At 54.7% G+C, this 57,671-nt stretch carries 48 protein-coding genes (2 of these 48 only partly in view); 28 read left to right on the top strand and 20 right to left on the bottom strand.

Annotation, left to right across the window (positions count from 1 at the left end; all coding sequences use genetic code 11):
• Window positions 1-914: the 3' portion of an alpha/beta fold hydrolase gene (locus BM323_RS16165; protein WP_008110198.1), read on the top strand. The gene continues 1 nt to the left of window position 1, outside the view; the window shows 914 of its 915 coding nt (coding positions 2-915); its start codon straddles the left edge of the window (only 2 of its three bases are visible, at window positions 1-2); it ends in the stop codon at window positions 912-914.
• A 306-nt stretch (window positions 915-1,220) separates the two neighbouring features.
• Complete coding sequence (locus BM323_RS16160; RefSeq protein WP_008110201.1) at window positions 1,221-4,787, top strand: autotransporter outer membrane beta-barrel domain-containing protein; 3,567 nt, start codon at window positions 1,221-1,223, stop codon at window positions 4,785-4,787.
• A 60-nt stretch (window positions 4,788-4,847) separates the two neighbouring features.
• On the opposite strand, the gene BM323_RS16155 is transcribed toward BM323_RS16160, so the two are convergent.
• Window positions 4,848-7,019, bottom strand: coding sequence for a TonB-dependent siderophore receptor (locus tag BM323_RS16155; protein ID WP_154183520.1), 2,172 nt, complete (start codon window positions 7,017-7,019; stop codon window positions 4,848-4,850).
• A gap of 533 nt (window positions 7,020-7,552) precedes the next feature.
• On the opposite strand from BM323_RS16155, the gene BM323_RS16150 reads away from it, so the two are divergent.
• From BM323_RS16150 to BM323_RS16130, 5 genes are all read left to right on the top strand, one after another.
• A complete protein-coding gene (locus tag BM323_RS16150; protein WP_008110205.1) occupies window positions 7,553-8,449 on the top strand; it encodes an ABC transporter substrate-binding protein in 897 nt (298 codons plus the stop codon).
• Window positions 8,446-9,369 (top strand): amino acid ABC transporter permease, encoded by a 924-nt coding sequence (locus tag BM323_RS16145; protein ID WP_008110207.1) that lies wholly within the window; start codon window positions 8,446-8,448, stop codon window positions 9,367-9,369. Before BM323_RS16150 ends, BM323_RS16145 begins: the two co-directional genes overlap by 4 nt.
• Window positions 9,362-10,123: an amino acid ABC transporter ATP-binding protein gene (locus tag BM323_RS16140; RefSeq protein WP_008110209.1), complete on the top strand. Its 762-nt coding sequence runs from the start codon at window positions 9,362-9,364 to the stop codon at window positions 10,121-10,123. Before BM323_RS16145 ends, BM323_RS16140 begins: the two co-directional genes overlap by 8 nt.
• 124 nt (window positions 10,124-10,247) lie before the next feature.
• Window positions 10,248-12,548, top strand: a complete 2,301-nt coding sequence (locus BM323_RS16135; protein WP_008110212.1) for a molybdopterin-dependent oxidoreductase — start codon at window positions 10,248-10,250, stop codon at window positions 12,546-12,548.
• Between the two features lie 60 nt (window positions 12,549-12,608).
• Window positions 12,609-12,863, top strand: a complete 255-nt coding sequence (locus BM323_RS16130) for an AbrB/MazE/SpoVT family DNA-binding domain-containing protein (RefSeq protein WP_008110213.1) — start codon at window positions 12,609-12,611, stop codon at window positions 12,861-12,863.
• Window positions 12,864-13,313: 450 nt separating this feature from the next.
• Here BM323_RS16130 and BM323_RS16125 read toward each other — a convergent pair whose 3' ends face one another.
• Window positions 13,314-17,024 carry an FAD-dependent oxidoreductase gene (locus tag BM323_RS16125; RefSeq protein WP_008103154.1) on the bottom strand — a complete coding sequence of 1,237 codons (3,711 nt, stop codon included), beginning with the start codon at window positions 17,022-17,024 and terminating at the stop codon, window positions 13,314-13,316.
• A 377-nt stretch (window positions 17,025-17,401) separates the two neighbouring features.
• On the opposite strand from BM323_RS16125, the gene BM323_RS24685 reads away from it, so the two are divergent.
• Together BM323_RS24685 and BM323_RS16120 are read left to right on the top strand one after the other, a co-directional pair.
• Window positions 17,402-17,527 carry a hypothetical protein gene (locus BM323_RS24685; RefSeq protein ID WP_008103156.1) on the top strand — a complete coding sequence of 42 codons (126 nt, stop codon included), beginning with the start codon at window positions 17,402-17,404 and terminating at the stop codon, window positions 17,525-17,527.
• A gap of 114 nt (window positions 17,528-17,641) precedes the next feature.
• The gene (locus BM323_RS16120) at window positions 17,642-17,866 is read left to right on the top strand and encodes a hypothetical protein (RefSeq protein ID WP_008103158.1); all 225 of its coding nucleotides are present in this window, start codon (window positions 17,642-17,644) and stop codon (window positions 17,864-17,866) included.
• On the opposite strand, the gene BM323_RS16115 is transcribed toward BM323_RS16120, so the two are convergent.
• Genes BM323_RS16115 through BM323_RS16105 form a run of 3 tightly spaced genes read right to left on the bottom strand, consistent with a single transcriptional unit; the run spans window position 17,863 to window position 20,860 of the window.
• On the bottom strand, window positions 17,863-19,176 hold the full coding sequence (locus BM323_RS16115; RefSeq protein WP_008103160.1) for an MmgE/PrpD family protein: 1,314 nt from the start codon (window positions 19,174-19,176) through the stop codon (window positions 17,863-17,865). The genes BM323_RS16120 and BM323_RS16115 overlap by 4 nt on opposite strands.
• Complete coding sequence (locus BM323_RS16110; RefSeq protein WP_008103162.1) at window positions 19,176-20,318, bottom strand: amidohydrolase; 1,143 nt, start codon at window positions 20,316-20,318, stop codon at window positions 19,176-19,178. Before BM323_RS16110 ends, BM323_RS16115 begins: the two co-directional genes overlap by 1 nt.
• The gene (locus BM323_RS16105; RefSeq protein ID WP_008103163.1) at window positions 20,315-20,860 is read right to left on the bottom strand and encodes a GNAT family N-acetyltransferase; all 546 of its coding nucleotides are present in this window, start codon (window positions 20,858-20,860) and stop codon (window positions 20,315-20,317) included. Before BM323_RS16105 ends, BM323_RS16110 begins: the two co-directional genes overlap by 4 nt.
• Window positions 20,861-21,147: 287 nt before the next feature.
• Here BM323_RS16105 and BM323_RS16100 point away from each other — a divergent pair, with 287 nt between their 5' ends.
• The 4 genes from BM323_RS16100 to BM323_RS16085 all read left to right on the top strand — a co-directional run bounded on the left by BM323_RS16100 (window position 21,148) and on the right by BM323_RS16085 (window position 25,770).
• The gene (locus BM323_RS16100) at window positions 21,148-22,218 is read left to right on the top strand and encodes an iron-containing alcohol dehydrogenase family protein (protein WP_091004089.1); all 1,071 of its coding nucleotides are present in this window, start codon (window positions 21,148-21,150) and stop codon (window positions 22,216-22,218) included.
• Window positions 22,219-22,251: 33 nt separating this feature from the next.
• The gene (locus tag BM323_RS16095; RefSeq protein ID WP_008109483.1) at window positions 22,252-23,553 is read left to right on the top strand and encodes an LLM class flavin-dependent oxidoreductase; all 1,302 of its coding nucleotides are present in this window, start codon (window positions 22,252-22,254) and stop codon (window positions 23,551-23,553) included.
• Between the two features lie 18 nt (window positions 23,554-23,571).
• Window positions 23,572-24,771: an aminotransferase class I/II-fold pyridoxal phosphate-dependent enzyme gene (locus tag BM323_RS16090; RefSeq protein WP_008109484.1), complete on the top strand. Its 1,200-nt coding sequence runs from the start codon at window positions 23,572-23,574 to the stop codon at window positions 24,769-24,771.
• Between the two features lie 138 nt (window positions 24,772-24,909).
• Window positions 24,910-25,770: a 5'-methylthioadenosine/S-adenosylhomocysteine nucleosidase gene (locus BM323_RS16085; RefSeq protein WP_036649854.1), complete on the top strand. Its 861-nt coding sequence runs from the start codon at window positions 24,910-24,912 to the stop codon at window positions 25,768-25,770.
• Window positions 25,771-25,834: 64 nt separating this feature from the next.
• Here the strand turns inward: BM323_RS16085 and BM323_RS16080 are convergent, their stop codons facing one another.
• Window positions 25,835-26,236, bottom strand: coding sequence for an H-NS family histone-like protein (locus BM323_RS16080; protein WP_008109487.1), 402 nt, complete (start codon window positions 26,234-26,236; stop codon window positions 25,835-25,837).
• Window positions 26,237-26,820: 584 nt separating this feature from the next.
• Between BM323_RS16080 and fhuE the strand changes: the two genes are divergently transcribed.
• A complete protein-coding gene (gene fhuE, locus BM323_RS16075; protein WP_008109489.1) occupies window positions 26,821-29,016 on the top strand; it encodes a ferric-rhodotorulic acid/ferric-coprogen receptor FhuE in 2,196 nt (731 codons plus the stop codon).
• A gap of 67 nt (window positions 29,017-29,083) precedes the next feature.
• Here the strand turns inward: fhuE and BM323_RS16070 are convergent, their stop codons facing one another.
• The 6 genes from BM323_RS16070 to BM323_RS16045 form a co-directional block, all read right to left on the bottom strand.
• On the bottom strand, window positions 29,084-30,202 hold the full coding sequence (locus BM323_RS16070) for a M20 family metallopeptidase (RefSeq protein ID WP_008109490.1): 1,119 nt from the start codon (window positions 30,200-30,202) through the stop codon (window positions 29,084-29,086).
• Window positions 30,202-30,957, bottom strand: a complete 756-nt coding sequence (locus tag BM323_RS16065; RefSeq protein ID WP_008109491.1) for a glutamine amidotransferase — start codon at window positions 30,955-30,957, stop codon at window positions 30,202-30,204. Before BM323_RS16065 ends, BM323_RS16070 begins: the two co-directional genes overlap by 1 nt.
• Window positions 30,958-30,970: 13 nt before the next feature.
• On the bottom strand, window positions 30,971-32,050 hold the full coding sequence (locus BM323_RS16060; protein ID WP_008109494.1) for a phosphotriesterase family protein: 1,080 nt from the start codon (window positions 32,048-32,050) through the stop codon (window positions 30,971-30,973).
• Between the two features lie 3 nt (window positions 32,051-32,053).
• Window positions 32,054-33,055 (bottom strand): ABC transporter permease, encoded by a 1,002-nt coding sequence (locus BM323_RS16055; protein ID WP_162129959.1) that lies wholly within the window; start codon window positions 33,053-33,055, stop codon window positions 32,054-32,056.
• A gap of 18 nt (window positions 33,056-33,073) precedes the next feature.
• Window positions 33,074-33,820, bottom strand: a complete 747-nt coding sequence (locus BM323_RS16050) for an ATP-binding cassette domain-containing protein (protein ID WP_162129961.1) — start codon at window positions 33,818-33,820, stop codon at window positions 33,074-33,076.
• Window positions 33,821-34,190: 370 nt separating this feature from the next.
• On the bottom strand, window positions 34,191-35,219 hold the full coding sequence (locus tag BM323_RS16045) for a LacI family DNA-binding transcriptional regulator (RefSeq protein WP_036649856.1): 1,029 nt from the start codon (window positions 35,217-35,219) through the stop codon (window positions 34,191-34,193).
• 419 nt (window positions 35,220-35,638) lie between these two features.
• Between BM323_RS16045 and BM323_RS16040 the strand changes: the two genes are divergently transcribed.
• The gene (locus BM323_RS16040; protein ID WP_008109509.1) at window positions 35,639-36,589 is read left to right on the top strand and encodes an ABC transporter substrate-binding protein; all 951 of its coding nucleotides are present in this window, start codon (window positions 35,639-35,641) and stop codon (window positions 36,587-36,589) included.
• 4 nt (window positions 36,590-36,593) lie between these two features.
• On the opposite strand, the gene BM323_RS16035 is transcribed toward BM323_RS16040, so the two are convergent.
• Window positions 36,594-37,463, bottom strand: a complete 870-nt coding sequence (locus tag BM323_RS16035) for a PfkB family carbohydrate kinase (RefSeq protein ID WP_008109511.1) — start codon at window positions 37,461-37,463, stop codon at window positions 36,594-36,596.
• 28 nt (window positions 37,464-37,491) lie between these two features.
• Here BM323_RS16035 and BM323_RS16030 point away from each other — a divergent pair, with 28 nt between their 5' ends.
• From BM323_RS16030 to BM323_RS16000, 7 genes are read left to right on the top strand one after another with little or no spacing between them, the layout of a single operon-like run.
• On the top strand, window positions 37,492-38,337 hold the full coding sequence (locus tag BM323_RS16030; protein ID WP_008109512.1) for a BtpA/SgcQ family protein: 846 nt from the start codon (window positions 37,492-37,494) through the stop codon (window positions 38,335-38,337).
• A complete protein-coding gene (locus BM323_RS16025; protein WP_008109513.1) occupies window positions 38,337-38,996 on the top strand; it encodes a TenA family protein in 660 nt (219 codons plus the stop codon). Before BM323_RS16030 ends, BM323_RS16025 begins: the two co-directional genes overlap by 1 nt.
• On the top strand, window positions 38,993-39,760 hold the full coding sequence (locus BM323_RS16020) for an ATP-binding cassette domain-containing protein (RefSeq protein WP_008109514.1): 768 nt from the start codon (window positions 38,993-38,995) through the stop codon (window positions 39,758-39,760). The genes BM323_RS16025 and BM323_RS16020 overlap by 4 nt, the downstream gene beginning before the upstream one ends.
• Before the next feature lie 31 nt (window positions 39,761-39,791).
• Window positions 39,792-40,763, top strand: a complete 972-nt coding sequence (locus tag BM323_RS16015) for an autoinducer 2 ABC transporter substrate-binding protein (RefSeq protein WP_036649848.1) — start codon at window positions 39,792-39,794, stop codon at window positions 40,761-40,763.
• A gap of 11 nt (window positions 40,764-40,774) precedes the next feature.
• Window positions 40,775-41,716 (top strand): ABC transporter permease, encoded by a 942-nt coding sequence (locus tag BM323_RS16010; RefSeq protein WP_008109516.1) that lies wholly within the window; start codon window positions 40,775-40,777, stop codon window positions 41,714-41,716.
• Complete coding sequence (locus BM323_RS16005) at window positions 41,713-42,657, top strand: ABC transporter permease (RefSeq protein ID WP_008109517.1); 945 nt, start codon at window positions 41,713-41,715, stop codon at window positions 42,655-42,657. Before BM323_RS16010 ends, BM323_RS16005 begins: the two co-directional genes overlap by 4 nt.
• 3 nt (window positions 42,658-42,660) lie before the next feature.
• Window positions 42,661-43,983, top strand: coding sequence for a M20 family metallopeptidase (locus BM323_RS16000; RefSeq protein WP_091004092.1), 1,323 nt, complete (start codon window positions 42,661-42,663; stop codon window positions 43,981-43,983).
• 53 nt (window positions 43,984-44,036) lie between these two features.
• Here BM323_RS16000 and BM323_RS15995 read toward each other — a convergent pair whose 3' ends face one another.
• Both BM323_RS15995 and BM323_RS15990 read right to left on the bottom strand, forming a co-directional pair.
• Window positions 44,037-45,110: an LLM class flavin-dependent oxidoreductase gene (locus tag BM323_RS15995; RefSeq protein ID WP_008109522.1), complete on the bottom strand. Its 1,074-nt coding sequence runs from the start codon at window positions 45,108-45,110 to the stop codon at window positions 44,037-44,039.
• Entirely contained in the window at window positions 45,107-46,255 is a 1,149-nt protein-coding gene (locus BM323_RS15990) for an acyl-CoA dehydrogenase family protein (RefSeq protein WP_008109523.1), read from the bottom strand. The genes BM323_RS15995 and BM323_RS15990 overlap by 4 nt, the downstream gene beginning before the upstream one ends.
• Window positions 46,256-46,455: 200 nt before the next feature.
• Between BM323_RS15990 and BM323_RS15985 the strand changes: the two genes are divergently transcribed.
• Window positions 46,456-47,514: an ABC transporter substrate-binding protein gene (locus BM323_RS15985; protein ID WP_008109525.1), complete on the top strand. Its 1,059-nt coding sequence runs from the start codon at window positions 46,456-46,458 to the stop codon at window positions 47,512-47,514.
• Window positions 47,515-47,628: 114 nt separating this feature from the next.
• Here BM323_RS15985 and BM323_RS15980 read toward each other — a convergent pair whose 3' ends face one another.
• The 3 genes from BM323_RS15980 to BM323_RS15970 are packed head-to-tail and all read right to left on the bottom strand — an operon-like array spanning window position 47,629 to window position 50,820.
• Window positions 47,629-48,678 carry a PLP-dependent cysteine synthase family protein gene (locus BM323_RS15980; protein ID WP_008109527.1) on the bottom strand — a complete coding sequence of 350 codons (1,050 nt, stop codon included), beginning with the start codon at window positions 48,676-48,678 and terminating at the stop codon, window positions 47,629-47,631.
• A gap of 50 nt (window positions 48,679-48,728) precedes the next feature.
• Window positions 48,729-49,736, bottom strand: a complete 1,008-nt coding sequence (locus BM323_RS15975; RefSeq protein WP_091004094.1) for an ABC transporter permease — start codon at window positions 49,734-49,736, stop codon at window positions 48,729-48,731.
• 10 nt (window positions 49,737-49,746) lie between these two features.
• Window positions 49,747-50,820: an ABC transporter substrate-binding protein gene (locus BM323_RS15970; protein ID WP_008109530.1), complete on the bottom strand. Its 1,074-nt coding sequence runs from the start codon at window positions 50,818-50,820 to the stop codon at window positions 49,747-49,749.
• Window positions 50,821-51,014: 194 nt separating this feature from the next.
• On the opposite strand from BM323_RS15970, the gene BM323_RS15965 reads away from it, so the two are divergent.
• Entirely contained in the window at window positions 51,015-51,791 is a 777-nt protein-coding gene (locus BM323_RS15965) for an ABC transporter ATP-binding protein (RefSeq protein ID WP_008109531.1), read from the top strand.
• Between the two features lie 400 nt (window positions 51,792-52,191).
• Here the strand turns inward: BM323_RS15965 and BM323_RS15960 are convergent, their stop codons facing one another.
• Window positions 52,192-52,659 carry a winged helix-turn-helix domain-containing protein gene (locus BM323_RS15960; RefSeq protein WP_008109533.1) on the bottom strand — a complete coding sequence of 156 codons (468 nt, stop codon included), beginning with the start codon at window positions 52,657-52,659 and terminating at the stop codon, window positions 52,192-52,194.
• Window positions 52,659-54,299, bottom strand: coding sequence for a phosphoethanolamine transferase EptA (gene eptA / locus BM323_RS15955; protein ID WP_008109534.1), 1,641 nt, complete (start codon window positions 54,297-54,299; stop codon window positions 52,659-52,661). The genes BM323_RS15960 and eptA overlap by 1 nt, the downstream gene beginning before the upstream one ends.
• A 283-nt stretch (window positions 54,300-54,582) precedes the next feature.
• On the opposite strand from eptA, the gene BM323_RS15950 reads away from it, so the two are divergent.
• From BM323_RS15950 to BM323_RS15935, 4 genes are all read left to right on the top strand, one after another.
• The gene (locus tag BM323_RS15950; protein WP_008109536.1) at window positions 54,583-55,350 is read left to right on the top strand and encodes a COG4705 family protein; all 768 of its coding nucleotides are present in this window, start codon (window positions 54,583-54,585) and stop codon (window positions 55,348-55,350) included.
• Window positions 55,347-56,015 carry a response regulator gene (locus BM323_RS15945; protein WP_008109538.1) on the top strand — a complete coding sequence of 223 codons (669 nt, stop codon included), beginning with the start codon at window positions 55,347-55,349 and terminating at the stop codon, window positions 56,013-56,015. Before BM323_RS15950 ends, BM323_RS15945 begins: the two co-directional genes overlap by 4 nt.
• Window positions 55,991-57,346, top strand: coding sequence for an ATP-binding protein (locus tag BM323_RS15940; protein ID WP_008109540.1), 1,356 nt, complete (start codon window positions 55,991-55,993; stop codon window positions 57,344-57,346). Before BM323_RS15945 ends, BM323_RS15940 begins: the two co-directional genes overlap by 25 nt.
• A gap of 69 nt (window positions 57,347-57,415) precedes the next feature.
• Window positions 57,416-57,671: the beginning of an undecaprenyl-diphosphatase gene (locus tag BM323_RS15935; protein ID WP_254773276.1), read on the top strand. The gene runs 305 nt beyond the window's last position; the window shows 256 of its 561 coding nt (coding positions 1-256); its start codon is at window positions 57,416-57,418; its stop codon lies off the right edge, out of view.

The raw sequence follows: 57,671 nt of genomic DNA, 5'->3' as shown, positions 1-57,671 counted from the left end.
TGTCAGCATCAGTTATCAAGCACGCGCCGGGCTGGACGCAGCCATTCAACGAGTTAGACGGGTTTTCCCATCATTACGCCACCGTTGACGGCGTGCGATTGCACTACGTCAGCGGCGGCAACGCAAATGGGGAAACATTACTTTTACTGGCGGGATTTCCGCAAAGCTGGTTTGCCTGGCGGCAGGTGATGTCGCTGCTGAGCGATCGCTATTTCATTATCGCGCCAGATTTACCCGGCCAGGGCGACTCGGACAAACCGCTCAGCGGCTACGACACCACATCGCTGGCGCAGAAAGTGCAGGGCTTGATGCAGCTGTTAGGTCACACAAGCTATTACCTTTCCGCGCATGATGTTGGCGCGTGGGTTGCCTGGCCGTATGCCACGCTGTTTAGCGATCAGGTGAAAAAGCTGGCGCTGCTCGATGCCGGCATTCCTGGCGTGACCTTGCCAGAATCGCTGCCCGCCACGCCGGATAAAGCGTGGAAAACCTGGCATTTCGCGTTTCATCTGTTGCCGGATTTGCCGGAAGCATTAATAGAAGGGCGCGAAGCAATCTACCTCGAGTGGTTCCTGAAACGCAAAGCGGCCAGTCCGATGGTATTTGGCGATGAAGACATGGCGGAATACACCCGTTTATTACAGCAGAAGGGCGCAATACGCGCCGGAATGGCCACTTATCGTGAAGTGACGGTTTCGGCGGCCCAAAACCGTACGTTGCTTCGTGAACGCGGCAAATTAGCCTTGCCGTTACTGGCGATCAGCGCCGATCAGGGTTCGATTCCGGATATGGCGTTGCCGTTGCGTGAATTCGCGGCGGATGTGACGGGAATTAAAATAGCGCACTGCGGTCACTTCATCCCCGATGAGCAACCGCAGGCGCTGGCAGATGCGCTGCGTGAGTTTTTTCGTTAAGTCTGATGTGAAATTTCTGATCCTCCACCCCGCGCTGTCTAAATGATTAACTGAGGGAGAAGCATGTTTGATATGGCTCCCTTTAGTTATGCATCAAAGTTGTTAAGTTTTTCTCCCCTGAAGTGTCCTGTTAACCACTAAGAATAATAAGACGTGTCTTAAGCGTTCTTATGAATCATCCCTTTTATTATTTCTGCAATAACAAACCAAAACATCTATCGCATAACGACTCATAAGGCATGGGGTTGGTCCTCCACGCTGGCGCACTGTTGTCCAAAGAAATGAACTAATTTAGGTACTTAATAAATGAATAAAAACTATCGCGTGGTATGGAATCACAGTTTGGGTGATTACATCGTCACGTCAGAATTAGCACGAGGAAAAGTGAAGTCTTCTGCAAGTTCTGTGGTGAATGACTTTGTTTGTCCATCACTTATCAGGATGATTTTTATTTCTTCACTATCAGCTTTAACTGTTAATCCGGCGTGGGCCGCACCTGCTTATGGTGAATATGCTTCAGGTTCAGGGAATATGTTGAATATCGATGGTAAAACGATTGATACAAATGAAATTGGAGCGCACGGTATATTTATCGAAAAGGGTGCGAGCGCGGATGTGAAAAACTCTGATGTTACCACCGCGGGAAGTAAAGCTTATGCTGTATATGCGGCAGGCGCGGGTTCCAATATTAATATTGAGGGCGGGAGTATTACCACTACTGGCGCAAATAGCCATGGCTTGGTGGCAGGTAATGGCGGTAAAATTTACGCCAATAATATAAAGATGAATGTAAGTGGAACCGGTCTCTATGCTAATGCCGCCACAGCAGAGGCCAAAAATATTGATGTTGCCAGCTATGGATACGGTGTGCATGGTTACGGCAAAGGGGCAGTTGTCAATATTTCTGACAGTAATGTCACTGTTGCAGGTAAAGGCGCTTATGCTGTGCTGGGAGAGAATGGCGCAAAAACAATCAGCAATAATGTGAGCTATTTTGCGGATGGAGAAGGCGCTTTTGGCGGTTGGGTAAACGGCGGTTCACAACTGGATATTATTGGTGGAAGTATTACCACGACTGGGCAAGGTAGTATTGGTGTTTATGGTAAAAGCGGCGCGCTAATGAATGCTGACGGTGTAACCATTACTTCTGCCGGGTACGGTGTTTACGCAGATAACTCTAAATTCAATATCAGCAATATGACGATAAATTCTACTTTAAATGCTATTTATGGTGCCGGGGCTAATACTGAGTTAAATATTTCTAATACTAACGTTTTTACTCAAGGTGATAACACATCAGGAATTTTCGTCAAAAATGGCGCCGTAGGCAAATTTGAAAATATTCATGTCGAGGTCAGTGGCGAAAAAACTTACGCCATTTATGCTGCTGGAAAGGATTCTAAAGTTGATATCAGTGGTGGTAGCGTTACCACCCAAGGTGTAAACAGTCACGGTCTTGTAGCAGGTGAGAAGGCTGAGCTCACTGTTGATACCCTGCAGATCGCATCGTCTGGTTACGGAATGTATGCGAATCAGTCAGTCATAAATGCGACGAACGTCAAAATAGAGTCTGCTACATCTGGTGTCTATGGTACGGGTGCTGATACTTATATAAATATCACTAGCGCTGAAGTTTCAGGTAAAGAGAATAATGGTGGCGCCGTTAAAATATCAGGTTCTGCCTCGGCAAATGTTTTTAATAGCAAACTGATAGCAACAGAACTCAATGCTTCAGGATTGGTGGCCTCTTATTCAGGGATGATTAATGCCCGTGATATCGATGTCGCCATCACGAAGGGGGCTTACGGATTAACTACATTCTTTAGCGGTAAAATTGATGTGCAAAATGCCAGCATCAACAGTTCATCTGGCGGCGTTGCTTTGTTTGCAGCTAGTGGTGGGAAGATAAATGCTGAAAATATTGTGATTGATATCGATAATGTATCTGGTTCGGATCGTGAAAGTGTCGCCATCTGGACGTCAAATAGCGATATAAATTACAGTGATCAGAACGTTACGGTAAATGATTCAACACTAAAAATTAAAGGTGATAACGCCATCGGCATTTTCACCAAAAATACGCGGAGTGACATTAATATCAATAATACAGCGATGCTTGTTGAGCATGGAACCGCGATTTTGGCAGAGAATGCAGCTTCAACTACGGTAAATTTGAATAACAGCACCCTTTTAAGTAAGAAACTAATTGAATCTAGTCGGATTGAGTCTGACAACAATGTAAGATCCATCATCCTCAATGCGAGTAATTATTCTGTACTCACGGGTGATATCGACATCAACCGTAATAAAATGGATGAAAGCGTACTTACGCTAAAGTCGGATTCAGCGTGGAGTGGGGCAGCAAATGGCCTGCAAACGCTTAATGTTGAAGAGGGCAGTCGCTGGAATATTACCGGCCATTCAAGCATAGATAACCTGAACGTTCGTAACAGCGTTTTGAATTTTGAACAGAATAATGTCAACTTTAAAACGCTGACGGTGAATGGCGACTATGTCGCGGATAATGCTACATTGATCATGAGCCTTGCGTTAAGTGATGATAAATCTGACGGTGATCTATTTCATATTACGGGCAATAGCAGCGGTATAACTCAGGTGCAGGTTCATAACGCCGGTGGTAAAGGGAGTAAAACCATTGAAGGTATTAAGCTGATAAAAATTGAGGGCTCACAAAATGGTGAGTTTAAGCAAGATGGTCGAATTGTCGCTGGTGCTTATGATTACGCATTAATTCAGGATAGTAATGGCTATTGGCGTCTGAACAGTAGCCTTACATCTGGCGACCCGGAAGAGGTGGGTGAAGATAATGGCGGGGAAGGTGATAGTGGAGAAGGCAGTGGGGATGGCAGCGTTATCTCACCCGAAAAACCCCAGCCAAAACGTACTCATCGTGCCCGCCCTGAAGTAGGGAGTTACATTGCTAACCTGGCGGCGGCAAGCAATATGTTTACCTTGCGTGCCAGCGATCGCGCCGGTATTACGGATTATTTCGACCCGATTACAGGAAAATACGAGAAGACAACGCTGTGGTTACGCAATAAAGGTGCCCACGGTCATTTTAATGAAAATAGCGGCCAGCTAAAAAGCACCACAAATAGCTATATGACCCAATTGGGTGGAGACGTAGCACAGTGGAGTTTGAACGGTACCGATCGATTCAATCTGGGTGTGATGGCGGGTTATGGTAATGCGAAAAGCTTCACCCGTTCAAAACTCACAGGTTACAGTGCAAAAGGGCAGGTGAATGGTTATAACACTGGTTTATATGCGGGATGGCAGCAGGACAGTGTAATGAAAACCGGCGGCTTTATTGATACCTGGGCGGCATACAACGGATTCAGTAATAGTGTCAAAGGTGAAGGGATCGGTCAGGAAAGCTATAAATCAAAAGGCCTTGTTACCTCAATTGAGAGTGGATACACCTTTACCTTTGGCGATGAAAAAAACCGCAGTTTGCAACCACACGCCCAGATTATTTGGATGGGAGTTAAAACGGCGGATTACACTGAGCAAAATGGCACGCGTGTACGCGCTACAGGCAATAATAATGTTCAAACCCGTGTTGGTGTTCGCGTCGCATTGGATGACCAGGAGAAATGGATAGACGCTAAAAATATGCGCTTTATACCTTATGCCGATTTGAGCTGGTTACATAACAGCCGTAAATTTGGCAGCAAAATGGATGATGTACTGATTGAGCAAGCAGGATCGCGCAATATCGGTACAGCGGAGTTAGGTCTTGATGCACAGCTGCACAAGAAAATAAACCTAACAGGCAACATAACGCAGACGGTGGGTGGGAAGGGCTTTAATGAGAGCAGCGCATCTCTCGGATTGCAAGTCAGCTTCTAATAAGTAGCCAGAACCTTTAAAAGCATCGCCCGAAAAGGCGATGCTTTTTTGTTTACTCAATCAAAACGACATCGTCACGCCAGCGTAATACGCGCGGCCCGGTTCGTTATAGGTCGACGCACCCGAATTCTCGCGGTAAATGCGTTTATCAAACAGGTTGTTGATACCGGCATTAGCCCGCAGGTTTTTAGTGATGTCGTAATTGACGTTCAGACCAAACACCGAGTACGGGCTGATTTCCTGCGTCGTCATGTTCGAGGTATCGATATTGGTCTCTGCATTCTGACGCGGTTTCTGGCGGCCATACTGCGTCCAGTTGATGTTGGCACTGAGATCCTGCGTCGCCTGCCACTCCAGTTGCGAGTTGATGGTGAATTCCGGAATCACTGACAGTGGATTACCGGTTTCCTTACTCTCGGAGCGGAACATGTAGGTAGCGTTGGAGCGCCATTCCAGCGTATCGGCAATTAAAGGAATGGTCAGATTACCTTCCAGTCCTTCGACAATCGCTTTGCCGCCGTTTTCCCAACGCAGCACGTTATAAACCGGGCGCGTGCTGGAATAAACCGGCTCGGTGCCCGACACAATCTTGTTCTTGTAGTCATTGCGGAACCAGGTGATGCCCGCGACATAGCCTTCGTTGCTGAACTCCAGACCAATCTCTTTGTTGACGCTGGTTTCGGCATCGAGATCATCGTTACCCAGCAGATAACATTGGCTGAGGCCAATCGGGCAGCCGTTGCCACGCGTCGAGAGCAGATAACCCGGCGTTGACTGATACAGGTTAGGCGCTTTAAACACCCGCGCAATACCGGCTTTTAAGGTGAAGTAGTCGCCTAACCCTTGTGAAACGTTCAGGCTTGGGCTCCAGTTCGCGCCAAACTGATCGTGATAATCAAAGCGCAGGCCCGGAATCACTTCGGTGGTGTCGGTGGCAGCAATGTTGTCTTCGAAGAACAGAGAACTGATGGTGGCGCTGTTTTTGCTGCTGCGCTGCGACGGATCGCCAGAGCTGCCTGGCAGATTGACGCCGCTGGCGTTGGACGCCAGCATTGATGCCGGATCGTTCAGCTCGTCGCGGTTCCACTCCGCACCCAGCGTCACGGTTTGATCAACCAGTAGCTGCAGCGGGAAGTTGATCTCTCCGCCCGCGCGATAGCTTTCCAAACGACTGGTGGCATACGTATCGCTGTTGATCATCCCTTCGGTACGACCAGCGGTGCCTTCCTGCAGGCGCGTATTATTGGTTTTCTCGTAGTTAAAGTTGAGCTTTGAGGTTCCCCAATCCCAGATACCGTTGTGCGCGATGCCGTAGCTCTGGCGATACATGCGGTTAGTTTCATCGCCGTACAACGATTCTACTAAACCGTCGGTGCTGGCGTTGCTGTTGCTGTTTTGCGTATCACCGGCGTAAATGTTGCCCTGACGGCTGTAGCCGTAAGAGAAGTCGACGATTTGTAGCGGCGTGATTTTCCACGACAGCACGGTATTGATGTCTTTATTGCGCACGCCTTCACGGCCCGCAGCGTATGAACCGTTTTCGGCGGTGTTGATATCGAACGCATCGGCATCGGTGCGGTTGATGTTGCCGTACAGGCGCATGGTCAACGCATCACCGGCCAGCGGGCCGCTGAGATTGAAGTTAGCGCGTCGCGTATCGCCTTCTTTGTCGTTTTCCGGCTGGCTGGTGTAGAGCGACAGCGAGCCGTGCCAGTCATTGGTCGGACGCTTGGTGATGATGTTCACCACGCCGCCCGCCGCGCCAGAACCGTAACGTGCAGCGGCCGGGCCACGAATTACTTCAATGCGCTCAACCATTTCCGCTGGCACCCAGTTGGTATCACCGCGTGAATCACGCTCGCCGCGCCAGCTGTAACGCACTGAGTTACGCGAAGAAACCGGCACGCCATCGATCATTATCAAGGTGTTTTCCGGGCCCATGCCACGGATATCAATTTGACGGTTATTGCCGCGGCTGCCGCTGGCGCCGTTACCGGTGAGGTTCACGCCGGGCATTTTGCGGATGATGTCGGAGAGGTCGTTAACAGGGGGATTTTTCTTGATGTCTTCAGCCGTAATGGTGGACACGCCCGGTTGCTGTTTGAGCTCCTGCTCGGCGGTGACGATCATTGATTCATCGTCAGCCAGCTTTTCTGTGGTTTCAGCTGCAAAAGCAGGTGACGTTAGCATTCCCGCTAAAAAAAGCGCAGTCGGACGCTTTTTGCCACGCATAGTTACATTCACTTAAGTTTTCTCCCTGTTACGTTAACAATTGTAAGTAAATGCGCATGATAATGATAACGTTTCTCACTGTCTATTCAGCGCGACGGCAACAAGCCTGACAATACAAACCTTTACAAAGGATTTTCCATTGCGGGTATGAGTTGTGAGGGAAGGGAACTCCTCAGGTGCTTAGATGAATCCGTTATGAGTAAGAAGAAATGTATCAATGAATATTGGATAAGCAGGCTATTGATTCACTAGCAAATTCTGAATTCTGCTAATACTTCCATGCCAAATCTGGTGCGGAAATCCCGCCTCGCAACCGTGCTTGCGGCTATTGCCATATTTCGGCAATAGATATGTTTTTTTCGCATTTGTGATCGCCGTATATCTTCAAACACAATGTCTCCGGGACGTAATGAGGATGACAATTCCTACCACCGCACGCCGTTCGCGCGAGGTGAGTCAGGAGACAAAACCATCGCTACCTCACCGCCTTTTCCCTGTGGGGAAACTTTTTATAAATCAGGAGAAAGGTTCCAGTGAAATTCGCCAAAGGCATGACTATTCTTGCGCTCGCGCTGAGTGCACACACCGCGTTCGCCGCCGATGAATCCGTCCCGACTGACAGCTCAATCCACGTGCAGGCCGATCCCGCGCTGAAAAGTTTGCTGCCGGCGGATGTGGTCAAACGTGGCTACATTGTTGCCGGAACCAACCCCAACACGCCGCCAACCACCTTCTATAAAGAAGACAACAAAACCCTGGCCGGTCGTGAAATCGATATCATGAATGCCGTGGGCGAGCGTCTGGGAATCCAGGTTCAGTGGCGCGACACCGGCGGTTTCGACAACATCATTCCCGGCCTGAAAACAGGTCGTTACGATGTGGCGCTTTCTAACATCAACGCCACGCCAGCGCGTGCCAAAATCATCGACTTCGTCGGTTACTATGATGCCAGCCGCCTCGGCATTATCTCGCGTAAAGATGCCAACATCGCGCCATTCAAAGAACTGGCGGATGTGTGCGGTAAAGAAGTGGGTGCCGGTTCCGGTACCACGCAGGTCACGCGCCTTGAAGACGCCAGCAAAGCCTGTGAAGCGGCCGGTAAAAAGCCAATCAAAGTTTCGGTATTCCCGGATCGTCCAGCTGGCGTGCAGGCGGTGGTAAGCGGTCGCGTGCCAATGTTCCTCGGCCCGTATGAAGGCTTGCTGTGGCAGGTGAAAGTGATCAAACCGCTGACCATGAGCGGCGAAATCACCGTACACGATGCGCCAGTCTCCGTTGCGTTCCCGAAAGATTCTGCGCTGGAGCCCGCCGTACAGGCCGCGCTGAACTCGCTGATCAAAGATGGCAGCTACAACAAGATCCTCGACAACTGGGGCATCGGCTTTGGTGCTGTTAAACAAGCCAAACGCAATCAGGAAATCTTTCAATGAGTGATTTTCACGACCACACCGGCGATTTGAAAATCGTCGGCAAACGTTACTACGGACGCTGGCTAAGTGCGCTGGTGGTGCTGTTGTGCGTGGTGGCGATGGCGAACTCGATGATTAACAATCCACGCTTCGAATGGAGCGTGATTGCGGAGAACTTTACCGGCGAATCGATCCTGCAAGGCGTATTAATGACGCTGCAGCTCACCGCGATCTCTGTGGTGCTGGGTTTTGCTTTTGGTACGGTGCTGGCGCTGATGCGCCTCTCCTCCAATCCGGTGCTGGTGGGCGTGAGCTGGTTTTATACCTGGTTCTTCCGTGGTGTGCCGATGCTGGTGCAACTGTTCCTGTGGTACAACATCGCGGCGCTTTATCCCACCATCGCCTTGTCGATTCCGGGCCTCGGCGAACTCTGGAGCACGCAATCTAACGCGTTAGTCAGCCCATTCAGTGCGGCGGTGATCGCGCTGGTGATGCATCAATCCGCTTATGCCGCTGAAATTGTGCGTGCCGGTATCCAGAGCGTCGGCAACGGCCAACTGGAAGCCGCGCGTGCGCTTGGCTATCGTCCTTCACAGATTTTCCGTCACACCGTGTTGCCGCAGGCGATGCGCGCCATCATGCCGCCAGCGGGTAACGAAATCATTGGTCAGCTGAAAACCACGGCGGTGGTGTCCGTGATCTCGCTGCAGGACGTGCTGTTCTCGGCGCAGATTATTTACCAGCGCACCTATGAAGTGATTCCGCTGCTGCTGGTGGCAACCTTGTGGTATCTGCTGATGACCTCGGTGCTGTCGGTCGGTCAGTTCTATGTGGAACGCTATTTTGGACGTGGCGTCACGCGCCGGGAAAAACGCAGCTTGCTGAAATCGCTGCCAGGTTTTTCAGCGGCGAAAGCAGAAAGGAGCGTCAGCAATGGGTGAAGCGATCGCATTACGTAAAGTCACCAAGCGCTTCTCTGGCGTCACCATTCTGGATGAAGTGAATCTGGATATTCCCGCCGGTTCAGTCACGGTGATCCTTGGGCCGTCAGGTTCCGGGAAATCCACGCTGCTGCGCTGCATCAACCATCTGGAAAAACTGGATGGCGGCACCATTCGCATCGGCGGCGAGATCATCGGCTATAAGCAGAAAGGCCAGGCGCTGCACGAGTTAAGCAGCGGTGAAGTGGCGCGTCAGCGTGCCGAAATCGGCATGGTGTTCCAACAGTTCAACCTGTTCCCGCACCGCACCGTGTTGCAAAACATTGTGGATGCGCCGATGCGCGTGAAGAAGCAGAGCCGTCAGCAAGCGACCAGCAAAGCGCTGTCGCTGCTGAAGAAGGTGGGTTTGTCAGGCCGCGAAGAAGAGTGGCCGCAGAATCTTTCTGGCGGACAGCAGCAGCGCGTGGCGATTGCCCGCGCGTTGGCGATGGATCCCGGCGTGATGCTGTTTGATGAACCGACGTCGGCACTCGATCCCGAACTGGTGGGCGAAGTGCTGCAGGTGATTAAACAGCTGGCGCACTCCGGCATCACCATGGTGGTGGTCACGCACGAGATTGGTTTTGCGCGCGAGGTAGCCGACAACATTGTGTTTATGGAAAGCGGCAAAATCGTGGCGGCGGGGCCAACCCAGCAAGTGCTCGACGACCCCGAAAACGGGCGCGTAAGAAACTTTATTGCAACGGTGCTTTAAGCACCGTTTTTCTTTTTTAACACCCGGAAGATGTAGTGCTTCAGCAATGCGCGCAGGTCTGTTGTAGGGTCGCCATTTATGGCGACCTGGATGCGTCGAATTGACAAGCATGAAGGAAAAAACAATGACGCAAAAACCGGTAATGCACAGCGCCCATTGGGGCGCTTTTCATGCCCAGCAACAGGGCGATCGGCTCACTATCGAACCGTTCAAGGGCGATCCCGATCCCAGCCCGCTGCTGCAAAATTTCCGCACTGCCTTAAATCATCCGGCGCGCGTCTCCTGTCCGATGGTGCGTCGTGGCTGGCTGGAGAACGGGCCGGGCCCGGACGATCGTCGTGGCAACGATGAGTACGTCGCGGTGAGCTGGGATGAAGCTTACGCGCTGGTGACGCGCGAACTGCAACGCGTCGGCGACACTTATGGCCCGGAAGGCATCTTCGGCGGCTCTTACGGATGGTCAAGCGCCGGGCGCTTCCACCACGCGCAAAGTCAGGTGCATCGCTTCCTCAACACCACGCTCGGCGGCTACGTGCGTTCGGTCAACAGTTACAGTTCGGGTTCCGCGTCAGTATTGCTGCCACATATCGTCGGCGATATGACTGAAATTGCGCGTCGCGGCGTCAGTTGGGAAGAGATCGCCCAGCACAGCGAAATCGTGTTGGCTTTTGGCGGTTTAGCATTGAAAAACTCGCAGGTCGCCAGCGGCGGCTTGAGCGAACACACCGAGCGCGGCTTTATGCAGCAGGCGGCACAGCGTGGCACGCGCTTTATCTCGGTCAGCCCGCTGAAAAGCGATCTGCCGGAAGAAGCGCAGGGCGAATGGCTGGCGCTGCGACCGGGCACCGATGCGGCCTTTATCCTCGGCGTGTTATCGGTGTTGATCGCTGAACAGCTGACCGATGAAGCTTTCCTCGCGCGTTACACCGTGGGCTGGCCAGAAATGGCGGCCTACATTCGTGGCGAAGAAGATGGCACGCCGCGCGATGCGGCGTGGGCAGCAGAAATTTGCGGCGTCAGCGCGGATTTCATCAGTGATTTCGCCCGTCAGCTGCACGGCAAACGCGTGCTGGTGACGGTGGCGCATGCCTTGCAGCGCGCCGAAAACGGCGAACAGCCAGTGTGGTTGGGATTGGTGCTGGCGGCCGCGCTCGGTCAGCCGGGCTTGCCGGGCGGTGGCTACACTTATGCGCTTGGCGCGCTGGGCCATTACGGTAAGCATCATAATCTGGTAAGTTTCCCGGCGCTGCCACAGGGCAAAAACGGCATCGATCGCCTGATTCCAGTGGCACGTATCTCGGATATGTTGCTCAATCCCGGCAAGCAATTTGACTACAATGGCCGCCGCTTAACCTATCCGCACATCCGTCTGGCTTATTGGGCGGGCGGCAATCCGTTCCATCATCATCAGGATCTCGCGCGCTTGCGTCAGGCCTTCTGCCAGCTGGATACGCTGATCGTGCATGAAATCGCCTGGACCGCCAGCGCGCGCCATGCCGATATCGTCTTGCCCGCCACCATGACGCTGGAGCGTGAAGACATTGGCGGTGCGCCTACCGATCGCCACTTGTTTGCCATGCAGCCGGTGGCACAACCGTTCGGCGAAGCCAAAGATGATTACGCGATTTTCACCGAGCTGGCGCGCCGTTTAGGTCGGGAAGAAGCCTTTACCGAAGGACGCGATACGCGCGGCTGGTTGCAGCATCATTACGCTCAGTTGCAACAGAAGCTGGCGGCGCATCAGGTTGAGATCCCTGACTTCGAGAAGTTCTGGCAACAAGGCGTGCTGGAGTTACCGCAACTGAAAGATGGCGGCCGCATGATCAACGCGTTTCGTGCCGATCCAGAAGCGTCACCGCTGCCGACGCCGAGCGGGAAAATCGAAATTTTTTCCGCCACCATCGCCAGCTTTAATTATGAAAACTGTCCCGGTCATCCGGTATGGCGCGAGCCGCAGCAGCAACCGAATGCCGATCATCCGTTCTGGCTGATCGCCAATCAGCCGGCGACGCGCTTGCACAGCCAGCTCGATTTTGGGGATTACAGCCTGAGCGGCAAACGCGATGGCCGCGAAGTGTGCAGTTTGCATCCGGCTGATGCGGCGGTGTCAGGTATTAACGATGGCGATATTATCGAGCTCTATAACGCGCGCGGCCACGTACTCGCCAGTGCGCGTCTGACCGAAACCATCATGCGCGGCGTGGTGCAGCTGCCGACTGGCGCCTGGTACGATCCGGTCGATCCCACCGCGCTGCGTCCGCTGTGCCGTCACGGTAATCCTAATGTGTTGACGCTGGATATCGGCACCTCGTCATTGGCACAAGGCTGCAGCGGGCAAATCACCGTAGTCCAGGTGCGTAAATATCGCGGCGAAGTGACGCCGGTACAGGCGTTTAATCCACCAAATACGTTATCATTCTCGTAGGGTCGCCATTCATGGCGACCGGCAAAGGATGTGAGCATCAATGCTAACTTTGGAGGATATATGGCCCTAACCAAAATGCGTCGGCAAGGCGGAAACCTCGTGCTAACAATTCCCAGTGATATTGCGACCAAAGCCGGTTGGCATGTGGGGATTGAGCTGGATGTCACTACATCTGACGAGTCAATCAAAATCAAACCTGTTAACCGGATTGCACGAGGCAGGAAAACAATGGACCAACTGTTAGCTGGCATTGATCAGGCCGAGATTCGTCAGTTCAATCAGGCAGTAAGAGACGAGTTTTGCCGCGAAGGTTGAACCGCACATCATGGACGAAATCATATCGATGGTGGTGGATTTAATTGATCCGCTTTGAAAAGCTAAATGCGAACCCTATGAAAATCTCGCTAAAAATCCTTAGGTCGCCATTGATGGCGTAATGCTTGTCAGTAGAGAAACTGGTGCGGGCTCTGACACATCTGCTGCGTCACGGGCCGTCCTCGCGCCGCTGGCGCGGTGCCTTCGGCTTCCACGTTGTGCCAACGGACCGTTCGCGGATCGGCCTTCCCTGGCCGACCCCGAACTGCCTCACGCATCCATGCGTGAGGCTCCTGGCCCAACGTAAAAGCCTCAGCGCTGCGAATAGCCCTTTTGCCGCAGCAGACGCGCCAGTGCCTCTGGCAAATGAGCTCTTTTTGACAACGCGCACTGAAGCTTCGGCCCCGTCCAGCTCACTCGTCGGTGGCTTAACTGACCCGCTTTTTCATCTCACGCCGTGGTTTTCCGGTTTTGCGTCAAATCTTTCACCGTTTCTGCTGCACGTTTTCCGGCGAGGAACGCGTGGTCCGAGTTGTAATATTCCCACTCGCTGTAGCGCCCGGACAGCTGGATGCCTTGCGTCGCCAGCCAGTTGCGAATCAGCGTAACGTTAGCGGTGCGTTGATGGTCGTACACCACGTAGGCGTACGGCATATCCACTTCGCTGGCGGTCACGATTTCATCATCGGCATTGATGATGCCGACCCGAATACAATCCGCGATGCAGCGTTCAATCAAGGCGTCACCTTCGCAAGGCAGCGGCTGATCGGCGCGATAAGTCATTTCACAAGTCAGGCCAAAACCGCCTTGCGGATTGCAGTGCGGGCTGGCATTACCTTGCAAAAAGATGCGGTGGAACAGCGTGTTGCCGGGATAGTAAATCCAGTGCTTATCACTGATATTTGCGCGGCCAATGCCCAGATTAACGCAGCGCACCGAGATATGGCGCAGCTGCTGCGCCGCTTTATGCACCGCCTCCGGGGCAAAGCTGCCTATCAATCGCACCAGTTCCGGCAGCGGCAAGGTGCTGATCATCTGGTCATAATGGAACTGTCGACCATCACTCAACAGCACGCGTCGTTGCAGCGGCTGAATCTCGCTGACGTCCGCTTCCATCTCCAACGTGCAGTTCAGATGTGGCAGAAATCCTTCCATCAGCGCCTGAAAACCGCCGCGCAGCGGATAGCCAAAGCGCGCGTTAGGACCGACCGGTTTATCCAGCGGCGCCAGCGCGCCGGAGATGATCTGCTCCAAATCCGGCAGCGGCACGCGTCCGCCGAGCCAAGAGGTTTCCATATTCACCAGCGGAGTTTTCCACAGTTTCTGGTTATACGGCAGGGCGAAATGCCGGGCGATGCCTTTGCCCCAGGTACGGAAAATAAAGCTCTCAAAATCTTCGCTCTCCGGCTGACAGGCCAGGCTTTCACCATCCGGGATGGCGCCATCGGCACAGCAATCACGACGCGCTTCGGTGGCGACCGCCTGCAAAGCGGGAGGTGATGCATAGCGCGCTTCAATCGCACCCAACACGCATTCGCCAATCACCTCGGCGGGCAAACCGTGCAGCGCCGACTGGAACGGATAACGAGTGTAAACATCATGGCTGTAAACCCAGGCTTCACGCGTTTGCCAGTGCTGATTGTCGCCCAGCAGGATGTCGTACAGGCGCAGCACATAAGGATCGTTGGAGAACATGATGTGGCCGGCGTGATCGAAGGTGAATCCCTGATCCTCAACCGAACGGCACCAGCCGCCCACGCTGGCATTTTTCTCCAGCACCACCGCGCCCGTGCCGTAATGATAACCGGCACTCAATCCGGTTGGCCCGGCACCCAGAATCAAGCACTCAACGGTGTTATGCGCCTGCGCGGGTGGACGGGCGGCGGTCACGTCAGGATGGGAGATCTGGCGTTTCGTCAGTGCAACGATATGCGCCTGCATCTCCTCGACGGTACGATCCCATGAGGTTTCCGCTACTCGTGCTGCCATGTTTTTCGCCAGCTGATTGCGGGTTTCCAGCGGCATATTGAGTGCAGCTTCGCAGGCCTGAATAAAGCCCTGATGTGAATCGGCGATGCTCACCACGTCATTGTAATGTCGTGCCACATCGGCAATCGCGGTGCTCACGATCGGCAACTGCGCAGCCATGAATTCAAGCACTTTGGTTGGACTGATAAAACGCGTCGATGGATTGAGCGCGAACGGCATCAGGCACAGATCCCAGCCGGCGAGAAAGTGCGGCAAGGCGGCATACGGTTGCTGACCGAACCAATGCAGATTGCTGCGCTGGGGCAGGCTGGCGGCATCAATTTTCACCACTGGGCCGACCATCACAATCTGCCAGTCGGGATGCGCATCCGCCAGCGCGGCAATCAGCGTCAAATCGAGGCGCTCATCAATCACGCCGTAATAGCCGAGGCGCGGCTTTGGCAGGTTTTCCTGCAGCGGATGGCTGTTAGTGCGGTCCAGCGCCTGTTCAAAATGTCCTGCATCGACGCTGCTTGGACAGCAATAAACCTGCGGATGGCGATGTTTCTTCGCTTCATACAGGCTGGTGCCGCCGGTGAACACCAAATCGGCGCGGCTCAACAGCGCCGATTCACGCTGCTGCAGCTGGCGCGGCGCCTGATTAAAGGCGGAAAGTTCATCCATGCAGTCATAGATAATCGCGCTCGGGGTAAAGCAGGCCAGCAGCGGCAGCGCCATCGGCGTGTAAAACCACACCAGCGGCGTTTCATCGTCATCCAGCAGCTCGGCCAGCAGCGGTTGCAGCACAGCGATTTGGCTGTCATGAAAACCTGGCGCGGCCACATCGGTATGCGGCTCGATCACCGTTACATTGGGTGCCGGTTGATAGTGGCGTAACGCGGCTTCACCGGGCTGATAAATCGGCTCTTCGATAAACACAATGCGGTGGAACTGGGCGAGGCGCGACAACAGATGCTGTGGACGTTGAAAGACAAATCCCCAACGTAAATGACTGAATACCACTAATACGGATTGTTTCATGACGCTTTCCTTTGGCCTGCTGTTTGGGATGATAAGTCTCTGAAAACGGGCTAATACTCGTTGTGATTGCTGTAATGACGCGGCATAAACCGGGTTCAGCAGGCGCTTTTTGTGAGGATCGACATCCCACAATCCGCTGCGTGGCCAGTCTTCGAGATCTTCCCAAAGCGGGCGATCGATAATCGGGTAGAGGCAGATGCCGCGAATATCACAGCCGTTGAGCTGGGCTTGCGCGACATCAGCGGTCACTTGTGCAAGCCATGCGGCGCGACCGCTGCCGACGTGGCTGGTTTCCGCCAGCAAAATGGGCCGTTGATAACGCTCGGTTAACTGCGCCAGCAGCGGATGCAGCGGCACGCGGCGCGCATCGCCCAGATGCCACTCCAGCCAACAGCCGGACCCGGTGAGCCACTGATTGCCGTGGTAATAATTAGCGCCAACCACATCGAGATAGTGCGGCTTGCCGCCGAGTTCCGGTTCGCGCAAACCGGCGATCATGTCCCACGCCTGATATTGCGAAGCGTTAATATCGCGGGTGCGCAGTCGACACGCATCGCTGTCTTCATCCGGTACCACATGAATAATCGGGTCGCAGTGCAGGAAACGCGCACGCGGATCGGCGCGGCGAATGGCAGCGCAACCCGCCAGCGTGGCGCGAATTAATTGACGTTTAATCTCATCGGGATCGCTATGTACATTATTGCCAAACAACCCGACAGAAATTCCCCATGCCATAAACGAGATTTCATTCATCGGTGAATAAATCGGTGCCTCTTCATAATATTCAGCGAGAAATAGCGCCATGCGCTGACAAAAAGCGGCGAAGCGCGGTACAAATTGGCTGGAAAATAAGGTTAAGTCGTCCGGCCAACCGTAATGGCAAAAGGTCCAGTTAATTTGCATGCCAAATGAGCGAGCTGAATTCATGCGTTTTTTTAAACTTTCGAGCGTGGCTTGCGGTTCCATTTCCGCCAGTCGCCAGCCAATACTTTCGCGGGCGGAGGTAATGCCAAACTGCTGCAGCGCGGCGTAATCGTTGTGGTATTGCGATAAATGGTCGGTCAGCGCATTCATTGAAAGCCGTTCGCCGAAGGGATTGATATGATCCGCTCCCTCATAACCGGCTTGCCAAAAGCTGGAAAATGGCGGCATGGTGTTCCCCCGGAATAAAATTCAGGAAAGTGAAATAAATAAAAGAAGTTAACTGCTTTGTTTATGGGGCGCGCATGAATGCGCGCCTTACGGAAATAGCACGAATTTCGTAGGGTCGCCATTTATGGCGACCTAAAAGTTGCTATTGAGCCTAATTAAAATTATAACCACGCTTTAGCTTAACGCAAATCACTGAGATGAAAAGAATATAAGCCAAGCGTTGGTTTTACTTATATAAGTGAAGCGGCATGAGAAGTTGAATAATTAATTACTTCACTATTTCTTACGCTTAACTCACATAATGAAAATAAGGGCGATTCTTAATTTATTTCGTCACTACACTTTAATTAACCCACTTCGGGTTTACGGAGGTACCTATGTCAGAACGTCCAGATGATGATGATGTAATTCCACTGCCAGGTGATGATGAAACATTACCCGACGAAGATGATGATTTACCCCGCGATACTGAATTCCCTGAAGATCAGCAACCTAAAATCTGAAAATGGGTCGAGCCGCCGCTGGCGGCTCACTATTTAGAGTGCACTCTGCTGTAATTCCCCCATAATACCTCTCCAGGATTCATTTATTTTTTTAACACTTAAGGGAGAGATACGATGGTCAACGACTATTTCACACAGCCAGCGATTGGCGTTACGGTTGAGCAACATAAGCGCACCGTTGCGGTTGCGGCGGCGTTAGCTGTAGCAAAAGAGTCAGTTAGTGCCTCAACCTCTGCCAGCGGATCAAAGGCATCGTGGGATTTGCAGGCGGTTGCCAATGAGATCGCAAATCTGGCCGATGCCATTCAGGATGCGCTGGAGCCGGTAGAAACGCTCTAACCCAGCAACTGAGTTAATTGCGCCAGATGCGCGCTGTTAGCCAGCTCGCTGCTACTAAGCAGTTGTTGCTGGCGTTGCGGAGATTCCTGCTGCAGTGCCGCACGCAGCTTGCCTGCCACATCCACCGCATCGGCCAGCGATTGCTGACGTGTGCGGTGATGCTGCAACTGCGAGCCATCGCGTAGCGTAATCGTCACCAGATGAAAACGCAGCGCCGGGTTAATCGCATCCGGCGGCGCATTTTCATCTGGCGTACGAAGTACTTTGGCCGCCAGCGGCATCACTTCCTGATTCAACTCGCCTTCGGCAAAATCCTGCAAGCGCAAATCGCCATAAATCAGCATCGCGGCAATCACGTATTCCAGACTGAAACGCGTTTCAATGCCGTTGGTCGGAACGCGCACCGATGCGGCAATATCGCCGCCTGGCGGAAACGCCACGCTGATCTCGCTAATGCTTTCCAGCAAACTTTCCAGTGATTTACCACTCGCCAGCCATTCATTGCGCAAAATGCGCGTGGCTTCGGCGGCGCTGTGCGTACCGGCGCAGGTGGGGAAGGGTTTGAACTCCAGTCCAGGCGTAACGATACGCCACGGCTGCGCCCAGTTATCAATCAGCTTTTCCGGCTGCGCCTGGCCGTTGCTGGTGGCGGAGATGAATGCCTCAATTACCCCATCCTGCTTGCCATCAAAACCCGCTAGCGTCAGTTGTGCGGCGGTCACCGCGCGTGCAGCCGCAAACCCGGCGTGCAGCGGCTTGACTGCCGAACCAAACTGCGCGCGTAAACCGCTGGCCTGCGTGGTGGCGATGCCGAGCAGCGTTGCGGTGGCAGAGACATCTAATGCCAGCAACCGCGCCAGCGCGGCGGCGGCGGCAACCGTGCCGAGCGTCGCGGTATTGTGATTACCTAAGGCGTAATGCTGCTGGCTGACGGCGAGACCTAAACGTCCGGCGACTTCGACGCCAATCGCGTAGGCATCAAGGAACTGATCCAGCTCAGAAGGCTGCAGCTGCTGCCAGGCAAACAGCGCGGGAAGAATCACCACGCTGGGATGTCCGCGGAAATCCGCATGAAAATCATCGTAATCCAGCGCGTGGCTGGCATAACCGAGCAGCAGCGCGTGAGATCGCGCACTGCCGTCGCCATACACGCCGCGCAGCGCCGGTAAACCGCTATCCGGCACCTGGCCTTGCAATACCGGCCAGCTGACGGCGAGGAAATCACGCACGCCTTGGCGCGCGGCATCGCGTGCGACGGTGTCCGGTTGGCTGTTAACAATGCGCTCAGCCAGCGCGGCAGTCAGGTTCATCAGTTCACGCTCTTCAGGGCCGCGACCGCCAGATTGGCGAGATAGCGTGACGTTGGCAGCAGCACATCATCATTGATGCGGAACGCCGGATGATGCAGCGCATAAGGTTCGCCGGTGCCAATCATCATAAACGCGCCTGGCAGCTGTTGCTGATAGAACGCGAAGTCTTCGCCGATTGGGCTGGCTTCCACCACGCGCGCCTCAAAGCCGCTAGCGCTGGCCTGCTGCAAGGCAAAATCGGCCCAGTGCGCGTCATTTACTACCGAAGGCGGGCCTGCATGCCAGTTGAATTTCACCTTGGCGGCAAAGGCAGCGCCGATACCTTGCACGATCTCACGGAAGCGCTGCTCAAGACGTTCGCGCGTTTCCTGCGAAAAAGAACGCACTGTGCCTTCCAGCCAGGCGCTATCCGGAATCACGTTCCAGGTGCTGCCGCTGTGAATCTGGGTGATCGAGACCACCGCGTTATCGCCAGATGGCGCATTGCGGCTGATCAGCGTTTGCGCGGCCGAGATAATTTGCGCAGCAATCACAATCGGATCGTTGCCCTGATGCGGTTTGGCGGCGTGGCTACCAATGCCGGTGATGCTGATATCAAAGCGATCAACCGCAGCGGTTAACGGACCGGCTTTACTGCCAATCACGCCTGGCGGCAGCGACGGATCGTTGTGGATGCCGAAAATAGCCACCGCGTCATCCAGCGCGCCGGTAGCGATCACATCGGGCGCGCCCTGTCCGGTCTCTTCCGCAGCCTGGAACAGAATGCGCACGCGACCTGGCAGCGTATCTTCTTGCTGTTTAAGCAAAATCGCTGCACCCAGCGCCGCCGAACTGTGGAAGTCGTGGCCGCAGGCGTGCATCACGCCGGGACGTTCAGATCGGAAGCTCACATCTGACTGCTCTTCAATCGGCAGCGCATCGATATCAGAACGTAGCACCATCAGCGGACCGTTTTCACGGCCTATTTCCGCGACTAAACCGGTTTTGAGCGGCAGATCCAGCACGCGAATCTGGTGTTTCTCTAATTGCTGACGAATACGTGCGGTGGTTTCAAACTCTTGATTGGAAAGCTCGGGAAAACGGTGCAGTTCGTGGCGGAAAGCGATCAGCTGTTCGCCTAAGGTGTCGAGTGATTGGCTCATGCTTTTACTCCTTGTTGCGCCGCCTGGCGTGTTAACCACGCATCGTGGGCAGCTTCATCCAGTACTTTCTTCATATATTGCGTGATGTGGCCTTTGCCGAGATCGGTGGTGTGCATCAGCTGGAAACCGCGCTTTTTGTACATCTCGATCAGCCACGGATGGCTGTTGGCGGTGCCGAGCGACACTGCGGGGGCGCGTAACTGGCCCAGCAGAATCTCCTGCTCAAGGCGATCCTGCACCTGACGGCCATATTGCTTGCCGGGATAATCGGGATGCGCGCCAAACCAGCCGATGTGCGGCAGGCCAAACGGGCCGGGCAGCGGTCCCCACGGATAACGTACGGTAACGGATGAGACCATCACCTCATCGGCATACAGGGCATAAACACCGTGGCTTTGCAGATGACGCAACGTTTTGGCAAGGTCGGCGGTTGCGGCATCAAACTTGATGCCCAGCGCCAGCGTAGGCGCATACGCGGCATGCATCAGCGCCTGATAAGTTTCCACCTCGTCTTCTCTGACCTGACGAAATTCAAGTGACATAGACATCCCCGGAAAAATATGCGCTTTTGTAGGGTCGCCATTAATGGCGACCTAACAGGCGTCCATACAAAAGAGATCAGATTACCAGCAAAGCCATTCCCCGCTATATGTGAAAAATAACTAAGCTAATGCGAATTTGTGAAAATGAAATCACCCCTTTTGCATTGCTTAAATCGTTATTTACCGTAGTATGCAGAAAACACATAGCGCTATAACTATTCTGTATTAACCCTCTGAATTATCTTAATTTAATCCGTTATAGCCTTATTCTTAATCAGGGTGACGCCGTGTTAGCGATCAAATCTCCGCGTGCATATGCACATGAATCCGGTTTGCGTGCGCGCGCCGGAGAATTTATCAAACCTTACGCTTCCCATATTCGCATCTTTACTTCTCCTCGCGCATGGCAGGCGGTTAATCCGGAATTAACTCAGAGCCTTGAAGCCAATGCTATTCGCTGGGAAATAGAGTATCTGACCGGTGAATGCACCGATGCCGCGATTGAAACCCTGAAGCAAAATGTCGAGCAGCAGGGCGCTGAACTGCTGTTTGCGGTCGGCGGCGGACGCGTGCTGGATGCAGCGAAAGCGGTTGGCAGCCAACTGCCCGATCTCAAAGTAATCAACTTCGCCACGGTTGCGGCGACCTGCGCTGCCTGGTCACCGGTAGCGATTGTTTACAATGAGCAGGGCGGCCATGTGCGCAGCCAGCCGCTGGGCAAAATGCCGGATTTAGTGTTGGTGGATAGCGAGATTATCGCGCGCAGCGATGTGCGCTATCTGAAGGCCGGCATCGTTGATGCGCTGGCAAAATATTACGAGTTCTACCCTTACCAGCGTAACAATCCCAACGATCTGGCGCTGGATCTCAAAGTAATGACCGCCAAACGCGCGCTGGACCTCTATCGCGATCTGGGTGCAGCGGCGGTTGCCGCTAACAAACAGCAGATTGTCACGCCGGAACTGGTGAAAATCATCGATGCCAACATCGTGTTGGCCGGATTAGCCAACAGCGTGCGCGATGTGTTGCCCACGCCTGGTTTTGCCCACGCCATTCACAATCGTCTGACACATCAGCCGGAACTGCACGAATGGCTGCACGGCGAAAAAGTGGGTTATAGCCTGCTGGTGCAATCGCTGATTGAGCATAACGGCGTGCCGGATGCCGATTTGCTGGCGCTGCTGCGCGAGTACGATATGCCGCTGACCTTAGCGCCGCTAACCGGCGACCGCAGGGCGACGATCCGTACCATCGCGGAACAAATCAAATTCCCGGCGGCCAGCGCCGAACGTCTGCCATTCCGCATCTCTGCTGATGCGCTGGAACAGGCGCTACTGGCGACCGAGAACACGTTTTAAATCGCACCACTTTTAATTGACCAGGACAAATTAATGGCTAACTCACAACAACAACGCCGCATCCGTTTAGGCCTTTTCGTGCAGCCGGTTGGACAACACGTCAGCGGCTGGCGCCTGACGGAAAAGCTCGGCGATCCGACCGATATTGACTGGCTGATCACCATCGCCAAAAAAGCCGAAGCCGGTAAATTCGATCTGTTCTTCGTCGGCGATGCGCTGGCCACCAGCATGTATCGCCTGCCATCGACTATGGCGCGCCTTGAGCCGCTGACCATGCTGTCGGCGCTGGCGGTCAACACCAAACGCATCGGTCTGGCGGCCACCGCGTCCACCACCTTCAGCGATCCGTTCACCATGGCGCGCAGCTTCTCCTCGCTGGATCACATCAGCCGTGGTCGCGCCGCGTGGAACGTGGTGACTTCGTTCTCTGCCGATGTGGCACGCAACTTTAGCCGCAACGATATGCCGAACCACGCCGAGCGTTATGCGCGTGCGCGTGAATTCCTCGAAGTAGCGGAAAAACTGTGGGCCGGCTGGGAAGAGGGCGCGGTGCAGCCGAATAAAGAGACCGGCGCGTACTTTGTTGATGACAAAATCCAGCCGATTAACCACCAAGGCGAGCACTTCCAGGTGCAAGGTCCACTGAACATCACCCGCTCACCGCAAGGTCGTCCGGTGATTATCGAAGCCGGTTCGTCCGCCGATGGTCAGAAACTGGCGGCGGAAACCGCTGAAGTGATCTTCACCGCTGCGGCCAGCCTCGAAGAAGCGCAAACCTTCTATCGTTCGCAGAAAGATCAGGTGATCGCCGCCGGTCGTAATCCGGATCACGTGGTGATTATGCCGGGCGTGATGCCGATTGTTGGCCGCACGCGTGAAGAAGCCAAAGCGCTGTGGAAAGAGCTCAACACGCTGGTGGATATCGAAAACGGTCTGCGTCAGCTGTCGCTGCGTTTCAGCATGGATCTCAGCCAGTTCCCGCTGGATGGTCCGGTGCCAGAAGTGCCGCTGGGTGAAGGTAACCAGAGCCGCGTTAAACTGATGACCGACATGGCGAAGCGTGAAAATCTGACGCTGCGCGAGCTGGCGGCAGTGGCGGCCGGTTCACGCGGACATCGCGTGATTGTCGGCACCGCTGAAGATATCGCCGATGATTTCGAGCTGTGGCTGAACGAGGGCGGCGCGGATGGTTTCAACATCATGCCAGCGATTATGTCCGAGCAGCTGGATCTGTTCGTTGAGCTGGTGATTCCGGAACTGCGCCGTCGCGGCCTGTTCCGTGATGATTACGAGTTCGCCACGCTGCGTGAAAACCTCGGTTTGCCAGTGGCTTAACCCATTCAGGAGCTCAACATGGTCACCTTATCCAGGCGTGTGCAGTCCGTGTCGCTCTCTGCCAATGCTGCGGCGCGTCAACTGACGCGCCAGCTAAAAGAGCAGGGCGTCGATATTCTCGATCTCACCACCGGTGAGCCAGATTTTGATACGCCACAGCACATTCGTCAGGCGGCGGTGGCGGCGATGGAAGCCGGTGAAACCCGCTACACGCCAACCAACGGCACCACGCCGCTGCGCAAAGCGGTGCTGTCCAAATTGAAAAATGAAAACCAGCTGGATTACGAGCTGGCGCAGATCTGCATTGCCAACGGCGCCAAGCAGATTATCTTCAACGCTTTTGCCGCCACGCTGAATGAGGGCGATGAGGTGATTGTGCCGGTGCCGTACTGGCCGACCTTCCCGGATAGCGTGCGTTTCAACGGCGGCGAAGCGGTGCTGCTTGAGTGTCCGCTTGAGCAGGAATACAAGTTGCAGCCGCAGCAGCTGGCGCAGGCAATCACCAGCAAAACCCGCTGGCTGGTGCTGAACAATCCCGGCAATCCTTCCGGCATGGTGTACAGCGCTGATGAGCTGACCGCGCTGGCGACGGTGCTACGCGATCATCCTGATGTGCTGATTATGTTGGATGAACTCTACGAACATATTCTGTTTGATGGCCGTGAACACGTCAGCCTGCTGCACGTCGCGCCGGATTTAGCCGAGCGTATTCTGCTGGTGGGCGGCGTATCGAAAACTTACGCCATGACCGGCTGGCGCATTGGCTTCGGTGCCGGGCCAAAAGCCTTGATCGACGCAATGGTGGTGGTGCAGTCGCAAAACAGTTCCGGTGCCAGCGCCATTAGCCAGGCGGCGGCGGTGGCGGCGTATAACGGTGGACTCGACTTCCTGCCGCCGCAACGCACGGCTTATCAGGATCGCCGCGATGCGATTATGACGTTCTTAAAACCGGTGCAGGAAATTGACGTGCTCAATCCAGATGGCGCATTCTTTATTTTCTGCCGCTGCGCCGGTTTATTGGGCAAAACGCGTCCCGATGGCCAGAAGATCGAAAGTGAGCAAGATGTGATGAATTATCTGCTGGAGAGCGGTGTATCGGGCGTGGCGGGCAGTGCGTACGGCTTATCGCCTTATTTCCGCTTATCAATTGCCACTGATATTGCAACGGTGCGTGAAGCGGGTCGTAGAATTGCGCAGGCCTGTGCGGCATTAAGCTAATTCCTGCTAGATTCGCCAGATAATTCTTAGGTTTTATCTGGCGTCTTATCGCAATAACGTCAAGAGTAAATTAACAACTTTCCAACACGTCCTTCATCCCGCATAATGCGTTTTTTCATTATTTCCGGTTATTATTTCATGTCTAAATTATCTTTGAATCTCAATACCGCTTTGATTAGCGGCCTGGCTATTTTCGCGCCGCTGCAAGCTATGGCAAATACAGAAACTTCTCAGGCACCGATCATTATTCAGGGCGCGATGCCGGTTGAAGCCGAGCATTTCGCCGCCAAACTGGAAAACGCTAAAGAGCGTCAGATTGGCGAATGGCGTTTCTGGCAGGGCACGGTTGACGGTTATCCGGTAATTGTTTCTGAAACACTGAAAGGCATGTCAAATGTCGCGGCGGCGACCTCGATTGCAGCAGTGGAATTCAAACCTAAAGCCATCATTAATCAGGGCACTGCAGGCGGTCACGATCCGGCATTACATGTCTATGACATCGTCGTGGGCAAATATTCGGTCAACCTCGGCGCGTTTAAAACGCCACATAAGCTGCAAGGTGCGGGCAGTAATTCCGTTGAGTGGAAACCGATGGATTTGATGGCCTCAAAAGGCAGCGCGGGTGAAGATAAAAATGCTCACAGCATCCGCCAGTTTGCCGCCGATCCGCAGCTGATGAAAGCCGCCGAGCAGGCGATGCCGGCTTACACCAAAGGCAAAGTGGTGCAAGGCGTAATCGGATCGGCTGATGTGTGGAATAGCGAATTGGACCGTATTCGCTTCTTCCATGAGAACTTCAACACTTCCGTTGAGGAGATGGAAACCGCGTCGGCTGCGCAGATCTCATCGCTGTTTAATATCCCGTTTATCGGTATTCGTGTGTTATCTAACAACATCACCAATGACGGTAAGTATGATGCGCAAACAGGCATCGCTTGCCAGGATTATGTCTACGACGTTTTAAAAGCGTATATCAAACAGATTAACGCTCAGAAGTAATAAGTAAAAAACGCAGCACTTGTGCTGCGTTTTTTTGTTCACGCTCGGTACAGCATGCTGCTGATTAAATCAGGAAATCATCCATTGAACCGCCAGCTTCCAGCGCGGCTTTAATCGGTGAAGGCGTGCGGCCCTGGCCGGTCCACAATTTCTCATTACCCTGTTCGTCGATGAACTTATACTTGGCAGGACGCGGGGCGCGTTTCGATTTAGGTTTATTTTCCTGAGTATTTAATTGCGCCAGGTCACTAATATCGATACCGTCTTTCAACAACATCTCTTTATACAGCGCCAGTTTTTCTTCTTTTTCGCGCTGGGCTGCAGTTTCTGCTTCCGCTTCTTCACGGCGTTCTGCGACTACCACGGCGAATTTTTCCAGCATCTCTTCTAATGCTGCGACCTCAATATTACGTGCTTCGGCACGCAGCGTACGAAGATTGTTCAATGCGTTAAGTGCATCGCTCATGAAAAAATCCTTATTACTTATTGGACTGGTGTAAAGGAGAGCATTCTACGAGATTTTTTGCCAAATTAAAATAATCTGTCGTAGACAGAATTGTCCGGAAAATATCCGGACTATCAGACGTTTCTTTATATTGGCTGAGGTTTATCCAATCCTTTTGGCTTATTCACGTTATGTTTTGGAGTAATGAGAATAATAGTTGCTGCATTATTCAGCGTTTTAATGCGATCTGCGGGAAGGTCGCCATGAATGGCGACCCTACGACGATTTCGCGAGGTTTTCGTAGGGTGCGCATTCATGCGCACCACAATCGTAACTATGTTGGAATCTGTTCAATTTCACATAATTGCCCAAAATCCTTGCATGATCCTTCCTGAAAATAACGCTTATCAACTATTACTCGTTGAAGAATAAGGCGTTTCACCAAGTGTAAAAGTGTCAGTAAACCGGTAACAATTTCTTGCATTGTAAACCTTAATGCGTATATTTCTCATTTGCTTTCTTAACGGCTTCCTTACTGTCGTTCCTCTTTCAGACGTCAGCAGCGGTGCCGCAAAAAAATAACGAAAAGTTGATTGAGGAATGGTATGTCTTTCGAAGATTTGCGCGTCAGGAAACCCGGCAATGCACCTCAGCGCGCGTTGCGTCTCTCTTTACTGGCTATGATGGTTGCGTCGGGTATCGCGCAGGCAGCAGAGACCACCAACACCGAACAGACGCTGAACGTTGATGCCAGCGCTAATGCCGATCAGCAACAGCAGGCGGCACAGGATTACAGCGTACCGGTGACGCGTGCCGGGACCAAAATGGCGCTCACCGCGCGCGATATTCCGCAATCGGTTTCGATCGTCAGCAAACAGCGTATGGAAGACCAGCAGCTGCAATCGCTGAACGATGTGCTGGCAAACACCACCGGCATTCACGGCGTCTCGGGCGATATGGATCGTACCAACTACTATTCGCGCGGTTTCCTGATCGACAACTATATGACCGATGGCATTCCCACCGCCTTCGCCTCACGCTGGAACCTCGGCGATGCGCAGAGTGATATGGCGCTGTATGAGCGGGTAGAAGTGGTGCGCGGCGCCACCGGCTTGCTGACTGGCCCAGGCAACCCCTCCGCTTCGATCAACATGGTGCGCAAGCACGCCGATAGCAAAGAGTTTACCGGCAGCGTTTCAGCCAGCTACGGCAGCTGGAACAAACAGCGTTATGTTGCCGATCTCTCTGCGCCGCTGTCCGCCGAAGGTAACGTGCGTGGTCGCCTGGTGGCGGGTTATGAAGATAGAAACAGCTTTATTGAACGCTACGGCGCAGATAAAAAATTCGTCTATGGCGTGGTTGATGCTGATTTGACCGATTCCACTAAATTGTCGGTCGGTTACGAATTCAGCCAGGTTAACACCGATTCGCCAATGTGGGGCGGCTCCCCGCGCTGGTATACCGATGGCTCACAAACAAAGTTGCGTCGAGGTTACAACACCGCGCCAGACTGGGCTTACAACAACAAAGAAAACAAAAAAGTCTTTGTTAACCTGCAGCAAAACTTCGATAACGGCTGGAACATCACGCTTAACGGCACGCACAACGAAATGTTCCTCGACAGCAAACAGCTGTATATCGATGGCTTCTTCGATAAAACCACCGGCGCGGGCTCTTCTTCTTACGCCGGCTATCCGGTTATCGGCGGCACTGGCTACAACACTGGCAAACGTAAAGTGGATGCAGTGGATGCCTTCGCCAGCGGCCCGTATGAATTATTGGGACGTCAGCATGAGCTGATGATCGGCGTTAACTACAGCCGTCAGGACAACAAGTATTACAGCTCGTGGGAGAATATCTCCTCAGAAGAGCTGGGCAACTTTAATAACTACAATGGCGACTTCCCTGAATCCAACTGGGATCCGCGCGAACCGGCGTCAGATACGCAGCTGGTTCGTCAGAAATCTGCTTATCTGGCAACCCGCATCTCGCTGGCCGATCCGCTACATGTGATTCTGGGTGCCCGCTACACCAACTGGAATCGTCAGACGCTGAGCGAAGAAATGGAGAAGAACAATATCACGCCGTACGGTGGTGTGATTTGGGACTTCTACGACAACTGGTCCGCGTATGCCAGTTACACTTCAGTGTTCCAGCCGCAGGATTTTCAGGATGCGTCTGGAGCCTTCCTGGCGCCGGTGATTGGCAAGAACTACGAAGCGGGTGTGAAATCAGACTGGTTTAACAGCCGCCTGACTACCTCCGTTTCTGTGTTCCGCACCGAGCTGGACAACGTTGGCGAAGCGACCGGAGAAACTAACCCGGAGACGGGCAATGCTATCTATGTTGGTAAGAAAGGTGTGGTTAGCCGTGGCGTAGAGTTTGAAGTCAACGGCGCGGTAACCGATAACTGGCAGATGACCTTCGGCGGTACCAGCTACGTAGCGGAAGATGCCAACGGTGATCGCTATAACTCGAACCTGCCACGCACCTCATTCAACCTCTTCACCAGCTATCGCTTGCCGATGCTGGATCAGTTGACCCTGGGCGGCGGCGTGACCTGGCAGTCGAAAACCTACGGCGACATTGGCGGTCCAGACGGTGAAGGCACCTGGCGCGCACGTCAGGGCAGCTACTCAGTGGTGGATCTGTTCGCACGTTACGATGTCACAAAAAACGTCTCGTTACAGGCTAACATCAACAACCTGTTCGACAAAGAGTATGATACCAACGTCAGTAACGGCGGCATCGTTTACGGCGAGCCACGTAACTTCTCGGTTTCGGCGACTTATCGTTTCTGATGAAAATGCTGGGTGAGCGTAATGCGCACCCAGCATTCTCAGCGGTCGCCATTTATGGCGACCTTTGCTAAACCTTCATCCACTCCGCAATAATCTGCCCATACAACTGCTCGGCTTCACCCAGCTTACTCACCAGACAATACTCATCGGTTTGATGTGCCATCGTCGGTTCGCCCGGACCTAAAATAATGCACGGCGGATGGCCCAGCGCCGGCAGCAGCAACGAGGCATCGGTAAAGTACGGCACCACGCGCGCCTCTAATGGCTGCTCAAAAAACGCCTGACAATGATGATAAACCGACTGAATCCACCGATTCTCTCCGGAACTCAATACCGCAGGCAGATCAACCAAGGTAGTAACGTGCACCTCTTCGCCCAGCAATTCGCCTAACTGCTGGCGAATGGTGGCGTGTTGCAGGTTTGGCGCGCTGCGGATATCGACATCAAATGCCGTGCGATCCGGTACCGAATTAATATTCAGGCCACCCTGAATTCGCCCAACGTTCAGCGTCGGTTGCTTCATTAAAGGATGCGGCGCGCCGGGCGAGAAGTGGCGGATTTTGCCTAACGCGTCGGCGGCAAGATAAATGGCGTTAATGCCCAGCTCTGGCATCGCGCCGTGCGCGGTTTTCCCGCGCGTCTCGCAGCGCAGCCACAGAGCGCCTTTGTGACCAATCACCGGATAATTTGCTGTTGGTTCGCCAACGATCAGCGCCCCAATTTCCGGTAACCTGCCCGCTGCAATCAGCGCCTGCGCGCCATCGCAGCCGGTCTCTTCACCGCCGGTAATCAACATCACCACGCCGCGCCCGGCGAGAATCGCCTGCTGTTGCTCGATGCAGGCGAGGGCAAAAGCGGCGATGGCCGCTTTCATGTCACTCGAACCGCGCCCATAAAGCCGATCGTCTGCCACTTCCGAACCAAAAGGATCGTGCTGCCAAGGCTGATTGCCGAGCGGCACGGTGTCGAGATGGCCGGTAAACGCCAGCGGTTTGCCCGGCGCGCTGCCGCGCATCTGCGCCACCAGATTGCTGCGACCTTCGCCAAACGAAGAGAGCTGCACCTCAAAACCCTGTTCGCTGAGCCATGCGGCAAAAAAAGCCATGCAGGCGGCTTCGTTGCCAGGCGGATTAATGGTATCGAAGCCGAGCAGTTGCTGTGCGAGTGCCAGTGACGCGGGCTGCATCAGGCGCGCTCCGTCAGCCAGTCGAAGCAGTTAATCCATAGCTGGCGATAGCCGGGCCAATGGGTAAACTCTTCCGGCAACCAGTGCGCCGACATATCGCTGGTCCACACCAGCGAACGGCCTTGCTGATATTCCCGCACCGCTAATAAAGGATGCGACGTCCCGGCGACGGTCGCCAGTAGCGTACCTTCGGGCTGCATCTCCACTTCGTTGTAACCGAGCATCCACGGCCATTCGCCGGAGATGTTTTCGAACAGCGCGTGCGATTGTGTCTTTTCTAGCGTGGAACCTTCCGGCGTTTCAATGCGGTCATCCCAGGCGAGGCAGCGCACCGGCAACACTTTTTCCACCAGCGTATTACGGAAGCGCGCGCCGCCATTGATGCCCTGAAAACTGAAGTAACCGCCAATCATCATCAGGCTGCCGCCTGCGGCAACGTAATCGTGGATTAATGCCAGTCGATTAGCAGTGCGACGGCTTTTCAGCCAGGTATCGGGATGCAGCAGCAGCGTGTTGGCACCAATATCCGACAGGATAATTACATCCCACTTTTGCAGCCCTTCCAGCGTCAGCGGGAAGTCGGTGGCGGCGGCATGCGCAGGCATGTGGGTAATGGCGTACTCGCTATCTTTCAGCGCCGCGATAAAATCGCTGGCACCGCTGTGCCAGGTGGCGGTCGAGAACTGGTCAAAGCCTTTAATGTGGTTCGAGGTGCTGGTCCAGGATTCGCCCACCAGCAAGACTTGTTTCTGCATGATATTTTCCCTTTTACCCGCCAAATACGCGCTGCGGATTAGCAATCATTAAGGTTTCGAGTTGTTCGCCGCTGACGCCGTGACGTTTCAGACGCGGGACAAAATGTTTGAGTATGTAGCCATAACCGTGGCCGCCAAAGCGCGTCAGCATGGTTTTCAGGAACACATCCTGCGACAACAAAATTTGCTGGATGTAGCCGTCATCAATCAGTTCGCAGATGGCGCGGGCGTTCTCTTCATCGGAAGGCGATTGCGCGGATTCATCGGCGTAGTAATAGCTCATGCCGATCATGTCGTATTCCAGGAACACGCCGCGATCGGCCAGTTCGCGCTGATAGCTTTTATCGGCAAAGCTGGGATTCATGTGGCACAGCACGGTGTGACGCAAATCGGCGCCTTCCTGCTGCAGAATATCCAGCACTTTGTGGCCTAAACGTTCCCAACCCGGCAGATGCACCTGAATCGGCACGCCGGTCGCCGCACTGGCACGTCCGGCGGCGCGCAGCGACTTCTCTTCATCGGCGGTAAAGCGGCTGGAGATACCGATCTCGCCGATCAATCCGGCAATCACCTCGGGTTTCTCTGCTGCGCCGCCAAGGTCAAAAATCAGCTTCTCGCTGAGTTGCTCAACGCTAATGCTCTTCACCCATTCCGGATGCGACGGCTCCAGATATAAACCGGTGCCCATCACGATGTTAAGCCCGGTTAAGCGCGCAATGCGTTGCAGCCCTTTGGGATCGCGCCCAATGCCAATATTAGTGGGATCAACGATGGTTTCGCCACCCAGCGCGCGGTACTTCATCAGCTCGTCAATCGCCATGTCGACATCAAACAGCTGGCAGTTATCGCGGCTCATCAACGGATTCATGTTGAGTTCGCCGAGGTTCTCCATTTTGACCGGCATCTCAGCGATATGACGATCGCTGCAACAGCAGGGCGGCACCCATTTGCCGGAAGCATCCAGCAGAATGTGTTCGTGCATCAAGGTGACGCCCATCTCGGCCAGCGGCAGCGGCCCCAAAACCGTCATCACATGCCCACTGCTCACGCCGAGCGGTAACGGATCCGCGTGGCGAAAAATTGATCCTTTCATCAGCTATCCTTTTGCCGGTGCGCGGGTGGGATTGAGAATGCGGGTGTTGAGCCAGATGGCAAGCAGGATGATGGTGCCGGTAGCAATTTGCGTATAGAACGGCGAGATGTGCGACAGGATCAGCCCGTTCTGGATAATCGCAATCGACAGTGCGCCCAGCAGCGTGCCGATAATGGTGCCGAAGCCACCAAACAAGCTGGTGCTGCCGAGCACCACGGCGGCGATCACCTGCAACTCAAAGCCTTCGCCCTGATTGGATGAGCCGCTGCCGAGACGCGCGGTGATGATCATCCCAGCCAGCGCCGCCGCCATGCCGCTGATAATGTAGACTTTCATGGTGACCGCTTTGGTATTGATGCCGCTGCGGCGCGCGCCTTCGGCATTCGAACCAATCGCCGTCACGTAGCGACCAAAGCGCATGTGGTTAAGCACAATATGTCCGGCAAACAGCACCACAATGCCAATCAGCGCTGGCATCGGGATGCCCAGTACCCACGCGCGGCCCATAAAGGTAAACAAGCTGTCGGCCGGAACCGGAATCGAGTAACCCTGAGTAACCAGCAGCGCAATCCCGCGTACTACGGCTAACGTAGCTAAGGTGACGATAAACGCCGGAATCCCCTCAAAGGCGATAAAGAAGCCATTGATGGCGCCGACCAATCCGCCCAGCAGCAGCCCGCCAATTAACACCACCGGCCACGGCAATCCCCAGTTATTCAGCGCGATAGCCGAAAGCGCGCCCACCAGCGCCAGCGTCGAACCCACCGACAAATCAATGCCGCCGGTGGTGATCACCAGCGTCATCGCGGTGGCAACGATCAGCAGCGGGGCGCTTTGGCGAATGATGTTCAGCCAGTTGGTGCTGGAGAGAAAGTTGCTGGTGATCAGCGAAAACACCACGCAGCAAAAGATGAAAAACAGCGCAATGCTCACCACGCCCGAATGGTTGTGCAGCAGGCGACGCGGTAGCGAATGCTGGATCATGCGCGAACTGCTTAAATTCATGATGCTCATCCCGTTACCTCAGTGTGCAGCCGCTGAGTGAGCGGTAAATTTCTCACCCACGATCAAATTAACGATATCGCCTAGGCTGGTATCCGCCACGCGCCGATCCGCCACGTTGGTGCCTTCGTACATCACCATAATGCGATCGCATACCAGGAACAGATCCTGCAGGCGATGGGTGATGAGGATGACGCTGACACCGCGCGCTGAGACGCGGCGGATCAGCTCCAGCACCGCTTCGACTTCCGCCACCGCTAATGCGGCGGTCGGTTCATCCATGATCAGCACTTTGGGTTCGAATGCGGCGGCGCGCGCGATGGCAATCGCCTGACGTTGTCCGCCCGACAAATTGCGCACCAGCAAACGCGTGTCCGGAATCGAAATGCCCAAACCCTTCAGCATCTCGCGCGCTTCGGCGTGCATTTTCGCCTGATCGAGAAAGGGAATGCCGAGCACGCTTTTCATCGGCTCGCGGCCCATAAACAGATTGCCGGCGACGTCCACCGTGTCGCAAAGCGACAGATCCTGATAAACCATTTCGATATGGCAGCGGCGCGAATCGGCCGGATTGGTGAAGTGTTGCTGTTCACCGTCGATGCGAATGCTGCCGCTGGTGGGCACCACCGCGCCAGAAAGCACTTTGGTCAGCGTCGATTTACCCGCGCCGTTGTCGCCGACTAAGCCCAGCACTTCGCCCGGTGCCAGTTGCAGATTGACGCCGCGAAGAGATCGGATCGAACCGTAAGTTTTGGTGATGTTAATCATCTCTACCCGCGCTGGGGTAGCGTGTGGCTGCTGCATCTGAACACTCCCAATCGGTTACCGGGAACTTTGCCTGTTAGCGCGAAAATGGCTTAACTGACACGATTTACAGTCTAGTAAACCGGTTTACCTGTCAGTTAAATCAGTGGCCGCACTTCCAGAGCAATGGGTTACAACGATATTTGTTTGCCGCTGGGAACGTTGCAGCTTCTGTGCCAGGTTAGAATTTAGTCAGTTTAGTCTGCATTAAACGCAAGAAGATTCAGCAGGTTAAAATTTTATTGTTGAGTAAACCGGTTTACTTCGAAGTACTGAACATCGCTTCATTGATCAACTTTTGCGCCAAATCTGTGCAATTTTGCGCCATGGTGGATCAGGGCAGGCGGATTTGGATCGAATCGCGTCCCACCCATTCAACGGGTAAGCGTGTTTCCAGCGGGATATTCACGTCGTTATTCAGCAGGCGCAGCATAATGTCCACGGCGGTATAACCCAGTTCCCGCGCGGGTTGGCGAATGGTGGAGATACGCGGCTGCGTCAGGTCGGTGTAGTTGGCATCATCAAAGCCGACCAGCGAAAGCGCTTCCGGTGCCTGTAAGCCACTGGCGCGCAAACCGTCCAGCAATCCCAGCACCAGATAATCGCTGGCCGCAAACACCGCAGAAGGGCGAGGCGACTGACTGAATAGCCGCTGCAAAGCCTGTTGGCCAAACTCACGTTCGTAGTTGCCGTACATCACCCATTCGGCAGGAACCGACAAACCGGCCTGCTTCATGGCGGTGCAGAAGCCGAGATAACGTTCGCGCACGCTCATCAACTGTTCCGGGCCACCAATAAAGGCGATATGACGATGTCCGGCGGCGATCAGCTGTTCGGTGGCGATGCGTCCGCCTTGTACGTTGTCGGCAAACACCTTCGGCACGCTGCTGCCGGGAATATCCTCATCCAGCAACACGATATGCTGATGGCGCTGAATCTCTTTACGCAACACGCCGTTATCCGGCCGGTTGGTGGTGAACAGCAGGCCATCAACCTGACGCGTATCCAGCCAGCGAATGAACTGCGCTTCTTTGTCGGGATTGTTGCGGGTGATGCACAACACCAAACTGTAACCGCGCGCCGACGCCGCTTCTTCTGCGGCATCGGCCAGTTCAGCAAAGAAGGAGTTGGTGATATCGGGCAGCACCAAACCCAGGGTTTCGCTACCGCCTTTGCTCAGACGTCGTGCCAGGCTGTTGCCGCGATAATCGAGTTGGCGAATCGCCGCTTCGATGCGGTCAATCGTCTCCTGCGGCAAGACGATGCTGTGATTCATATAGCGAGAGACCGTGGCTTTGGAAAGCCCGGCTAATTGTGCCACGTCGGATAACAACACGCGTTTTGAATTCATGTTCCTCGCCATCTGGATCATCTTGTGGTTGCTGCAAGGTAGCCGTAAGGTCGCCATTAATGGCGACCCTACTAACCGGGCTGTCGTAGGGGCGCCATTTATGGCGACCTTGCAACACAACGCACTGCATCCGTATCTCTAACACACTTAAGCGCAGCTGATACAGCGCTTTCAATTACACATTGCTGCTTAAATAAACACTTGACAAAAAAAGTTACTCAGCGAATTGTATGCACAGTTTACCGCATTACCGGGAATTCATTCCCAAACCGACTTAAGTTATTTCATCAGGTATTCCTAACGGATGGGTTACCGAAACAAACTTAAGCAGGTCGCTTTAATCACACCATCGATATTTGCCCGCCAAAAATAATCTCAGCATCTTAACGCTGGGAAACGCTGATTATTATTTATTCCCGACGAGGAACACCATGATGTTATCTTTCACCGGAAAACTGCGTTCATTGGTTTTGGCATCCACCTTAATTTCTGCGGGTTCATTTTCATCCCTGGCGCAGGCCGCGCCGACTTATGCATTGGTGCAAATTAATCAGCAGGCGCTGTTTTTTAATCTGATGAATCAGGGCGCACAAGAAGCCGCAAAAGCCAGCGGTAAAGATCTGGTTATCTTTAACGCGACCGATAATCCGGTGGCGCAGAATGATGCGATCGAAAACTATATTCAGCAAGGTGTGAAAGGTATTTTGGTTGATGCGATAGACGTCAACGGCATTATGCCCGCCATTAAAGAAGCCGCCGCGGCTAAAATTCCGGTCATCGCCATTGATGCGGTATTACCGGCCGGTCCACAAGCGGCACAGGTTGGCGTAGATAATCTCGAAGGCGGCAAAATCCTCGGTAAATATTTCGTCGATTACGTGGCGAAAGAGATGGGCGGAAAAGCGCGTCTCGGCATTGTTGGCGCGTTGAACTCGGCAATTCAGAACCAGCGCCAGAAAGGCTTCGAGGAGACGATCAAAAGCAACAGCAAAATCACCGTTGCCGATGTGGTGGATGGCCAGAATATTCAGGACAACGCCATGACGGCTGCGGAAAACCTGATCACAGGCAATCCCGATTTAACCGCGATTTACGCCACCGGAGAACCGGCATTGCTGGGTGCGATTGCGGCGGTGGAAAACCAAGGCCGCCAGAAAGATATCAAAGTATTTGGCTGGGATCTGACGGCCAAAGCCATTAGCGGTATTGATGGCGGCTACGTCACCGCCGTGTTGCAGCAGGATCCGAAAAAGATGGGTGAAGAGGCGCTGAAAGCCCTCAACGCGCTCTCTGAAGGCAAAACGGTGAGCAAAACCATTCTGGTGCCGGCCACCGTGGTAACCAAAGCGAACGTTGATACCTACCGTCCGCTGTTTAAGTAACCGATCACTCGCTGCGCGTGGCCAGCAGCGCAGCGAGTTCCTGCTGGTTGGGAAAAGCGTTAACGGTGCCGGTACGACTCACGGTAATAGCGGCAGCCTGGCTGGCATGCTGCAGGGCAAGCGCATCGGGCTCCACGCCGCGCAGGAGCGAGGAGGCGAGCAGCACGGCGAGAAAGGTATCTCCCGCGCCGGTGCTGTCCACCGCGTTCGCCGGTGATGCTGAACAGAAGTGGCGCTCGGTTTCCGTGATCAGCCACGCACCTTGCGCGCCTTGGGTGATCACTAAGCTGCTCACGCCAGCCGGTTGTAGCAGCTCAGCTTCCAGCTGGTTAACCACCGCGATATCCACCAGCGGCCAAAGTTGGGCGAAGTCAGGATTGACCGGCGAGGGATTAAATACCGTTTTCATGCCGTTGGCTTTTGCCCACATAAAAAGAAGACGGGTTTTCTCAACCGAGAAGTTGCCCTGTTGCAGCAATATATCGCCTTTCTGCACATCGGCTAAAAAAGGCAACATCTGTTCGACGGTTAATGCATCTGCCGCTGCGGTAGTGGTAATAATGGCATTGTCGCCATCGCTGCTGTTGAGAATAATTGAGGAGTCGCTGTGTGGTGAATAATATTCAGTGGGATATAGTTTAACCGGCTCATGCGCTATTTTTTCACGCAGCCATTGTCCGTTACTGTCGTGACCGACTGCGGCAATTAATTTTGTCTCGAGACCACAACGTGCAATAACAATCGCCTGATTAGCGCCTTTGCCGCCAATATCCTGCGAGATTTTTACGCCGTGAATCGACGCGCCTTTTTGCGGCAAGTCGCCAATCGACCAGGTTTCATCAACAACAATATTCCCTGCAACATAAATTTGCATAATGGTTCTCGTTAATAAGGTGGAGAAGATGGTTTCTATATCAGCAGGAAAAGCCAGCGCAATACAAGATATTTTTTCCAGAAAGAAAGCTGTGATTGGTGTGGTGCATTGCGATGCTTTTCCGGGTGCGCCTAAATATCGAGATAAACCGCTTTCGGCTATTATTGATCGTGCGCTACGCGATGCCGATAATTATATTTCCGGTGGCATGCACGGTTTGATTATTGAAAACCACGGTGATATTCCTTTTGCCAAACCGGACGATATTGGACCGGAAACCGCTGCCTTTATGGCGGTGATCACCGAAAAGATTCGCGAGCGTTTTGGCGTGCCGTTGGGCATTAACGTATTGGCGAACGCCGCCATTCCGGCCTTCGCCACCGCCTTAGCCGGTGGCGCGGATTTTGTGCGTGTCAATCAGTGGGCCAACGCCTATATCGCCAACGAAGGCTTTATTGAAGGTGCGGCGGCGAAAGCGTTGCGCTATCGCAGCCAGCTGCGCGCCGAACACATCCGCGTGTTTGCCGACAGCCACGTCAAACACGGCAGCCACGCGATTGTTGCCGACCGTTCGATCCAGGAGCTGACGCGCGACGTCGATTTCTTTGAAGCCGATGCGGTGATCGCCACCGGACAACGAACCGGCGACAGCGCCACGCTGGATGAGATCGACGAAATCCGCGCCGCCACCGAGCTGCCGCTGCTGGTCGGTTCCGGCGTCACGCCCGCCAACGTTTGCCAGATTCTGGGTCGCACCCAAGGTGTGATCGTCGCCAGCACCCTGAAAGTCGACGGCGTTTGGTGGAACGAGGTTGAGCTGGAACGCGTGAAGCACTTTATGTCCGTAGCGCAAGCGGCGCTGGAGGACGCGTAATGAACAGTTTCACTGACCAGCTTTTGCAACAGCACGACAAACTGTGGCAGGCGATGCAGCAGCATCCGTTTGTGCTGGATATCGAGCGCAATCAGCTGCCCGACGCGGTGTTTAATCGCTATCTGGTGTTTGAAGGCAACTTCGTCGCCACCGCCATCAATATCTTTGCGCTGGCGGTGAGCAAAGCGCCGGATATCCGTCAGCAGCGCTGGTTAATCGGTGTGTTGAATGCGCTGGTGGACACGCAAATCGCCTGGTTTGAGGAGGTGCTGGCGCGCCGCAACATCAACCCAATGGATTATCCCGACGATCTGCCCGGCGTCACCGCGTTCCGCGATGGCATGTTTACCGTGGCAAAGCAGGGCAGTTTTGCCGAAATCCTCACGCTGATGTTTGGTGCCGAGTGGATGTATTACCACTGGTGCGCGCGCGTCAGTGCCCAGCCGCTGCTGGATGACGACATCCGTCATTGGGTCGATATGCATGCCGAAGAGGAGTTTTACCAGCAGGCGCTGTGGCTAAAAACCGAGCTGGATCGCACTGCGCTGGCGTTGGCGGAAGAGGAAAAGCAGCGCTTGTCCGATCTCTACGCGCAGGTGCTGCAGTGGGAAATCGATTTCCACAGCGCCGCCTATCTCAGCGGCGGGGAGGCGAGATGAGCAGCTGTTTTATTGAAGCGCGCAACATCTGCAAACGCTTTGGCGCCTTAACCGCCCTTAATCAGGTCAATCTCAGCATCCATCGCGGTGAAGTGCTGGCGCTGCTGGGCGACAACGGCGCAGGGAAATCGACCTTCACCAAAGTGCTGTCGGGCGCCTACAGCGCCAGCGATGGCGAACTGTGGATCGATGGCAAAGCAGTGAAATTCACCTCGCCGCGCCAGGCATCCGAACACGGCATCGCCACCATTTATCAGGAGCTGGCGCTGGCGGAGAACCTCAGCATCGCGGAAAACGTATTTCTAGGCCGTGAACTCAAGCGGCGCGTGCTGGGCATTCCTTTTCTGCGCCGCAAGGAAATGCGCGAGCAGGTCGATCAGCTATTAAAGGATCTTGATGCGCACATCTCCGATGCCGAAGCCTCGGTTGGCAGCCTTTCCGGCGGACAGCGCCAGGCGGTGGCGATCTGTCGCGCGCTCAACCTCAACGCGCAGCTGGTGATCATGGATGAACCGACCGCCGCGCTGGCGGTAGCCGAAACGCAGAAGGTTTTGCAGTTGACGCGAAAACTCGCCGCACGCGGCTGCGCGGTGGTGCTGATCAGCCACAACATCAGCGATGTGTTCGCGGTTGCCGATCGCATGGTGGTGTTTCGCCGTGGGCGAAAAATTGCCGAGCGCCGTCACGCCGAAACCTCGCCCGATGAAATCGTTTCATTAATTACCGGAGCGCATCCCGATGCGCGCGCCTTTGAGAATCAGTAATTGTTGTGCCATTAACCCAGGGGAAATAAAGATGCGTCGAATTACCACTGCAGTCTGTTCTCTCTCATTACTGTTTTCAGGTTATGCCCTCGCCGCCGAGAAAGTGGCCTTTGTGCCGCAGATCATCGGCATTCCCTACTTTCAGGCGATGGAAGCGGGCGGTAAACGCGCGGCCAGCGATCTGGGCGTTGAGTTCGTGTATAGCGGTCCGGTGGATACCAATCCGATGGATCAATTGCAGATCGTGCAGAACCTGATTGCGCAGAAGGTGAATGCGATTGGCATCAGCGTGCTCGATGCGTCCAGCATCGCGCCGGTACTGGCGCAGGCGAAAGCCAACAATGTGCATCTGTTTACCAGCGACAGCGACGCGCCCGACAGCGGACGTCCGGTTTACGTGGCGCAGGCCACTGATCAGGGTTTAGGTGACACCATCATTGATGAGATGGTCAAGCGTGTCGGCGATCACGGAAAAATCGGCATCGTCTCCGGCGAAGCCACCGCCTCCAACCTCAACAGCTGGATTGGCTTTATGCAACAGCGGGTGAAGAGTAAATATCCCCATATCACCTTATTGAAACCGCAATACGCTGGCGGCTCCGCCAGCCGCGCGGCGCAGATCGCCACTGATTTGATGTCGGCCAATCCGGATATCAAAGGCTTGATCGCCATGGCCTCCACCACATGCCCCGGCGTGGCGCAGGCGATTGAGACCGCAGGTAAAAATGACAAGGTAATCGGCAGTGGTTTCTGCAGCCCGAACACCGCGCGCGCCTACCTGAAAAGCGGGGCCTTTGGTTACACCGTGTTGTGGGATCCGGAGAAGCTCGGCTATCTCACCGTCTGGGCGGGCAAACAGCTGATTGATGGCAAAGCTTTCAGCGCGGAAAACCGCGTGCCGGGCTTCGCCGAACCGGTGAAGTTTGACAGCAAAACCGGTGTGCTGCTGCTCGGTTCGCCAGCGGTGTTCACCAAAGAGAATGTCGATCAGTTCAAATTCTAACGGGGCTTCGCATGCACATGACTTCACGGGAGATCGCCTTGCTGGCGATTGCCCTGTTAGCCAGCGCCGGTTTTTCCTGGTTTTCACCCTGGTTCGCCACTGTCGATAACCTGCTCACCATTCTGCGCAACAGCAGTGAACTGCTGCTGATTGCGCTGGGCATGACGCTGGTGATCGCTATGGGCGGCGTTGATGTTTCGGTTGGCGTGGTGATGGGCGTTGCCGCATGGGGCGTCGGCCAGCTGTTGCTGCTGCAATCGCCGTGGCTAGCGGCAATCGGCGGTCCGCTGCTCGGCTTGCTACTCGGTTTAATCACCGCGCTGGTGGTGGTGATGGGCCGCATCCCGGCGATTGTTGGCACGCTTGGTCTGTTCGGCGTGTGGCGCACTGGATTGTTTGCGCTGCTCGGTGGGCAGTGGTTATCGGGATTGCCCGGCAGCTTAACCAGCGGCCTGATGCATCCGCTGCTGGGATTGCCGGTGATGGCGTGGGTCATCGTGCTGGTGTGGGCTGGCGTCTGGCTGGTGTTACGTCACATGCCTTACGGTTTGTGGCTGCTGGCGGCGGGCAACTCGGAGGAGAAAGCGCGGCTGGCAGGCATTCCGGTCACTCAGGTACGCATCGCAACCTTCATGATCAGCGGCCTGCTGTGCGGCATCGCTGCGACCTGCTACATCGCCACCTATCGCAACGTCGAAATGACGGTTGGCGGCAGTCTGGCGCTGGAAGCCATCGCTGCGGTGGTGTTGGGCGGCACGCGCATTACCGGCGGTTCCTGCAGTTTGTTGGGCACGCTGCTCGGCGTGCTGCTGCTACGCATTCTGCAAAACGGCTTGCTGCTGGTGGGCATTCCGTCGCTGTGGCAAACCGTGGTCACCGGCGCGGTGCTGTTGATCGTGCTGAGCAGTGAAGCGGCAAGCGGGCGCGTTTTTGCCTTCAGGAGGATCGCATGACGTTGTGGCGCAAATCTCCCGATCTGACATTGCTCAGCGCGCTGTGGCTGCTGCTGGTCATCGGCATCGTGCTGGTGCTGCCACAGATGCTGGCTGCCTGGTCAATTACCTCGATTCTGCAGTTCGCAACTTTGCTGTCGCTGGTGGCGCTCGGCCAATCATTGGTGGTGATGAACGGCGGTGGCGGCATCGATCTCTCGGTAGGCGGCAACGTGTCGCTCTCGGCGGTGATTGGCATGCTGACACTTAATCAGGGCATCAATCCGCTGTGGCTACCGCTGATCTGTCTGATCACCGGCACGCTGGCAGGCGCGATTAACGGCTGGCTGATCGCGCGGCTGCGTCTCTGGCCGCTGATCGTTACGCTTGGCAGCTTCTACTTGTTTTCCGGACTGGCGCTGGCGCTAACCGGCGGAGCCGCCGTCGCTGGCGTGCCTGCGGAACTGACGCAATGGGGACGCGGCGCGCAGTTCTTTATTCCTTTACCTTTTCTCACCTGCGTGATCCCGGCTTTCCTGATCGCCTGGCTGATTCTCAGCAAAAGCGCGTGGGGCAAATGGATCTACGCCTGTGGCTTCAACGAACACGCCACGCGGCTGGTTGGCATTCCGGTCGATCGCCTGCGCTTTCTCGCTTACTGCCTGAGCGGCTTGATGGCGGGCTGTGCGGGATTTGTTTCGCTGAGCTGGCTGGGCAGCGCACGACCAGAAATCGGCGTCAATCTGGAGCTCGAATCTCTCACTGCGGCTCTACTCGGCGGCGTGGCGATTTTTGGCGGGCGCGGCAGCGTGATCGGCGTCTTAGCCGCCGCGCTGATGCTGGTCACCATCAAAACCTGCATGTTGCAGCTGGGACTAAATAGCGTCTGGCAACTCGGCGTGGTGGGCATTCTGTTGATTATCGTATTGATGGCACAACGACTTTTTATCTATCGGAGATAACAAATGAATCTGACTGAACAAATCAGCGCGCACGTTGAGGCGAGCGCCGAACGCATCGCTAACACGCTGTGCGATCTGCTGGCGTTTCCCTCCATCGTCAAAGTTGATCCGCGTGAAGCCGGGCCGGGCGAGCGCGATTGCCAGCTCTATCTGCAACAGCGTTTGGCATCGCTGGGTATGGAAACCGATCTCTGGGACCCGGATGGCCCGGCGCTCTACGCCAAATATCAGGGCCGACCGGGCGCCAATAAAGGCCGCACTTTTGAAGGTCGCCCTAATCTCGGCGGGACCTTAACCGGCGCGGGCGGCGGCAAATCGCTGATGCTCACCGGCCATATCGACGTGGTGCCGCCGGGCCCACCGGAACACTGGCTCACCGATCCTTTCGTGCCGGAGATCAAAAACGCGGCGGTGTACGGTCGCGGCGCAGTAGATATGAAAGGCGGCGTGGCCTGCATGTTGATGGCGGTGGAGTTATTACAGGATCTCAATATTCGTCTGGCGGGCGACGTGGTGTTTACCACCGTGGTGGATGAAGAGATTGGCGGCATGGGATCGCTGGCGATGGTCGATCGCAGATTCAGAGCCGATGCCGGCATCATGACGGAACCGACCGCTAATCGCATCTCGCCCATCTGCCACGGCATTTTGTGGGGTCGCATTATTCTCGACGGCATCGGCGGCCACGCGGAGCTGACGCCCAACAGCTGGGACAGCAGCGGTCCCGTAGATGCGGTGACGCTTTGTCGCCAGATGCTCGACGGCCTTGATGTACTGAATCGCCGCTGGCAGACGCAGCCGAGCAAAAATCATCCGCTAATGGAATTGCCTAACCAGGTTATCGTTACGCAGTTAAAGGTCGGTGAACATCCAGCCTCGATTGCGGGCCGCGCCGAGATTGTGATTGATGTGCAGTATTTGCCAGCCGAGAAAGATGAGATGGGGCTGGGCGGAAACGTCAAAAAAGAGATTGAGGCGCACGTTGCCAAAGTCTGTGCGCTCGATCCTTATCTGGCGAAACATCCGGCCAAAGTCGAATGGATTCTGGATGCCGATTGCGCCGAAATTGCGGCGGAGCACCCGTTTGTCACCACCTTCCAGCAGGGCGTAACCGATGCGGCACTCAATCCGCAGCTGGCCGGATTTGGCGCGCACAGCGACATTGGTTTGCCGAGCACATTGGGGCAGACGCCAACGGTGAACTTTGGTCCCGGCGATCCAGCGATGTCGCATCAACCCAACGAGCATGTCCCGATCGCCGATCTGGTTGCCTGCACCAAAGCCATCGCATTGACGTTAGTGCGCTGGTGCGGCGTCGCATCGTAGGGTCGCCATTTATGGTGACCAGGTGCGCATAAATGCGCACCCTACGAAACATCTCACGCTGCGGCCGCTAACGCCTTCACCCGCTCACGGATGCGCGGCAACAAATGTTGTCCGTAATCGGTGGCATCGCGCAGCTGATCAAATCCCCGGAACAGGAACGTGGTGATGCCGAGCTTGTAATACTCCAGCGCGGCATCGGCCACGGTATCCGCTGAACCCACCAGCGCGGTGGAATTGCCCGCCGCGCCCGACAGCGCCGCGATCTCCGTCCATAGGCAGCTATCGTAAACTTTGCGCGCGGTGGCGAGATGATAGAGCCGCTGCGATCCGGTATTGCTATCAGGCTGAATCGCTTTGCCACCAATGTTGGCCTGGGCATCCCGCAGCAGACGATTGGCGCGCGCCCAGGCTTGTTCATCGCTATCGCCGAGAATCGGGCGCAGCGACAGGCTGAAACGAATATGTTTATCGCGGCCATATTTCTTCGCTGCCGCACGCACTTGCTCAATTCTCGCTTTCACCTGCTCCAGCGGTTCGCCCCACATCATATAAACGTCGGCGTGACGCGCGGCGATATTGATGGCGGCTTCTGAAGCGCCGGAGAAATAAACCGGCACGCGCGGCTGCTGCCAGGGTTTAACCTCGGTGAGATTATCTTCCACCTGGTAAAATTTGCCGTCATAGCGGAACGGCGTACGCGATTCCCACGTCAGTTTCATGATGTCCAGATACTCGCCGGTGCGCGCATAACGCTCATCTTTGCTAAGGAAATCGCCGTCGCGCTGCAGATCGCCGCTGTCGCCGCCAGTAATCACATTGATGGCCGCGCGTCCCCGGCTGAGCTGATCGAGCGTGGCAAACTGGCGGGCGGCAAAGGTCGGTGCCTGAAAGCCGGGTCGATGCGCCACCAGCAAGCCCAATTTTTCTGTAAAAGCCGCAACATAACTGGCGATGATCATCGAATCCGGCGCACGGGTATTCACCGCCAGCAGCACCTTGTCAAAACCGGCGTACTCCTGCGCGTGGGAAAAGGCTTTGATAAACGGCACATCGACAGTCGGCCCGTGCGCCGCCAGCGATTCGCTGCTCTCCTGCGCGCCAACCAGACCAATAAATTCCAGCGTCATGATGTACTCCTCTCAGCAGAAAGGGCGGATTTGCCCACGGAAGTGAAAATGGCGTCGTCCTGTGGCGTATGAATGCGGCCGCACAGCACGTTACGCAGGTGACGTTGTAACGGATGGTGGCGCGTCAGTGCGTGATTGCCGATGCTCTCTACCATCAGCTGCACGCTGCGAATGGCGTTTTCGGTCACCACCTGTTTGATTTGTGCGGCATGTCCGCCGGCAACGTGGCCGTGAGCAGCGCTGCTCAGCAGGATTTGACTGGTAAACAGCAGCGTATCGATGCGGCCAACCAGCTCCTGAAAGCGCGGCAATGATGCCAGCGGGGCGCCAAGATTGGCCGGTACGCGCTGCTGCAAAAAGCCGATAAACCAGTCGCGCGCGCTATGCGCAATGGCGTCATACAGCGAACCGAGCAGCACCGCCATCCACACTGATTCCTCTTCGTTGAGGCCGGGTCGCGGCGTGCTCCACGGCGCAACGTTTACCGCGTGATCGAGCGGGATCAGCACATCGTCCAGCACTACGCGATGGCTACAGGTGCCGCGCATGCCGAGATGATCCCACTCATCAATGATGTGGATGCCGGGCGTGTTGGCCGGTACCAGATAGCCGCCGACCAGTGGATCGACATCGTCGCTGCTGGCCCAGACCAAAAACCAGCTCAGCCCATGGCTGCCGGTGGAGTAAATCTTCTCGCCGCTGATGCGCCAGCCTTCAGCGGTGCGGCGTGCGCGGGTGGCGGGCAATCCGCCGCGCGCTGGCGTGCCTAATTCCGGTTCGACGCGCAGCGCGTTAATAAGCGCACCATCGCGAATCACGCTCTCCGCTACCTTGCGGCGCACCGCGTCTGGCCAGTTTGAGGTGTCGTCGAGGCGACGCGTGTTGAGATATTGCATGATGAGGATCAGCGCGGCAGAAGGTTCGCCACGCGCCACGGCCTGAATAATCGCCTGGCTTGCCAGCAGATCGCCGCCGCTGCCGCCCGACGTCGTCGGCAATACGAAGTGCAGCAAGCCATGCTGCTGCAACACGCTAAAAGCCGTTTTGGGAAATTCGCCGCTGCGATCGACCTCTTCAGCGTCTTTTTCCAAGGCCTGAATAATCACCGGCAATATTTCAGCCAGAAAGGGCGGGTTATTTGCCATACGCTATTAATCCCCTTATTAAATCAGGCTTAATTGTTTCCTGTTCTGTCACCGCTGTAAAAGCAATAAACCGGCTATATACATGCGGAATCGGCATAATTCTGCCGCCGGTTGAAGTGTTAATTTGCAATGGCTGTTTCTGCGCAAGCCATTAATTAGGATCAACACCTTCACCTGCATTTATTTTTGGGAGTCATTTAATGCCAAATAATTATTTAGTTTCCCGTCGGCATTTTCTGGGATATTCAGCCGCCGCGGCGATGGCGGCAACGTTACCGGGCCGCGTGTTTGCCGATGATCATATGGCGGGCATGCAGATGCCTGGCGATTTACTGCAAGAGGGCCCCGGAAAATGGGCGCTGGCGAAGCCGACGCATGTGCGTCTGGCGGTGAATCTCAACGCCATCTGCCTTGCGCCGGTGGTGGTGGCCGATCAGCATAACTTCTTTAAAGCGCACAACCTGGAAGTGGAGTTCGTTAACTTCGGCAACTCAACCGAACTGCTGCTGGAATCCATCGCCACCGGTAAAGCCGAAGCTGCCATCGGCATGGCGCTGCGCTGGCTGAAAGCGCTGGAGCAGGGCTTTGATGTGAAACTTACTGCGGGCACGCACGGCGGCTGTATGCGCCTGCTGGCGCGCGATGGCGGGCCAACCACGCTGGAACAATTGAAAGGCAAAACCATTGGCGTTACTGACATGGCGGGCGCGGATAAAAACTTCTTCTCGCTGATGCTGAAAAAGCACGGCGTCGATCCCAATACCGATGTCGACTGGCGCGTGTTCCCGCAGGATTTGCTGCCGATGGTGCTGGAGAAGGGCGAGATTCAGGCCGCTAGCGGTTCCGATCCGGTGATGTGGCGCTTAACCCAGAAGCCGGGCTACCGCGAGATTGGCACCAACTTAATGGACGAGTACGCCAAACTGAGCTGCTGTGTGGTGGGCACGCGCGGCAGCTTGATTCGCGAGCAGCCGGAAGTGGCGGCCGCGATCACCCACGCGATTTTGCAGGCACATGCCTATGCGGCCAAACATCCGGAAGCGATTGGCAGTGAGTTTAACGGCCAGGCGCTCAACACCACGCCGCAGGAGATCGCCAGCGTGTTGAAAACCCATACGCACGGACACTATTCGGTGGGGAATGCGTTTGTGAATGAGATTGACGTGTATGCGCGCGATTTAAAGGCGATCAACGTGTTACGACCGGAAACCGATCCACTGCTGTTTGCCAAAGGGATTACCAGCAACGTGTTGGTTTAGTGCGGGATTTTGAGGTCGCCATGAATGGCGACCCTACAGCTGTTTGGCAAGGTTTTTCGTAGGGTGCGCATTCATGAGCACCTTCATACATAGGCAATGTATTGCGTATTATTTTCAGGCGATTTTCCTGGAGGTTTGCACGGCGCTCGCCAGCTTCAGCGATTCCGCTGGCACTTGATGCGCGAACAGCTGGGTGGTCAAATAGCTGCTGCCGCCATCGGCCAGCAACACCACAATGCGCTTGCCGCGATTCTCCGGTCGCGCTGCAACCTGTTGTGCCGCCCACAACACCGCACCAGACGAATCGCCTACCAGCACGCCTTCGCTCAGCGCCAGTTGCCGCGCCGCCGTATACGCCTGCCAGGTTTCCACCGCAATCACCTCATCGTAAACGCGGTGATCGAGATTGGCAGGAATGCGCTCCGGCGTCTGGTTGCTAAACGCATGCACGCCGGTGATCTCCAGCGGATCGGGACGCAGTTCGCTCGGCTGTGAACCCACGCCCGGCTCGACGGCGATCACCTGCAAACCCGGATGCTGCTGTTTGAGATAGCGTCCGGTGCCAGAGAGCGTGCCGCCGGTACCGACGGCGGCGATAAAAATGTCCAGCTCGCCGCCGCTGTCGCGCCAGATCTCTGGCCCGGTGGTGCGCTCATGCACCGCCGGATTGGCCGGATTATCCAGCTGCAGTAGAAAATGCACTTCCGGTTCCGCTGCGGTGACCTGCTCGGCCAGCCATTTAGTAGCGGCGACAAAATCGCCGTTGCTGGCGTCGTAGAATTCCTTAAAGCCTTCAATGGTGCTAAACGGCACCACTTCGGCGCCGTACGCCTGAATAATCTGGCTGCGTTCAATACTGACGAAATCATTGATGTAAACGCGGAACTTGTAGCCTTTGGCCGCCGCAATTGCCGCTAAACCAATGCCGGTGTTGCCGCTGGTGGTTTCAACCAATGTATCGCCGGGCTGGATAATGCCGTTGCGTTCGGCGGCTTCAATCATGCTGAGGGCGATGCGATCTTTGACGCTGTGATTGGGGTTAAACAGTTCGAGTTTGGCGACCAAATCCGCCTGAATATCGTGCTGCTGCGCATAGCGTGACAGGCGTAGCAGCGGCGTGTTGCCAATCAGTTCGGTGATAGAAGCAGAAATTTTTGCAGCCATAATCGACCTCATGTGTGGGGCGGTCGCCATGAATGGCGACCCAACGATAATTACCATTTCACCGCGTTGCGCTGCCATGACAACAGGCGATCGCGTACCAGGAACAGCAGGGAGATCAGTGAAGAGAACAGCAGCGCCATCACAATCAGTGCGGCGTACATATTGGCGTAAGCTGCCCAGCCTTGCGCCCACTGCAGATACCAGCCGAGCCCGGATTTCACGCCCATCATCTCTGCCGCCACCAGCACCGAGAATGACGCGCCCAGGCCCATAAACAGGCCGACAAACAGGTGCGGCAGCGCGGCAGGCACCGCTACGCGCAACACGAGGAACAGCGAATTGGCTCCGAGCGTGCGCGCCACATCGTAATAACGCGTATCAACGCTGGAGACGCCCGACCAGGTCAGCACCGTCACCGGGAACCAGGTCGCCAGCGCGATCAGGAATACCGCCGCCGAGAAGCTCGACGGGAAGAAGTAGAGCGACAGCGGCAGCAGAGCAGTTGAAGGCACCGGTCCGAGGAAACGCAGAATCGGATGCACCCAGTAACCCAAGCCGCGTGACCAGCCAATCGCCACGCCGGTAATAAAGCCGACAACGCTGCCGTAGACAAAGCCGAAAGCCAACAGACGCAGTGAATTGAGCACGCTATCCAGCAGGCGCGCCCAGTCGGTCGCGTAGGCTTCCACCAACGCGCGCGGCGGGGCGAAGAATGGCGCGGGCAGCAGCGCCAGTTTGCCGGTGACGGTTTCCCACAGGCCAATCAGCAGCGCCAGCACAATCAGCCACGGACCGCTGCGCTTGAGCGGTGCGAGTAGTGTCAGGCGTGGAAACAGACCCGAGGCAATCGCCAGTCCGCTGAGAATAAGCGCGATGGCGGCGAACAACTCATGCGTTTCATTCACAAAGCGCGGGGTGGCAAAACCCTGCGGCTTATCCGGCACCGCCACCATCAGCGCTACCAGCGCCCACCACAGCAGGAGCGCACCCCAAACCGCCGGTTGGATACGGCGCGGCACGTCACGGTTGCGGGCAATCGACAGGGTTTCACTGGCCATTCTCGTCTCCTTAGCTGGACATGTTGCTCATGTGCGCCATGTTGCTGGCGTGCTGATGGGCAGATTCTGCCGGCAGCAGCTCCGGCACATAGTGCTCGGCAAAGCGTTGCGCATCGGTATCCGGGCGGATCACATTGATTTTCTTCAGCTCATCGATATACACCGCCACCTCTTTGCGCAGCTGCACACCGGTGGAGTGATGGCTGTGAGTGTGCTCTTTCAGCATCGCGGCAATGTCCTCCACCGCGACGGAACCCGGCACAAACGGCTGGAAGATTTTCGCCGTCTCTTCCGGATGTTCGGCGGTCCACTGCTGCGCATCGACAATCGCCTGGGTGATGGCGCGCGCGGTGGCGGGATCGTCACGCACCAGCGAGCCGCGCAGCCCCAGCACGCAGCAGGTGAGGCTGGCGTATTCGCCTTTCAGGTTGTTATCCACTTCCACCAGATCGTGCTGCTTCTTCAGCAGCCAGCCCTGCGGATCGTCGGTGGCCAGCGCCTGCACTTCACCTTTGCGCAGCGCTTCGCCAAACAGGTCGGGCGGATATTGCAGCCAGTTGACCTGCTTATCAGGATCGATGCCCTGTTTCGCCAGCTGAATGGCGAAGAAGTTGCGAATCGGACTGGCCTGATCGCTCACCGCCACCGATTTCCCCACCAGATCTTTCACATCGCGGATGCCGCTGTTCTGCGGGGCGAGTAGACGCATACAGCCGCCATGCGTGCCGACGGTGAGGTCAACATCAAAACCCTGCTCCAGCGGCTTCAGCCAGCGCAGCGCCATGCCAATGCCACCATCGGCTTGGCCGGTGGCAATCGCCTGTAACAGCGCATCGGTTGGTCCGCTAAAGTTCACGGGCTCAACATTCAAACCGTACTTTTTAAAGAAACCTTGCTTCAGCGCCACCGAAATCGGTGACTGACATACTGCGGTTTGTCCCCAGGCCAGCTTGATGGTTTTAAGGGATTTATCGTCGGCAAACACCTTGCTGCTCAGCAACGGATTCACCGCCACGCCGGCACTAAAGAGACCCAGCCCGCGTAATAACGCGCGGCGGCTCAGAGAGAATTGTTGAAATGCCATCCTGTCTTCCTTGTAGATAAAGTTCACAGGCACTATGGCAAAGGCAATTAGCGCGACCAAATAACAATCCCGCATGACATCATGCAGTTTTTCATTATGAATATTTGCGGATAGGTTTTCCGTAATGGCTATTTCGCTGCGGAAAGGGCGCGGATTATGCTTTATTTCTTAGCATATCAAGCAGGAGCGAAAATATGGCATCAACCTCGGCGGGCGTTAATATTGCGATTGAGAAGGTTAATCATCACTTCACCTTAGAAGGTGAAGATTTACCGGTGCTGGAAAATATTAATTTGCAGGTAGAGGCCGGTGAATTTGTCGCGCTGCTGGGGCCATCCGGCTGCGGCAAATCGACGCTGCTGCGTTTGCTGGCCGGGCTCGAACCGCCCGCCAGCGGTTTACTGGCGGAAGAGGGCAAAGCGATTACTGCGCCCGATCCGTCGCGCGTGGTGGTGTTTCAGGATCCCACGCTTTATCCGTGGCGCACCGTCTATGACAACGTTGGCCTTGGCTTGCAGATTCGCGGAGAGAGCCGCCCGCAGCGCGAACAGCGTATTAACGCGATGCTGGATCGCGTCGGCCTCAGGCAGTTCGCCCGCGCCTGGCCGCATCAGCTCTCCGGCGGTATGGCGCAGCGTGCGGCGTTGGCCCGCGCGTTGGTTAACGTGCCGCGTTTATTGATTCTGGATGAACCGCTCGGCAAGCTCGATTCATTGACGCGTTTGCGTATGCAGCAGGAGATTGTCGATCTGTGGCGGGAGCAGCAGTTCACCACGCTGATGGTGACGCACGACGTGGAAGAAGCGCTGGTGATGGCAAATCGCGTGGTGGTGTTCAGCCCAAGACCAGCAAAAGTGGTGGATGTGATCGAGGTTGATCTGCCGTGGCCGCGCCGCCGCGATGACCCAAAGCTAGTGGCGCTGCGCAGCCGGATACTGGATTTATTGGGCGCGGATCGTGTGGCGGCGTGATGCGGTCACCTTCTTAAGGCGTATCAGAATTTTTAAGGGTTGTTTCGAGAAAATGCGTGGTGTGATGCATCCATTCGCGCATTTCGAAGAGATCTAACATCAAGCTGAAAGAGATAAAGGTTACGCAGATTATCAATAAGATGGCGATGTAGTAAGGCAATGAAGACATCTATTCCTCCCTGGAATACGATCTAGATGGAATGTCAGTATTACTTAAGTTTTTTTCATTAACAAACCTTAAGGAATATTCTTTGCGTATACGTTAAACGGTCGCCATAAATGGCGACCCTACAAGTGATTGGCGCGTTTTCGTAGGGTGCGCATTCATGCGCACCTGCATACAAATACAAATTAATGTTTAACTGATCGGCATTACGCTATGAATGGCGACCGCACGGTTTTACTTTCCCGGCACAATGAACCGATAACCTACGCCACGCAGCGTTTTAATATACGCCTTGCCTATTTTCTCGCGCAGATTATGAATATGTACTTCTAACGTATTGGTGGCCGGTTCTGTTGCCCATTGATAAATATCTTTTAGCAAGGTGTCACGCTGAACCGCTTCGCCTTTCGCCAGCATTAAACGCGATAAAATAACGAACTCTTTAGGCGTCAAGTCCAGCGGTTTACCAGCGTGCCAGACCATTTTTCTGGAGAGTTGCAGGGTAAATTCGCCCATCTCCACGCAGTCTGTTTCAACCTTCTGTTGCGCGTTAAATAGCGCGTGAACCCGCGCTAACATTTCCTCTAATGAACCGGCTTCGAGATGCTGGACGGTGGAATCACCGTCACAGCCATTGCGTTGCAGCACGACTTGCAGCTCTTGCATCAGCCGCTCATCGGCTGCAACGATCATCCATTTCATCAATGTGTGGCCCGGCAGGCGCTGAGAATATCGTCCGCAGGTTGATATTCAGTGGTCTGAATACCTGTTAAACCGAGCATGGTGGAGAACAGATTGTCCTGCGAATAACCCTGATGCGCCGCTTGTTGATCAAGACAGCTTTTACTCACGCCATAGCGCTGTTGATAATCCGGTGATAACCAAATCAGCATTGGCACATGTTTCTGCACATCCGGCGCAATCGCATACGGCATACCGTGCAGATAAGCACCATTTTCCCCTAACGACTCACCGTGATCCGATAAATAAACCAGGCTGGTGGTGTATTCATCCTGATGCGCTTTCAGCACATTAATCGCTTTATCCACAATGTAATCGATATACAGAATGGTGTTGTCGTAAGTATTGACCAGCTGTTCTTGCGAACAATCCTGAATTTGGCTGGTATCGCACGTTGGGGTGAATTTTTTAAACTGCGCAGGATAACGGTTGTAATAGGTTGGGCCGTGGCTACCAATGGTGTGCAACACGATAACACCATTGCCTTTCAGGTTTTTAATGTAGTCCTCAATACCGTGGAATAATACGTCGTCATAACACTCTCCGTCATGGCACATATTTGGCAGATTCAGACTGCTCATATCCTGATGCGGGACGCGATCGCAGGCACCTTTACAGCCACCATCATTGTCATTCCAGAGAACCTGCACACCGGCACGCTGGATAATATCGAGCATCCCTTCCTGATGGCTGGCAAGCTGATCGTCATAATGCGCGCGCGGCATATTCGAGAACATACAAGGTAATGAGACCGCCGTAGCTGTGCCGCAAGACTGCGTATTCGGGAAATAGGTGACATCATCTTTCGCCAGCAACGGCGTATTTTCGCGTCCATAACCATTTAACTGGAAATTCACCGCACGCGTGGTTTCACCCACCACCAAAATGGTCAGGTTGCGCTTTGGACCCGCCAGCATCTCCGGCTTCTGTTTAGCATCTAAACCAATTTGCACCAGCGGTAAATTGGCGGTGCGGCTGTGGTTATACCAGGAAAGCGTTGCCACGATCGAGTTTGAAGGGCTGAGCGATTTAATCAGCTCTTTTTGGTTACGAAACAGTGAGGCGTAATCTTTATAGAAAAACGTCGCGACTAAGGCGATGCAGATTACAGACGCGACAATTGACGCCGCGCGTTTGGCGATGCTTTTCCAGATAGGTTTGCTGCTCTTAACGCGAATCCAGAAAACTAACAGGGCAGCCAGCAGCCCGCTACAACCCAGCGTAATAATCAACTTGGGTGATAATAGAGCAAAGGATTCAGACGGCGTGGTATCGATAATATTCACGATCATCGAGCGATCGATAACAATACCAAAGGTCCAGATAAAATATTGCGCAGCGGCGGATACCAAAATGAAGAGCGCAAGAATAATGCGGTCAAGCCACAAAAAGGAGGCGAAGGTGGCAATGATATTGATTACGCTAAATGCCACTAACGGCATTGAAGCAAATACCAAAATGGTGCGCACGCTATCGAGCGGCATGGCAGCTAGCACTTGTCGATAAAACGCAATGTTCAAAAAGACCGCGATATAAATAGAAACAAGCGAAATAAAAGAGAGCCGACTCAACGTCGGTCTTTTGCGCAGCGAAAACGTCATTGTTCAATCCATGTGTGTGAAGATGGCGAAAGCTTAAGAAACTAAGGTTAAGTGAACCTTAAGCATTATCACAAATCCGTCATAAACCAATAAAATAATGATTTTTAGGGTTATTTTACGCTCAGTTTTTGCATGGTAACGAAGTGCTGACAGCGTTTAGCGGCGTGAAGCTTAAAATCAGATTAAAAATCAGGCGGCAGAAAATTAATTCTTTGGGCATTTTAAGGGAGTTTTAAGTTTACCTCGGCATTGTGTGGTTAACACGCTGACGGGGAATGCCCACATGACCGATAATTTGACCGACCTGAAAACCAAAGTGCCGCAGGCAACGCTGCTGTTCTGGGCGTTAAAAATGATGTCTACCACAGTAGGTGAAACCGGTGCTGACTGGATCAATTTTGGTCTCGGTTTTGGCCTGGTCCATACATCAATCATTGCCGCCGGATTGTTTGTCGTCGCACTTATTTTTCAGCTTAAATCACCGCGTTATATTCCGTGGCTTTACTGGCTCACCGTTTTATTAGTCAGCATTACCGGTACCTTAATCACCGATTATTTAACCGACCAAATGCAAGTGCCGCTACTTTATTCCGTGGCGATGTTTGGCTCCGCGCTGGTAATGGTATTGATGTTCTGGCATCGCTCGGAAGGCACGCTGGAGTTTGCTGCGATTAATACCACCAGCCGCGAACTCTATTACTGGCTCGCCATCATGATCACCTTTGCCTTTGGTACGGCGTTGGGTGATGCCCTGGCTGAGCGACTTGGCCTCGGTTATCTCTCCACCACCATGCTATTTGCCGTACTGATCGCCATCACCGGCTTCCTGTGGCGTATCCGGGCAATCAGCGCCGTGGCCTGTTTCTGGTGCGTGTATGTGCTGACCAGGCCACTTGGCGCTGCGCTGGCCGATCTATTCTCACAACCGATTAAGCAGGGCGGTCTCGGCTACGGCACCACTCCGGTGAACCTCATCTTCCTGATTGCGATGGTGGCATTAATTGTGGTTTCGGGTGTGTTTTCACGCTCCTCACCTCAGGATCAACCATGAGAGTGCTGCTGGTTGAAGATGACCAGATGATCGGTTGCGCCGTGCAAGCCGCGCTCAAGGATGCTTCTTACGCCGCCGATTGGGTGCGTGATGGGGAACAAGCGTTACTTAGCTTGAGAACCCATGACTACGATCTGGTGCTGCTTGATCTCGGATTACCGGCAAAAAATGGCTTTGAGGTGCTCGATGAAGTGCGGCGTTCGGGCAATCAGGTGCCGCTGGTGGTAGTGACGGCGCGGGATGCGCTGGAAGATCGCCTGCACGGCCTTGATGCCGGAGCCGATGATTATTTGCTGAAGCCCTTTGAGATGAGTGAATTGCTGGCGCGCGCCAGAGCGGTGATGCGCCGTAAAGCAGGGCATGCAACATCGCTGTTGAGCAATGGCGAGCTGATGCTCAATCCTGCCACGCGCGAGGTGCAACATCGCGATTGCGAGGAAAAATTCACCCTTTCCAGCCGCGAGTATGCGTTGTTGCAGGCTTTGCTGATGCAGCCGGGGCAGATTTTCTCGCGCAGCGAACTGGAGGAAAAAATCTACGGCTGGGGCGAGGAGATTGAGAGCAACGCGGTGGAGTATTTCATCCATGCGCTGCGTAAAAAACTGGGCAGCGACGCCATCAAAAACATTCGGGGCGTGGGATGGAAAGTCTCAAAAAAAGACTAAGCGACTCTGCGCAATTTCGGCTGTCATTTGTTCTGTGCATGGCGGTGGTCGGCATTGCGCTGCTGTGCGGCGTGCTCGGTTTTCTCTCGGCATGGGATGAAGCGCACGAACTGCAGGATTCATCGCTGCAGCAGATTGCCAGCCTGGCAAAAGATGATCTGCTCGCGCCGCGCAACAGCAATTTCGTTAGTCCGCCGCTTCAGGATGAAGAGGCATCACGCATTATCGTGCACTTCATCTTTCCCGTGGCACAAGGGATGGAACCGGCATCGCAAGACGCTTTTTCCTCGCTCGCCTCGCTGCCGGCCGGGTTTTACACCACGCGCATCAACCGGCACGTCTATCGCGTGTTGATTGAGGAGTTGCATGATGGCCTGCGCGTGGCCGTTGCGCAGCGGGCTTCGGTGCGACAGAGCGTGGCGCTGTCATCCGCGCTGCGCACGTTGGTGCCGTTCTGCATTCTGTTTCCGGTTCTGCTCTATCTGGTGGCCGATCTGGTAAGAAAGATTTTTCGCCCAATACGCAAGCTGGCGGATGCCGTCGATGCGCAACGTGATGGCCTGAGCATGGCGTTAAGCAGTGAATTTATACCGCGTGAGGTCACCCCGTTTATCACCGCCATCAATCAGTTATTACAACGATCGGCGGAATCGGTGGAGCGGCAGCGGCGGTTTGTGGCGGATGCGGCGCATGAACTGCGTTCGCCGCTGACCGCCTTGATGTTGCAGGCCGAAAGGCTGGATGCCAGCGATCTTTCAACGGAGAGCCGCGCCCGGTTAATGCAATTACGTGCCGGGATGAAACGCACCAGCACGCTGGTTGAACAGTTGCTGAGCCTGAGCCGGGCGCAAAGCGGAGAAGTGGGCAACCTGCCGCCGGTTGAATCCATCGCGGTGTTTACGGTGGTTAAGCAGGTGGTTTCCGATTTGCTGCCGCTGGCGGAGCAGAAATCCATCGATATTGGCGTGGTGGGGAATAGCGAGGCGTCAATTATTGCCCGGCCATCGGAACTCTACACGCTATTACGCAATATTGTGCATAACGCCATCCAATATACGCCGTTAGCAGGGAAGGTGGATATTACGATTAATCACAGCGCAGCCAGTCTGTTTATCGATATTGAAGACAACGGTCCGGGCATTGCTGTTGATAAAAGAGAGCGGGTATTTGACGCATTTTATCGCATTGAAGGAAGCGATATTTCTGGCTCTGGTTTGGGATTGTCTATTGTCAGCGCCATTGTGACGCGCATGAAAGGGCAAGTGAAGCTCACTGCAGCAACGTCCTCCGCGACGGGGCTGAAGGTGAGCATTGCTTTACCACTTAATTAATTTTCACAAGGAATAAATATGATTCTCACTTCAGAGACAGCAGAGAATATTAATGACTCGCTCTTTCTAATGATTAACGCACCGGCTCATGCCTCGAGCTTGTTATTAACATTAGGAAATATCTGCGCTTCGTGGTTAATTTTTATTTTCCCGCTGACGTTGCTGGTCTATTGGTTTAGCTTTAAGCCCGAGAATCAACGCGTGGCAATGCAGGCGCTTACCGCTGGCATCGTGGCATTGTGCGTAAATATGGTTATCGGTTATTTCTTCCCGCATCCAAGGCCGTTTATGGTGCCGATTGGTCACACTTTCCTTAGCCATGCTG

The sequence above is a fragment of the Pantoea sp. YR525 genome, from assembly GCF_900116775.1.
Classification (GTDB): domain Bacteria; phylum Pseudomonadota; class Gammaproteobacteria; order Enterobacterales; family Enterobacteriaceae; genus Pantoea; species Pantoea symbiotica.
Note: the sequence above shows the minus strand (reverse complement) of the source record. Positions and strands in the feature narration are given on the sequence as shown.

What these genes read in the sequence shown, in the direction of transcription:
- BM323_RS16160 (WP_008110201.1), top strand. Translation starts at nt 1,221, where the DNA reads ATGAATAAAAACTATCGCGTGGTATGGAATCACAGTTTGGGTGATTAC.
- BM323_RS16155 (WP_154183520.1), bottom strand. Translation starts at nt 7,019, where the DNA reads ATGCGTGGCAAAAAGCGTCCGACTGCGCTTTTTTTAGCGGGAATGCTA.
- BM323_RS16145 (WP_008110207.1), top strand. Translation starts at nt 8,446, where the DNA reads ATGAGTGATTTTCACGACCACACCGGCGATTTGAAAATCGTCGGCAAA.
- BM323_RS16140 (WP_008110209.1), top strand. Translation starts at nt 9,362, where the DNA reads ATGGGTGAAGCGATCGCATTACGTAAAGTCACCAAGCGCTTCTCTGGC.
- BM323_RS16135 (WP_008110212.1), top strand. Translation starts at nt 10,248, where the DNA reads ATGACGCAAAAACCGGTAATGCACAGCGCCCATTGGGGCGCTTTTCAT.
- BM323_RS16130 (WP_008110213.1), top strand. Translation starts at nt 12,609, where the DNA reads ATGGCCCTAACCAAAATGCGTCGGCAAGGCGGAAACCTCGTGCTAACA.
- BM323_RS16125 (WP_008103154.1), bottom strand. Translation starts at nt 17,024, where the DNA reads ATGCCGCCATTTTCCAGCTTTTGGCAAGCCGGTTATGAGGGAGCGGAT.
- BM323_RS24685 (WP_008103156.1), top strand. Translation starts at nt 17,402, where the DNA reads ATGTCAGAACGTCCAGATGATGATGATGTAATTCCACTGCCAGGTGAT.
- BM323_RS16120 (WP_008103158.1), top strand. Translation starts at nt 17,642, where the DNA reads ATGGTCAACGACTATTTCACACAGCCAGCGATTGGCGTTACGGTTGAG.
- BM323_RS16115 (WP_008103160.1), bottom strand. Translation starts at nt 19,176, where the DNA reads ATGAACCTGACTGCCGCGCTGGCTGAGCGCATTGTTAACAGCCAACCG.
- BM323_RS16110 (WP_008103162.1), bottom strand. Translation starts at nt 20,318, where the DNA reads ATGAGCCAATCACTCGACACCTTAGGCGAACAGCTGATCGCTTTCCGC.
- BM323_RS16105 (WP_008103163.1), bottom strand. Translation starts at nt 20,860, where the DNA reads ATGTCACTTGAATTTCGTCAGGTCAGAGAAGACGAGGTGGAAACTTAT.
- BM323_RS16095 (WP_008109483.1), top strand. Translation starts at nt 22,252, where the DNA reads ATGGCTAACTCACAACAACAACGCCGCATCCGTTTAGGCCTTTTCGTG.
- BM323_RS16090 (WP_008109484.1), top strand. Translation starts at nt 23,572, where the DNA reads ATGGTCACCTTATCCAGGCGTGTGCAGTCCGTGTCGCTCTCTGCCAAT.
- BM323_RS16085 (WP_036649854.1), top strand. Translation starts at nt 24,910, where the DNA reads ATGTCTAAATTATCTTTGAATCTCAATACCGCTTTGATTAGCGGCCTG.
- BM323_RS16080 (WP_008109487.1), bottom strand. Translation starts at nt 26,236, where the DNA reads ATGAGCGATGCACTTAACGCATTGAACAATCTTCGTACGCTGCGTGCC.
- fhuE (WP_008109489.1), top strand. Translation starts at nt 26,821, where the DNA reads ATGTCTTTCGAAGATTTGCGCGTCAGGAAACCCGGCAATGCACCTCAG.
- BM323_RS16070 (WP_008109490.1), bottom strand. Translation starts at nt 30,202, where the DNA reads ATGCAGCCCGCGTCACTGGCACTCGCACAGCAACTGCTCGGCTTCGAT.
- BM323_RS16065 (WP_008109491.1), bottom strand. Translation starts at nt 30,957, where the DNA reads ATGCAGAAACAAGTCTTGCTGGTGGGCGAATCCTGGACCAGCACCTCG.
- BM323_RS16060 (WP_008109494.1), bottom strand. Translation starts at nt 32,050, where the DNA reads ATGAAAGGATCAATTTTTCGCCACGCGGATCCGTTACCGCTCGGCGTG.
- BM323_RS16055 (WP_162129959.1), bottom strand. Translation starts at nt 33,055, where the DNA reads ATGAATTTAAGCAGTTCGCGCATGATCCAGCATTCGCTACCGCGTCGC.
- BM323_RS16050 (WP_162129961.1), bottom strand. Translation starts at nt 33,820, where the DNA reads ATGATTAACATCACCAAAACTTACGGTTCGATCCGATCTCTTCGCGGC.
- BM323_RS16045 (WP_036649856.1), bottom strand. Translation starts at nt 35,219, where the DNA reads ATGGCGAGGAACATGAATTCAAAACGCGTGTTGTTATCCGACGTGGCA.
- BM323_RS16040 (WP_008109509.1), top strand. Translation starts at nt 35,639, where the DNA reads ATGATGTTATCTTTCACCGGAAAACTGCGTTCATTGGTTTTGGCATCC.
- BM323_RS16035 (WP_008109511.1), bottom strand. Translation starts at nt 37,463, where the DNA reads ATGCAAATTTATGTTGCAGGGAATATTGTTGTTGATGAAACCTGGTCG.
- BM323_RS16030 (WP_008109512.1), top strand. Translation starts at nt 37,492, where the DNA reads ATGGTTTCTATATCAGCAGGAAAAGCCAGCGCAATACAAGATATTTTT.
- BM323_RS16025 (WP_008109513.1), top strand. Translation starts at nt 38,337, where the DNA reads ATGAACAGTTTCACTGACCAGCTTTTGCAACAGCACGACAAACTGTGG.
- BM323_RS16020 (WP_008109514.1), top strand. Translation starts at nt 38,993, where the DNA reads ATGAGCAGCTGTTTTATTGAAGCGCGCAACATCTGCAAACGCTTTGGC.
- BM323_RS16015 (WP_036649848.1), top strand. Translation starts at nt 39,792, where the DNA reads ATGCGTCGAATTACCACTGCAGTCTGTTCTCTCTCATTACTGTTTTCA.
- BM323_RS16010 (WP_008109516.1), top strand. Translation starts at nt 40,775, where the DNA reads ATGCACATGACTTCACGGGAGATCGCCTTGCTGGCGATTGCCCTGTTA.
- BM323_RS16005 (WP_008109517.1), top strand. Translation starts at nt 41,713, where the DNA reads ATGACGTTGTGGCGCAAATCTCCCGATCTGACATTGCTCAGCGCGCTG.
- BM323_RS16000 (WP_091004092.1), top strand. Translation starts at nt 42,661, where the DNA reads ATGAATCTGACTGAACAAATCAGCGCGCACGTTGAGGCGAGCGCCGAA.
- BM323_RS15995 (WP_008109522.1), bottom strand. Translation starts at nt 45,110, where the DNA reads ATGACGCTGGAATTTATTGGTCTGGTTGGCGCGCAGGAGAGCAGCGAA.
- BM323_RS15990 (WP_008109523.1), bottom strand. Translation starts at nt 46,255, where the DNA reads ATGGCAAATAACCCGCCCTTTCTGGCTGAAATATTGCCGGTGATTATT.
- BM323_RS15985 (WP_008109525.1), top strand. Translation starts at nt 46,456, where the DNA reads ATGCCAAATAATTATTTAGTTTCCCGTCGGCATTTTCTGGGATATTCA.
- BM323_RS15980 (WP_008109527.1), bottom strand. Translation starts at nt 48,678, where the DNA reads ATGGCTGCAAAAATTTCTGCTTCTATCACCGAACTGATTGGCAACACG.
- BM323_RS15975 (WP_091004094.1), bottom strand. Translation starts at nt 49,736, where the DNA reads ATGGCCAGTGAAACCCTGTCGATTGCCCGCAACCGTGACGTGCCGCGC.
- BM323_RS15970 (WP_008109530.1), bottom strand. Translation starts at nt 50,820, where the DNA reads ATGGCATTTCAACAATTCTCTCTGAGCCGCCGCGCGTTATTACGCGGG.
- BM323_RS15965 (WP_008109531.1), top strand. Translation starts at nt 51,015, where the DNA reads ATGGCATCAACCTCGGCGGGCGTTAATATTGCGATTGAGAAGGTTAAT.
- BM323_RS15960 (WP_008109533.1), bottom strand. Translation starts at nt 52,659, where the DNA reads ATGAAATGGATGATCGTTGCAGCCGATGAGCGGCTGATGCAAGAGCTG.
- eptA (WP_008109534.1), bottom strand. Translation starts at nt 54,299, where the DNA reads ATGACGTTTTCGCTGCGCAAAAGACCGACGTTGAGTCGGCTCTCTTTT.
- BM323_RS15950 (WP_008109536.1), top strand. Translation starts at nt 54,583, where the DNA reads ATGACCGATAATTTGACCGACCTGAAAACCAAAGTGCCGCAGGCAACG.
- BM323_RS15945 (WP_008109538.1), top strand. Translation starts at nt 55,347, where the DNA reads ATGAGAGTGCTGCTGGTTGAAGATGACCAGATGATCGGTTGCGCCGTG.
- BM323_RS15940 (WP_008109540.1), top strand. Translation starts at nt 55,991, where the DNA reads ATGGAAAGTCTCAAAAAAAGACTAAGCGACTCTGCGCAATTTCGGCTG.